Annotated in this window: 55 protein-coding genes, 1 tRNA gene and 1 riboswitch (1 of these 57 cut by a window edge); of the genes, 29 read left to right on the forward strand and 27 right to left on the reverse strand. The window is 69.0% G+C overall.

All coding sequences use genetic code 11. The features are described 5' to 3' along the window. From ACTOWL_RS08215 to ACTOWL_RS08240, 6 genes are all read right to left on the reverse strand, one after another. The coding region (locus ACTOWL_RS08215; protein WP_441320721.1) for an NTP transferase domain-containing protein at window positions 1-1670 on the reverse strand (1670 nt) is incomplete at its 3' end. Further along, window positions 1667-2377, reverse strand: coding sequence for an XdhC family protein (locus ACTOWL_RS08220; RefSeq protein WP_441320722.1), 711 nt, complete (start codon window positions 2375-2377; stop codon window positions 1667-1669). The genes ACTOWL_RS08215 and ACTOWL_RS08220, both read right to left, overlap by 4 nt. Further along, on the reverse strand, window positions 2374-2694 hold the full coding sequence (locus ACTOWL_RS08225) for an XdhC family protein (RefSeq protein WP_441320723.1): 321 nt from the start codon (window positions 2692-2694) through the stop codon (window positions 2374-2376). Before ACTOWL_RS08225 ends, ACTOWL_RS08220 begins: the two co-directional genes overlap by 4 nt. Beyond that, window positions 2691-3944, reverse strand: a complete 1254-nt coding sequence (locus ACTOWL_RS08230; RefSeq protein WP_441320724.1) for a vWA domain-containing protein — start codon at window positions 3942-3944, stop codon at window positions 2691-2693. Before ACTOWL_RS08230 ends, ACTOWL_RS08225 begins: the two co-directional genes overlap by 4 nt. Beyond that, entirely contained in the window at window positions 3937-4500 is a 564-nt protein-coding gene (locus tag ACTOWL_RS08235) for a GNAT family N-acetyltransferase (protein WP_441320725.1), read from the reverse strand. The genes ACTOWL_RS08230 and ACTOWL_RS08235 overlap by 8 nt, the downstream gene beginning before the upstream one ends. Next, window positions 4497-5435 carry an AAA family ATPase gene (locus tag ACTOWL_RS08240; RefSeq protein WP_441320726.1) on the reverse strand — a complete coding sequence of 313 codons (939 nt, stop codon included), beginning with the start codon at window positions 5433-5435 and terminating at the stop codon, window positions 4497-4499. Before ACTOWL_RS08240 ends, ACTOWL_RS08235 begins: the two co-directional genes overlap by 4 nt. Window positions 5436-5533: 98 nt before the next feature. Between ACTOWL_RS08240 and ACTOWL_RS08245 the strand changes: the two genes are divergently transcribed. Beyond that, window positions 5534-6271, forward strand: coding sequence for an SDR family NAD(P)-dependent oxidoreductase (locus tag ACTOWL_RS08245; protein ID WP_441320727.1), 738 nt, complete (start codon window positions 5534-5536; stop codon window positions 6269-6271). Window positions 6272-6277: 6 nt separating this feature from the next. On the opposite strand, the gene ACTOWL_RS08250 is transcribed toward ACTOWL_RS08245, so the two are convergent. After that, window positions 6278-7486, reverse strand: a complete 1209-nt coding sequence (locus ACTOWL_RS08250) for an adenylate/guanylate cyclase domain-containing protein (RefSeq protein WP_441320728.1) — start codon at window positions 7484-7486, stop codon at window positions 6278-6280. Between the two features lie 46 nt (window positions 7487-7532). Between ACTOWL_RS08250 and ACTOWL_RS08255 the strand changes: the two genes are divergently transcribed. Both ACTOWL_RS08255 and ACTOWL_RS08260 read left to right on the forward strand, forming a co-directional pair. Further along, on the forward strand, window positions 7533-7871 hold the full coding sequence (locus tag ACTOWL_RS08255) for a type II toxin-antitoxin system Phd/YefM family antitoxin (RefSeq protein ID WP_441320729.1): 339 nt from the start codon (window positions 7533-7535) through the stop codon (window positions 7869-7871). Then, the gene (locus ACTOWL_RS08260) at window positions 7871-8275 is read left to right on the forward strand and encodes a type II toxin-antitoxin system VapC family toxin (RefSeq protein ID WP_441320730.1); all 405 of its coding nucleotides are present in this window, start codon (window positions 7871-7873) and stop codon (window positions 8273-8275) included. The genes ACTOWL_RS08255 and ACTOWL_RS08260 overlap by 1 nt, the downstream gene beginning before the upstream one ends. 57 nt (window positions 8276-8332) lie before the next feature. On the opposite strand, the gene ACTOWL_RS08265 is transcribed toward ACTOWL_RS08260, so the two are convergent. The 5 genes from ACTOWL_RS08265 to ACTOWL_RS08285 all read right to left on the reverse strand — a co-directional run bounded on the left by ACTOWL_RS08265 (window position 8333) and on the right by ACTOWL_RS08285 (window position 13230). After that, window positions 8333-9130 (reverse strand): FAD binding domain-containing protein, encoded by a 798-nt coding sequence (locus tag ACTOWL_RS08265; RefSeq protein ID WP_441320731.1) that lies wholly within the window; start codon window positions 9128-9130, stop codon window positions 8333-8335. A gap of 10 nt (window positions 9131-9140) precedes the next feature. After that, the gene (locus ACTOWL_RS08270) at window positions 9141-11501 is read right to left on the reverse strand and encodes a xanthine dehydrogenase family protein molybdopterin-binding subunit (RefSeq protein WP_441320732.1); all 2361 of its coding nucleotides are present in this window, start codon (window positions 11499-11501) and stop codon (window positions 9141-9143) included. Between the two features lie 13 nt (window positions 11502-11514). After that, on the reverse strand, window positions 11515-12006 hold the full coding sequence (locus ACTOWL_RS08275; RefSeq protein ID WP_441320733.1) for a (2Fe-2S)-binding protein: 492 nt from the start codon (window positions 12004-12006) through the stop codon (window positions 11515-11517). A 148-nt stretch (window positions 12007-12154) separates the two neighbouring features. Beyond that, window positions 12155-12931, reverse strand: a complete 777-nt coding sequence (locus ACTOWL_RS08280) for an SRPBCC family protein (protein ID WP_441320734.1) — start codon at window positions 12929-12931, stop codon at window positions 12155-12157. A gap of 143 nt (window positions 12932-13074) precedes the next feature. Next, window positions 13075-13230: a hypothetical protein gene (locus ACTOWL_RS08285; RefSeq protein WP_441320735.1), complete on the reverse strand. Its 156-nt coding sequence runs from the start codon at window positions 13228-13230 to the stop codon at window positions 13075-13077. A 190-nt stretch (window positions 13231-13420) separates the two neighbouring features. Here ACTOWL_RS08285 and ACTOWL_RS08290 point away from each other — a divergent pair, with 190 nt between their 5' ends. Genes ACTOWL_RS08290 through ACTOWL_RS08300 form a run of 3 tightly spaced genes read left to right on the forward strand, consistent with a single transcriptional unit; the run spans window position 13421 to window position 16482 of the window. Continuing rightward, window positions 13421-14806 carry a sodium:proton antiporter gene (locus ACTOWL_RS08290; RefSeq protein ID WP_441320736.1) on the forward strand — a complete coding sequence of 462 codons (1386 nt, stop codon included), beginning with the start codon at window positions 13421-13423 and terminating at the stop codon, window positions 14804-14806. A 13-nt stretch (window positions 14807-14819) separates the two neighbouring features. Continuing rightward, window positions 14820-15827, forward strand: a complete 1008-nt coding sequence (locus tag ACTOWL_RS08295; RefSeq protein WP_441320737.1) for a GNAT family N-acetyltransferase — start codon at window positions 14820-14822, stop codon at window positions 15825-15827. Then, window positions 15814-16482, forward strand: coding sequence for a class I SAM-dependent methyltransferase (locus ACTOWL_RS08300; RefSeq protein ID WP_441320738.1), 669 nt, complete (start codon window positions 15814-15816; stop codon window positions 16480-16482). The genes ACTOWL_RS08295 and ACTOWL_RS08300 overlap by 14 nt, the downstream gene beginning before the upstream one ends. Here ACTOWL_RS08300 and thiQ read toward each other — a convergent pair. From thiQ to thiB, 3 genes are read right to left on the reverse strand one after another with little or no spacing between them, the layout of a single operon-like run. After that, window positions 16479-17216 carry a thiamine ABC transporter ATP-binding protein gene (gene thiQ, locus ACTOWL_RS08305; RefSeq protein WP_441320739.1) on the reverse strand — a complete coding sequence of 246 codons (738 nt, stop codon included), beginning with the start codon at window positions 17214-17216 and terminating at the stop codon, window positions 16479-16481. The two genes, ACTOWL_RS08300 and thiQ, sit on opposite strands and share 4 nt — an antisense overlap. Then, window positions 17197-18819, reverse strand: coding sequence for a thiamine/thiamine pyrophosphate ABC transporter permease (gene thiP / locus ACTOWL_RS08310; RefSeq protein ID WP_441320740.1), 1623 nt, complete (start codon window positions 18817-18819; stop codon window positions 17197-17199). Before thiP ends, thiQ begins: the two co-directional genes overlap by 20 nt. Window positions 18820-18878: 59 nt before the next feature. After that, window positions 18879-19880 (reverse strand): thiamine ABC transporter substrate binding subunit, encoded by a 1002-nt coding sequence (thiB, locus tag ACTOWL_RS08315; protein WP_441320741.1) that lies wholly within the window; start codon window positions 19878-19880, stop codon window positions 18879-18881. Between the two features lie 52 nt (window positions 19881-19932). Continuing rightward, a riboswitch (TPP riboswitch) is annotated at window positions 19933-20037 on the reverse strand. 124 nt (window positions 20038-20161) lie between these two features. Between thiB and ACTOWL_RS08320 the strand changes: the two genes are divergently transcribed. After that, the gene (locus ACTOWL_RS08320; protein WP_441320742.1) at window positions 20162-20830 is read left to right on the forward strand and encodes a peroxiredoxin; all 669 of its coding nucleotides are present in this window, start codon (window positions 20162-20164) and stop codon (window positions 20828-20830) included. Window positions 20831-20848: 18 nt separating this feature from the next. On the opposite strand, the gene lepB is transcribed toward ACTOWL_RS08320, so the two are convergent. The 7 genes from lepB to ACTOWL_RS08355 form a co-directional block, all read right to left on the reverse strand. Then, window positions 20849-21553 (reverse strand): signal peptidase I, encoded by a 705-nt coding sequence (gene lepB, locus ACTOWL_RS08325; RefSeq protein ID WP_441320743.1) that lies wholly within the window; start codon window positions 21551-21553, stop codon window positions 20849-20851. Next, window positions 21550-22488, reverse strand: coding sequence for an acetamidase/formamidase family protein (locus ACTOWL_RS08330; protein WP_441320744.1), 939 nt, complete (start codon window positions 22486-22488; stop codon window positions 21550-21552). Before ACTOWL_RS08330 ends, lepB begins: the two co-directional genes overlap by 4 nt. Window positions 22489-22560: 72 nt before the next feature. Continuing rightward, complete coding sequence (locus tag ACTOWL_RS08335) at window positions 22561-23412, reverse strand: carbohydrate ABC transporter permease (protein WP_441320745.1); 852 nt, start codon at window positions 23410-23412, stop codon at window positions 22561-22563. Window positions 23413-23416: 4 nt separating this feature from the next. Next, complete coding sequence (locus tag ACTOWL_RS08340) at window positions 23417-24340, reverse strand: carbohydrate ABC transporter permease (protein ID WP_441320746.1); 924 nt, start codon at window positions 24338-24340, stop codon at window positions 23417-23419. 73 nt (window positions 24341-24413) lie between these two features. Next, window positions 24414-25682, reverse strand: coding sequence for an ABC transporter substrate-binding protein (locus ACTOWL_RS08345; RefSeq protein WP_441320747.1), 1269 nt, complete (start codon window positions 25680-25682; stop codon window positions 24414-24416). A gap of 28 nt (window positions 25683-25710) precedes the next feature. Then, window positions 25711-26889, reverse strand: a complete 1179-nt coding sequence (locus tag ACTOWL_RS08350; RefSeq protein WP_441320748.1) for a PLP-dependent transferase — start codon at window positions 26887-26889, stop codon at window positions 25711-25713. Further along, entirely contained in the window at window positions 26886-27614 is a 729-nt protein-coding gene (locus tag ACTOWL_RS08355) for a FadR/GntR family transcriptional regulator (RefSeq protein ID WP_441320749.1), read from the reverse strand. The genes ACTOWL_RS08350 and ACTOWL_RS08355 overlap by 4 nt, the downstream gene beginning before the upstream one ends. Before the next feature lie 135 nt (window positions 27615-27749). Between ACTOWL_RS08355 and ACTOWL_RS08360 the strand changes: the two genes are divergently transcribed. The 6 genes from ACTOWL_RS08360 to ACTOWL_RS08385 all read left to right on the forward strand — a co-directional run bounded on the left by ACTOWL_RS08360 (window position 27750) and on the right by ACTOWL_RS08385 (window position 34572). Further along, window positions 27750-28586: a lytic transglycosylase domain-containing protein gene (locus ACTOWL_RS08360; protein ID WP_441320750.1), complete on the forward strand. Its 837-nt coding sequence runs from the start codon at window positions 27750-27752 to the stop codon at window positions 28584-28586. A 62-nt stretch (window positions 28587-28648) separates the two neighbouring features. After that, window positions 28649-29287, forward strand: a complete 639-nt coding sequence (locus ACTOWL_RS08365; protein ID WP_441320751.1) for an OmpA family protein — start codon at window positions 28649-28651, stop codon at window positions 29285-29287. 115 nt (window positions 29288-29402) lie between these two features. Further along, entirely contained in the window at window positions 29403-30371 is a 969-nt protein-coding gene (locus ACTOWL_RS08370) for a thiamine pyrophosphate-dependent dehydrogenase E1 component subunit alpha (protein WP_441320752.1), read from the forward strand. Window positions 30372-30381: 10 nt separating this feature from the next. Beyond that, a complete protein-coding gene (locus ACTOWL_RS08375) occupies window positions 30382-31413 on the forward strand; it encodes an alpha-ketoacid dehydrogenase subunit beta (protein WP_441320753.1) in 1032 nt (343 codons plus the stop codon). Next, window positions 31410-32528, forward strand: a complete 1119-nt coding sequence (locus ACTOWL_RS08380; protein WP_441320754.1) for an acetoin dehydrogenase dihydrolipoyllysine-residue acetyltransferase subunit — start codon at window positions 31410-31412, stop codon at window positions 32526-32528. Before ACTOWL_RS08375 ends, ACTOWL_RS08380 begins: the two co-directional genes overlap by 4 nt. A gap of 535 nt (window positions 32529-33063) precedes the next feature. Further along, entirely contained in the window at window positions 33064-34572 is a 1509-nt protein-coding gene (locus ACTOWL_RS08385; protein WP_441320755.1) for an ankyrin repeat domain-containing protein, read from the forward strand. A 157-nt stretch (window positions 34573-34729) separates the two neighbouring features. Here ACTOWL_RS08385 and ACTOWL_RS08390 read toward each other — a convergent pair whose 3' ends face one another. Then, window positions 34730-35134 (reverse strand): hypothetical protein, encoded by a 405-nt coding sequence (locus tag ACTOWL_RS08390; RefSeq protein WP_441320756.1) that lies wholly within the window; start codon window positions 35132-35134, stop codon window positions 34730-34732. Window positions 35135-35449: 315 nt separating this feature from the next. Then, window positions 35450-35523 (reverse strand) — tRNA-Gln (locus tag ACTOWL_RS08395). A 174-nt stretch (window positions 35524-35697) separates the two neighbouring features. Here ACTOWL_RS08395 and ACTOWL_RS08400 point away from each other — a divergent pair. The 7 genes from ACTOWL_RS08400 (at window position 35698) to ACTOWL_RS08430 (ending at window position 43121) form a co-directional block, all read left to right on the forward strand. Further along, on the forward strand, window positions 35698-36744 hold the full coding sequence (locus ACTOWL_RS08400) for a Ppx/GppA phosphatase family protein (protein WP_441320757.1): 1047 nt from the start codon (window positions 35698-35700) through the stop codon (window positions 36742-36744). Between the two features lie 28 nt (window positions 36745-36772). Beyond that, window positions 36773-37510, forward strand: coding sequence for an RlmE family RNA methyltransferase (locus ACTOWL_RS08405; RefSeq protein ID WP_441320758.1), 738 nt, complete (start codon window positions 36773-36775; stop codon window positions 37508-37510). A gap of 66 nt (window positions 37511-37576) precedes the next feature. Beyond that, window positions 37577-39037, forward strand: a complete 1461-nt coding sequence (gene guaB / locus ACTOWL_RS08410) for an IMP dehydrogenase (RefSeq protein ID WP_441320759.1) — start codon at window positions 37577-37579, stop codon at window positions 39035-39037. 95 nt (window positions 39038-39132) lie between these two features. Next, the gene (locus tag ACTOWL_RS08415) at window positions 39133-41154 is read left to right on the forward strand and encodes a prolyl oligopeptidase family serine peptidase (protein WP_441320760.1); all 2022 of its coding nucleotides are present in this window, start codon (window positions 39133-39135) and stop codon (window positions 41152-41154) included. A 133-nt stretch (window positions 41155-41287) separates the two neighbouring features. Then, window positions 41288-41641 carry a hypothetical protein gene (locus ACTOWL_RS08420; protein WP_441320761.1) on the forward strand — a complete coding sequence of 118 codons (354 nt, stop codon included), beginning with the start codon at window positions 41288-41290 and terminating at the stop codon, window positions 41639-41641. After that, on the forward strand, window positions 41641-42219 hold the full coding sequence (locus ACTOWL_RS08425; protein WP_441320762.1) for an NUDIX domain-containing protein: 579 nt from the start codon (window positions 41641-41643) through the stop codon (window positions 42217-42219). The genes ACTOWL_RS08420 and ACTOWL_RS08425 overlap by 1 nt, the downstream gene beginning before the upstream one ends. Window positions 42220-42221: 2 nt before the next feature. Next, on the forward strand, window positions 42222-43121 hold the full coding sequence (locus tag ACTOWL_RS08430; protein WP_441320763.1) for a LysR family transcriptional regulator: 900 nt from the start codon (window positions 42222-42224) through the stop codon (window positions 43119-43121). 8 nt (window positions 43122-43129) lie between these two features. On the opposite strand, the gene ACTOWL_RS08435 is transcribed toward ACTOWL_RS08430, so the two are convergent. Then, complete coding sequence (locus ACTOWL_RS08435) at window positions 43130-45460, reverse strand: xanthine dehydrogenase family protein molybdopterin-binding subunit (protein WP_441320764.1); 2331 nt, start codon at window positions 45458-45460, stop codon at window positions 43130-43132. A gap of 223 nt (window positions 45461-45683) precedes the next feature. Between ACTOWL_RS08435 and secG the strand changes: the two genes are divergently transcribed. The 4 genes from secG to ACTOWL_RS08455 all read left to right on the forward strand — a co-directional run bounded on the left by secG (window position 45684) and on the right by ACTOWL_RS08455 (window position 48816). Further along, entirely contained in the window at window positions 45684-45998 is a 315-nt protein-coding gene (gene secG, locus ACTOWL_RS08440; protein WP_441320765.1) for a preprotein translocase subunit SecG, read from the forward strand. Window positions 45999-46089: 91 nt separating this feature from the next. Beyond that, on the forward strand, window positions 46090-47718 hold the full coding sequence (locus ACTOWL_RS08445) for a CTP synthase (protein ID WP_441320766.1): 1629 nt from the start codon (window positions 46090-46092) through the stop codon (window positions 47716-47718). A gap of 11 nt (window positions 47719-47729) precedes the next feature. Beyond that, window positions 47730-48572: a 3-deoxy-8-phosphooctulonate synthase gene (kdsA, locus tag ACTOWL_RS08450; protein ID WP_441320767.1), complete on the forward strand. Its 843-nt coding sequence runs from the start codon at window positions 47730-47732 to the stop codon at window positions 48570-48572. 4 nt (window positions 48573-48576) lie between these two features. After that, window positions 48577-48816: a CopG family ribbon-helix-helix protein gene (locus ACTOWL_RS08455; RefSeq protein ID WP_441320768.1), complete on the forward strand. Its 240-nt coding sequence runs from the start codon at window positions 48577-48579 to the stop codon at window positions 48814-48816. A gap of 154 nt (window positions 48817-48970) precedes the next feature. Here ACTOWL_RS08455 and ACTOWL_RS08460 read toward each other — a convergent pair whose 3' ends face one another. Next, complete coding sequence (locus tag ACTOWL_RS08460; protein WP_441320769.1) at window positions 48971-49678, reverse strand: hypothetical protein; 708 nt, start codon at window positions 49676-49678, stop codon at window positions 48971-48973. A gap of 146 nt (window positions 49679-49824) precedes the next feature. Continuing rightward, window positions 49825-51060, reverse strand: a complete 1236-nt coding sequence (locus tag ACTOWL_RS08465; protein WP_441320770.1) for a class I SAM-dependent methyltransferase — start codon at window positions 51058-51060, stop codon at window positions 49825-49827. Window positions 51061-51260: 200 nt separating this feature from the next. On the opposite strand from ACTOWL_RS08465, the gene eno reads away from it, so the two are divergent. From eno to ACTOWL_RS08490, 5 genes are all read left to right on the forward strand, one after another. After that, window positions 51261-52541 carry a phosphopyruvate hydratase gene (gene eno / locus ACTOWL_RS08470; protein WP_441320771.1) on the forward strand — a complete coding sequence of 427 codons (1281 nt, stop codon included), beginning with the start codon at window positions 51261-51263 and terminating at the stop codon, window positions 52539-52541. 50 nt (window positions 52542-52591) lie between these two features. After that, complete coding sequence (locus tag ACTOWL_RS08475) at window positions 52592-52927, forward strand: FtsB family cell division protein (RefSeq protein WP_342238504.1); 336 nt, start codon at window positions 52592-52594, stop codon at window positions 52925-52927. 190 nt (window positions 52928-53117) lie between these two features. Continuing rightward, window positions 53118-54095 carry a pyruvate dehydrogenase (acetyl-transferring) E1 component subunit alpha gene (gene pdhA / locus ACTOWL_RS08480; RefSeq protein ID WP_441320772.1) on the forward strand — a complete coding sequence of 326 codons (978 nt, stop codon included), beginning with the start codon at window positions 53118-53120 and terminating at the stop codon, window positions 54093-54095. 58 nt (window positions 54096-54153) lie between these two features. Continuing rightward, window positions 54154-55527, forward strand: coding sequence for a pyruvate dehydrogenase complex E1 component subunit beta (locus ACTOWL_RS08485; protein WP_441320773.1), 1374 nt, complete (start codon window positions 54154-54156; stop codon window positions 55525-55527). Window positions 55528-55549: 22 nt separating this feature from the next. Continuing rightward, a protein-coding gene (locus ACTOWL_RS08490; protein WP_441320774.1) for a pyruvate dehydrogenase complex dihydrolipoamide acetyltransferase crosses the window boundary here: on the forward strand, window positions 55550-55705 show its 5' end (the start). Its footprint extends 1167 nt past the window's final position; 156 of the gene's 1323 nt are visible here — the first part of the coding sequence; the start codon lies at window positions 55550-55552; its stop codon lies beyond the right edge, outside the window.

Below are 55705 nucleotides of genomic sequence, written 5' to 3' on the forward strand. Positions count from 1 at the left end.
CGACTGGGCGGAGAGCGCCTCGATCCTCGGGTCGGAACTTGGGTTGCGGAGAGGGGCGACAGCGTCTCCGGCGTGTCGACGTCGAACAGCACGGCGGTGTCGCCGGCCTCGATCTCGACCACCTCGTCGGCATGCTCGCCGATCAGGTGGCGGGCGCCGACATCGCCGGCGACCGACGCCATGGCCGGGAAGAAGCGGCGGTCCCACAGCACCGGGTTGCCGCGCTTGCCCTGATGGGTCGGCACCACGATCGAGCGGCCCTCCGTCGGCGCATAGGCGGCGACCAGGCGCTCGATCAGCCGCGGGCTGATCCGCGGCATGTCGCCGAGGCAGACCAGCGCGGCGTCGGTCTCGTGCGGCAGCGCCGCCAGCCCGGCGGCGAGCGAGGTGCTGAGCCCCTCGGCATAGCGCGGATTGGCGGTGAAGGTGACCGGCCGGTCGGCCAGCGCCGCCTCGACCTGCTCGCGCTCATGGCCGGTGACGACGACGACCGGGCCGATGCCCTTGGTCCCGAGCACGGCGTCAACGGCGTGCGCCACCATCGGCTTGCCCTCGACCGGGGCCAGCAGCTTGTTCAGCTCGCCCATGCGGCGCGACTGGCCGGCGGCCAGCACCACCACGCCGACATTCGGCGCATGCGGCATGCCGTTGCCGTCGGCGGCACGGTCGCGGGGCAGGGGGCGGCTGGGGATCTCGGCCAGCAGGCCGCCGACGCCCATCGCCATGACGTCGAGGCGGGTGACGGTCAGGCCGGCGGCGATGCGCTGCAGCACCCAGTCGAAGCCGTTCAGCTTGGGCGACCGGGCGCAGCCGGGCAGGCCCAGCACCGGCATGGCGCCGATGCGGCCCATCAGGATCAGGTTGCCGGGGTCGACCGGCATGCCGAAATGCTCGACGATGCCGCCGCAGGCCTCGATCGCCGCCGGCAGCACGTCGCGCCGATCGGTGATCGCCGAGGCGCCGGCGATCAGCAGCAGGTCGAGGCCGAGATTCTGCACCATGCGGATCTCGCTGGTCAGCGCCGGCGCCTTGTGGTCCGACCGGCGTTCGCGCGCCAGCGTGCCGCCCAGCCTGGCCAGCCGCTCCGCCGTCACCTGGGCGGTCTTGTCCAGCACGCCCGGCTTGGTCGTCGGCAGCTTCGTCTGGATCAACCCGACCTTGAGCGGCCGGTAGCGGGCCAGGCGCAGCGCCGGCCCGCGCTGGGGCAGGGCGGCCATCACCTCGACCAGCGACTCCGCATCGCCCGGCGCGGCGACGGGGATGATCTTGACCGTCGCCACCATCTGCTTCGGCGCGACCTCGGCCCATTCCGGCAAAGTGGCGATGGTGATCGATTCGTCGAGCCGGTTCAGCCGGTCGATCCGCTCGCGGTCGATCACGACCACGCCGGCGGCCTCGGCATAGAGGTTGACCCGGCCGGTGAAGGCGGCGCTGGCGCTCAGCCCCGGCCCCTGCACCGCCGTGGCCACCCGCTCCGCCGCCTGGTCCTCATGGACATCGTCGCGCTCCAGCCGCGCCGCCTGCACCTCCTCGACGCCGGCGGCCTGCAGCGCCGCGATGTCGGCCGCGCTCAGCCGCCGGCCCTTGCGGAACAGCGTGCCGGCGGCGGCGACGGTGTGGGCCAGGATGGCGCCGGTGGCCTCGGCGACGGGCAGGGAGCCGAAGATCACGCGGGGGCCTTTCCGAGCGGTTCGGCGCCGTGCAGCACCGCGGTCATCTGCGCCATCACCGAGATCGCGATCTCGGCCGGGGATACGGCGCCGAGGGCGAGGCCGGCCGGGCCGTGGATCCGGGCCAGCGCATTGGCCCCGTGGCCGAGCGCGGTCAGCCGCTCGATCCGCCCGGCATGGGTCTTCCGGCTGCCGAGCGCGGCGATGTAGAAGGCCGGCGACCGCAGCGCCACGTCCAGCGCCGGGTCGTCCAGCTTGGGGTCATGGGTCAGGGTGACGACCGCGGTGCGGCCGTCCGGCTTCAGTGCCGTCAGGCCGTCATCCGGCCATTCGGTGCTGACCTTCACGCCGGGGAAGCGCTCATCCGACGCGAAGGCCCGACGCGGGTCGATCACGGTGACGTCGTAGCCGGCCAGCGCCGCCATCGGCGCCAGCGCCTGGGCGATGTGGACGGCGCCCACGATCGCCAGCCGCAGCGGCGGCACGAAGGCCTGGATGAACAGCTTGCCGTCCGCGGCGGTGCGGCTGCGGTTGTGGCGAAGCGCCTCCTCGATGGCGCCCTGCAGCGACTCGTCGACCGGCAGGTCGCCGGTCACCGCGCCGTCGACCACCAGGGACTGGGCGCCGCTGGCCAGGTCGGTGACAAGCGCGGCGGTCCGGTGCTCGGTCCGGGCCGCCTGCAGCGCGTCGAGGATCTCGCGCTTCACGACAGCCGCTCGACGAAGACCTGGACCTTGCCGCCGCAGGCCAGCCCGACGTCCCAGGCCTGCTCGTCGGTGACGCCGAAATCGAGCAGCCGCGGCTTGCCGTCTTCCATCACCTCGAGCGCCTCGCGCACCACGGCGCCCTCGATGCAGCCGCCGGAGACCGAGCCCTGCATCCGGCCGTCGCCGTCGATCACCAACTGGCTGCCGGCCTGGCGGGGCGAGGAGCCCCAGGTCGAGACCACGGTGGCCAGCGCCACCGGACGCCCCTCGGCGGCCCATGCCGAGGCCAGGGCCAGCACATCGTCATGATCGGTCATTGCACCATCTCCTGCTGGGCGGCGAGGTGCCGCCATCGGGCCATGCGTCTGTCGCCCCGCGCAGAGTCCTCGGCCAGCACATCCACCAGCGCGGCCAGGCTGGCCAGGCTGTGGACCGGTCGGAACTCGTCGACATGCGGCATCAGGGCACGCGCCCCCATAGATCTTGGCGCATAGCCGTCCCAACGCAACAGGGGGTTCAGCCAGATCAGGCGTCGGCTGCTGCGATGCAGCCGGTCGATCTCGTCCTCCAGCCGGTCGCCGGCGTCGCGGTCGAGCCCGTCGGTGATCAGGATCACCACCGCGCCCTGGCCCAGCACGCGGCGGCCCCAGACCCGGTTGAACTCGGCCAGGCAGGCGCCGATGCGGGTGCCGCCGCCCCAGTCCTGCGCCGCCCTTCCGACGCGGTCGAGCGCATCGTCGACATCGCGGCGGCGCAGCTGCCGGGTGATGTTGGTCAGCCGGGTGCCGAAGACGAAGCTGTGCACCCGGTCGCGCTCGGTCGTCACGGCGTGCAGGAAATGCAGCAGCATGCGCGAATACTGGCTCATCGAGCCGGAGATGTCGCACAGCACCACCAGCGGCGGCGGCCGGGTCCGGCGGATGCGCCGCGCCAGATCGATGGAATGGCCGCCGGCGCGCAGCGACTGGCGCAGCGTCTGGCGCATGTCGACCAGCGGCGCCGAATGGTGCGGGGCGTAGCGCCGGGTCGGCACGTCGCGCACCGGCAGGCGGAAGCGCGCGATGGCGGCCCGGGCGCGGGCCAGCTCCTCGGCGCTCATCTGCTCGAAATCCTTGTGCTGCAGCTTCTCGCGCTCGGAGAAGGTCAGGCTGGCGTCGACTTCAAGCTCCGGCGGCTCCTCGGCGTCGTCGGGCGCCTCGCCGCGGCCGGGCTGGTTGCGGTCGGCGAAGGCCTCGGCGACCCGGCGGTTGACCGCGCGCTCCTCCTCCTTGCCGGTGCGGATCTGCGGCAGCATCAGCGTCATGGCGCGCTTCAGCATGTCCGGATTGCGCCAGAACAGGTGGAAGGCCTGGTCGAAGATCTCGCGCTGGTCGCGCCGGTTCACCAGCGTGGCGTGCAGGGCCCAGTAGACGTCCTGCCGGCTGGCGATGCCGACCGTCTCCAGCGCCTCCAGCGCCGCCAGGGTGCGGCCAGGCCCGACCGGCAGGCCGGCGGCGCGCAGGGCACGGCAGAACTGCATGACGTTGAGGGCGAGGCGGCCGGTCTCGGCCGGGGCGGGATCAGCCATGGCGGCTGCTCCACTCCTCGGCGAGCAGGGCATAGACGACATCGTCGCACCATTCGCCCTTGGCCCAGACCGAGCGCCGGAAATGCGCCTCGCGGCGGAAGCCCAGCCGCTCGAACAGAGTGACGGAGCGGATGTTGCGCGGGTCGATCGAGGCCTGCAGGCGGTGCCGGACCTCGTCCGCGAACAGGCGGCGGATCAGCGCGTCCAGCGCCTCGGTGGCATGGCCGCGCCCCTGGGCGGCGCCGGCGAAGGTGACGCCCAGCTCCATCAGCCGTGGCTCCCCGGCCAGGACATGGATTCCGATGTCGCCCAGCAGCCGGTCGTCCGAGCGGTCGGCCACGGCGATCTGGAACCACTGGCCCGGCAGGCCATAGGCGGCCGCCTCCATCCCGGCGACGAAGGCCTCGGCCTCCTCGCGGCTGCAGCCGTCCCAGCCCTGCCAGCGCGCGACCTCGGGGTCGTCGCGATAGGCGCGGAACGCCCCGGCATCGCGCGCCGCGAAGCGCCGCAGGACCAGGCGGTCGGTCCGGATCGGGGCGAAGCCGCCGTCGCTCATACCGGCATGGTCACCGCGGCGGCGGCCGCGGCGTTGATCTCCGCCCGCATCTCGGACAGCAGCCGGGCCGCCTCGGCGCCCTGGATGCGCTCGATGTCGTCCTGGTACTTCAGGATGGTGCCGAGCGTGTCGCGCACCACGTCGGGATCGAGTTCCAGCGCATTCAGCTCGGTCAGCGCCTGGGCCCAGTCCAGCGTCTCGGCCACGCCGGGATGCTTGAACAGGTCCAGACGGCGCAGCTTCTGCACGAAGGCGACGATCTGGGCGCTCAGCGCCTCCGGCGTGCCCGGCGCCTTGGCATGCAGGATGGCGCGCTCGCGCTCCGCATTCGGGTAGTCGACCCAATGGTAGAAGCAGCGGCGCTTCAGCGCGTCGTGGATCTCGCGGGTGCGGTTCGAGGTGACGATGACGATCGGCGGCTCGGCGGCCTTGATGGTGCCGAGCTCCGGGATCGTCACCTGGAAGTCGGACAGCATCTCCAGCAGGAAGGCCTCGAACGGCTCGTCGGTGCGGTCCAGCTCGTCGATCAGCAGCACGGCCGGGCCGGCGACGTCCGGCTCCAGCGCCTGCAGCAGCGGCCGGCGGATCAGGAAGCGCTCGGCGAAGATGTCGCTGGCCAGCTGGTCGCGATCCTGCACGCCGCCGGCCTCGGCCAGGCGGATCTCCAGCATCTGGCGCTGGTAGTTCCACTCATAGACCGCCGAGGCGATGTCGAGGCCTTCGTAGCATTGCAGCCGCACCAGACGGCGGCCAAGGGTCGCCGCCAGCACCTTGGCGATCTCGGTCTTGCCGACCCCGGCCTCGCCCTCCAGGAACAGCGGCCGCTTCAGCCGCAGGGCCAGGAACAGCGCGGTCGCCAGCGGCCGGTCGGCGACATAGTCGCCGCGCGACAACAGGGCGAGGGTCTCCTCGACGGAGGCAGGCAGAGCGTTCATCAGACGAATCCCAATTTTCCGGCAGGATACGGGCATGGACGGGCAGGGGCCAGTGCCACCGCTGCCGCGGGCCGCCGCCCGGTGCTAGACTGAGCGTCATGACTGATCTCAAAAATCGGGTGGCCCTGGTCACCGGCGGCTCGCGCGGCATCGGCAAGGCGGTCGCCCTGGCGCTGGCACAGGCGGGGGCGGCGGTTGCCGTGAACTATCGCGAGCGCGGCCAGGAGGCGGAGGCTGTCGTCGAAGCCATCCGCAACAGCGGTGGCCGCGCTGCCGCTTTCGGTGCGGACGTTTCGCTTGGCGCCGCCGTGCACGGCATGGTCCACGACGTGGAGGACCGCCTCGGCCCGATCGACATCCTGGTCAACAATGCCGGCATGGCGGCGGTGCGCGGCCTCGATGACATCACCGAGGAGGATTTCGACCGTTCCATCGCGGTCAACCTGAAATCCGCCTTTCTCTGCACCCAGGCCGTCCTGCCGGGCATGCGGGCGCGGCGCTGGGGCCGGATCGTCAACATCTCGTCCATTGGGGCCCGCATCGGCTCCGGCTCGGTCAGCATCGCCTACGCCGCCGCCAAGGCCGGGCTCGAAGGCCTGACGCGCGGCTATGCCCTGCGGCTCGCGCCGGAGGGCGTGACGGTCAACGCCGTGGCGCCGGGCCTGGTCGACACGGAGATGGGCCAGCCGCTGATCGCGGCGGGTGTCGTCGCTCGCATCCCGGTCGGGCGCGCCGGAACGGGAGACGAGATCGCCCGGGCAGTCATGCTGCTGGTCGACAACGGCTACATCACCGGCCAGACGGTCGCGGTCAACGGCGGCTCGCTCTTCTCTTAACGCTGGCTAAGCCGCGTTCGGGATCGTCTCGCCGCGCAGTTCGGCGGCCGGGGTGAACAGCTCCTGCGGTCTGGGCACGCCGCGCAGGCGGCGGGTGCCGCAGGAGACCAGGCGCACCGGGCTCAGCTCGGCGAAGCGGGACGAGGTCAGGATGCGCCGGCCGATCAGCTTGGTCATCTGCTCGATCCGGGCCGCCCGGTTCACCTCCGGCCCGACCACGGTGAAGTCGAGCCGGTCGGGCGCGCCGATATTGCCGAAGATCACCTCGCCGACATGCAGCGCGATGCCGGCGTTGATCGCGTCCAGCCCTTCGGTCCGGCGGCGGTCGTTCATGGCATCGAGGCCGGCGAAGGCGTCCAGCGCGCCGATCAGGCTGCGGGCGCAAGCCTCCGCTGCCGCCTCGCCGTCGCCGAGGCGGAAGATGGCGAGAATGCCGTCCCCCATGAACTTCAGCACCTCGCCGCCGGCGCCGTGCACCGCGCCGACGACGATGGTGAAGTACTCGTTCATCAGCTGCAGCAGGGCGTCGCGCGGCGTCGCCTCGGCCCGGGCGGTGAAGCCGCGCATGTCGCAGAACAGGATCACGGCTTCGAGCGACCGGGCGCCGCCGCGGACCACCTCGCCCTCCAGGATCCGCCGGCTGGCCTCGCGCCCGACATAGGTCTCGAGCAGGTGGGCCATCTTCTGCCGGTCGACCATGATCTCGCAGACGGCGCCGAGCGCGGGCACGATGCGCTGCACCAAGGCGATCTGGTCGGCCGAGAATCCGTCCGGACGGTCCGAGACCATGCTGAAGCCGGCAGTCCGCGGCTCGTCGGTGCCGAAGCGCATCGGCATCAGCACATAGTCCGCCGCGCCCTGGTCGTGCAGCTCCTGCAGCAGAGGGAATTCCAGATTCGCCTCGGGGCCGACCAGCCGCCGGCGCACCATCCGGCCGGTGCGGTGCAACAGTCCCATCGGGCTATTCTGATAGATCGGACCGTCCGCCCGTTCGCGCTCAAACCGGATCTCGCGCACTTGGTCCAGCGCCGGCCGCCATTCATAGGACGCCGCGCTGATCAGGGGATGGAATTGCGGCAGGAGGAAGTTCAGGCGCCACAACGGGAACCCGGCCCGGACCAGGCGCTGGGCCACCTCCTGCAGCACCGGGGCTGGTGAGGGCAGGGCGCGCGCCGGCCCGAGCAGCCAGCAGATGATCTCGTCGGGATCGAGCATGTCCTGAGAATGGGCGGTGATCACAGATTCGGGAAGATGGCACGGCATGCAATGGCAGGCGGAGGATAGCGCTCCTTTGCAAGCCGGGGTGCTCGTGATAGTTTCGACCAGTCGATTCAACCAGTTGGGTGGTCACTGCATGCGCAGAGTCCAAGCGTCCGACGCCAAGACCCATCTGCCCCAGTTGCTGAGCGAGGTTGAACGCGGCGAGACCATTGTGATCACCCGGCACGGCCGGGCGATTGCCCGCCTCGTTCCCGAGACGGACCAGCGGCAGGATCGCTTGCGTCACGTCAAGGAACAGATCGCCGCCTTCCGCCGATCGGTGCCGCCTCTCGACGTGGAAGACGTCCTGTCCGCCCGTCACGAAGGGCACAAATACTGATGCCGTTCGTGGTCGATGCCTCGGTGTCGGCCTGCTGGCTGTTGCTGGATGAGTCGGATTCCCGCGCCGATGCCGCTTTTGCCAGGCTGGACACGGATCAGGCCATGGTGCCGGCGTTGTGGTGGTTCGAGATCCGCAACATCTTCATCATCAACGAAAGGCGCGGCCGCGTCGATGCAGCCGATACCCATCGTGCCCTGGCCTTGCTGGAGGGTTTGCCGATCCTGGTCGACCGGACGCCGGACGAGTCTTTGAATCTGACCCTGGCCCGCCGCCACCGCCTGACCGTCTACGATGCTGCCTATCTCGAGCTGGCGCTGCGCAACGGCCTGCCGCTTGCCACCCTGGACGCCGAGCTTTCGGCAGCGGCGCGGGCCGAGAACGTCGAATTGCTGGGGACCTGACGGCAACGGCCTGTCCCCGGTCTCCCGGAGACAGGCCGTCCGTCGGGAGCAGGAGGATCAGCCGGCGGCCTGGACCGCCCGCTTGGCCATCACCTTGACCAGATGGGCCCGGTATTCGGCCGAGCCGTGGATGTCGCCGTTCATGCCGCCGGGGCCGACCGACAGCCCGTCCAGCGCCGTCGCCGAGAAGCTGCCGGCCAGCGCCTGCTCGGCCTCGGTCCAGCGGAACACCCCGTCCGAGCCTGCGCCGGTGACCGCGACGCGGATGCCGGCGGCGGTCTTGGCCACGAACACCCCGACCATGGCGTAGCGGCTGGCCGGGTTGTCGAACTTGATGTAGGCCGCCTTCTCCGGCTTCGGGAAGTGGATCGCGGTGATCAGTTCGTCCTCCGCCAAGACCGTGGTGAACAGACCCTGGAAATAGTCGGCGGCCGCGATCTCGCGCTTGGTCGTGCGCATGGTGGCGCCAAGGGCCAGCACCGCCGCGGGATAGTCGGCGCTGGGGTCGTTGTTGGCGACCGAGCCGCCGAGGGTGCCGCGGTTGCGGACCTGGGCGTCGCCGATGTCGCCGGCCAGGGCGGCGAGGGCGGGGATCACCCGCTGCACCACGTCCGACGCCGCGACCGCTGCATGGGTCGTCATGGCACCGATGGTCAGGCCGCCATTCTCCTCCTTGATCCCCTTCAGCTCGGCCGCGCCGCCGAGGTCGACGACGTCGGAGGGCGAGGCCAGGCGCTGCTTCAGCGTCGGGATCAGGGTCATGCCGCCGGCCAGGAACTTGCCGTCGGAGGCGGCGGTCAGCTTGGCCACCGCGTCGGCCGCGGAGGAGGCCTTGTGGTAGTTGAAGGCATACATGGTCGTCTCCTCACTCGGCAGCCAGAGCGGGTGTGTGGATCGCCCGCCACACCCGCTCCGGCGTCGCCGGCATGTTCATGTCGCGGCCGATGGCATCGGTGATCGCGTTCATCAGCGCCGGCGGCGACGCGATCGCCCCGGCCTCGCCGCAGCCCTTCACCCCGAGCGGGTTGGAGGGGTTGATGGTCTCGATCATGCCGACCTTGAAGCTCGGCAGGTCGTCCGCCCGCGGCATGCAGTAATCCATGAAGGAGCCGGTCAGCAGCTGCCCGGTCTCCAGGTCGTAGGCGCAGTTCTCCATCAGCGCCTGGCCCAGGCCCTGGGCGAGGCCGCCATGGACCTGGCCCTCGACGATCATCGGGTTGATCACCCGACCGAAATCGTCGACCGCCGAATAGCTGGCGATGGTGACGACGCCGGTGTCGGGGTCGACCTCGACCTCGCAGATCTGGGTGCCGGCCGGGAAGGTGAAGTTGATCGGGTCGTAGAAGGCGCTCTCCTCCAGCCCCGGCTCGACCCCCGCGGGATAGTTGTGCGGAACGTAGGCGGCGAAGGCGACCTCCTGGATCGTCTTGGCCCGGTCGGTGCCGGCGACGGTGAACTTGCCGTCCTTGAACTCGATGTCGGCCTCGGCCGCCTCGAGCTGGTGGGCCGCGATCTTCTTGCCCTTGGCGATGATCTTCTCGGCCGCCTTGAAGATGGCGGAGCCGCCGACGGCGAGCGAGCGCGAGCCGTAGGTGCCCATGCCGAAGGGCGTCTTGTCGGTGTCGCCATGCACGACCTCGACCTGGTCGGCCGGCACGCCGAGATAGCTCGACATCAGCTGGGCGAAGGTCGTCTCGTGACCCTGGCCGTGGCTGTGACTGCCGGTGTGGACGGTGACGTTGCCGGTCGGGTTGAACCGGATCTTGGCCGATTCCCACAGGCCGACGCCGGCGCCCAGCGACCCCACCGCGGCCGACGGCGCGATGCCGCAGGCCTCGATGTAGCTGGAGAGGCCGATGCCGCGCAGCTTGCCGCGGCTGGCGCTCTCGGCCTTGCGGGCCGGGAAGCCGGCATAGTCTGCCAGCGTCAGCGCCGCCTCCAGCGCCTGGGGATAGTCGCCGCAATCATAGGTCATGATCACCGGCGTCTGGTACGGGTACTGGTTCGGCTGGACGAAGTTGCGGCGGCGGATCTCCGCCGGGTCCAGCTTCAGCTCGCGCGCCGCCAGCTCGACGATGTGCTCGATGACATAGGTCGCCTCCGGCCGCCCGGCGCCGCGATAGGCGTCGACCGGCGCGGTGTTGGTGTAGACGCCGTCGACCTCGCAGTAGATCGCCGGGATGGCGTATTGGCCGGACAGCAGCGGCGCGTAGAGGAAGGTCGGCACGCAGCTGGCGAAGGTCGAGAGATAGGCGCCGAGATTGGCCGTGGTGTGCACGCGCAGGGCCAGGAACTTGCCGTCCTGGTCCAGTGCCAGCTCGGCATGGGTGACGTGGTCGCGGCCATGTGCATCGGCCAGGAAGCTCTCGCTGCGCTCGCCGGTCCACTTCACCGGCCGGCGGACCTTCTTCGCCGCCCAGACACAGACCGTCTCCTCGGCATAGATGAAGATCTTCGAGCCGAAGCCGCCGCCGACATCGGGCGCGATCACCCGCAGCTTGTGCTCCGGCGCGATGCCGATGAAGGCGGACAGCACCAGCCGGGCCACGTGCGGGTTCTGGCTGGTGGTGTAGAGGGTGAAGCTGTCCGAGCCGCGGTCGTATTCGCCGATCGCCGCCCGCGGCTCCATCGCGTTCGGGATCAGCCGGTTGTTCTGCAGGTCCAGCTTGGTGACATGGGCGGCGCGGGCGAAGGCGGCCTCGACATCGGCCTTGTTGCCCAGCTCCCACTCATAGACGGTGTTGGCCGGGATGTCGTCATGCACCAGGGACGTGGCGCTGCGGGCGCTGTCGGTGGCGACGACGGCCGGCAGCTCCTCGTAGTCGACCTCGATCTTCTCGGCCGCGTCCTTGGCCTGGTCCTTGGTCTCGGCGATCACCACCGCGACATGGTCGCCGACATAGCGGACCTTGCCCTGGGCCAGCGCCGGGTGCGGCCCGGCCTTCATCGGCTCGCCGTTCTTCGACTTGACCAGCCAGCCGCAGATCAGCCCGCCGACCTTGTCCTTGGCCAGGTCGTCGCCGGTGAACACGGCCAGCACGCCGGGCGCCGCCTGGGCCGCGCTGGTGTCGATGCCGCGGATCCGGGCATGGGCCACCGGCGAGCGCAGGAAATAGGCATGCGCCTGGCCGGGGCGATCGATGTCGTCGGTGTAGTGACCGTTGCCGGTCAGAAAGCGATAATCCTCCTTGCGGCGCAGCGGGGCGCCGATGCCGTCATGTGCCATGATCGCGCCCCCCTCATTCGGCCGCAACGCGCTGGCCGCCGGATTTGGCGGCGCAGTCGAGGACGGCCTTGACGATGTTGTGGTAGCCGGTGCAGCGGCAGATGTTGCCTTCCAGCCAGTCACGGACCTCGTGCTCGGTCGGGTTCGGGTTGGTCTGCAGCAGGTCGACCGCGCTCATCACCATGCCGGGCGTGCAGAAGCCGCATTGCAGGGCGTGATTCTCGCGGAAGGCCTCCTGCATCGGGTGCAGCGTGCCGTCGGCGGCGGCGAGGCCCTCGATCGTGGTCACCGCGCTGCCTTCGGCCTGGACGGCCAGCATGGTGCAGGACTTGACCGACCGGCCGTCGACATGGACGACGCAGGCGCCGCACTGGCTGGTGTCGCAGCCGACATGCGTCCCGGTCAATTGCAGGTGTTCGCGCAAAAGCTGTACGAGCAGTGTGCGCGGTTCGACCTGCCGCGTCACCGACCTCCCGTTCACCGTCAGGGTCACGGTGGTGGTCATGGATTCCTCCCAAGCTGGCGTCAGGCCGACCGATACCCGCCGCGGCTGTTCAGCGCCGCTTGCGGGCGGCCGGTCAGGCCACCCGGAACGAAGGCTAAGGTTTCGTCAGACGTTCGGTCAAGCGAGCCGAAGGTCGGTTCCGCCTGCGTTACAAATACAGGTACAGCAGCACCAGCACGATCACGACCAGGGCCGTGATCCAGACCGCCGGGCTCAGGCCCCCGCGGCGCTCCTCGGCCACGGGCGGCGGGGCGGGGCGAGGCGGTGGAGCGACCGCAGGCGCGGGCTTCGGCGCCGGCTCGGTGGCAGGCACAGGCTGCGGCGCGGGAATCGGCTCGGCGGTGGCGAAGCCCGGGGCCTCGGCCGGGCTCGGCGGCGTCACCACCGTCTCGGCCGGGACCGGAGTCGGAACCGGGATCTCGGGCGCGGCCGCAGCCGGCGCGGGGGCCGGGGTGGGAGCGGGCGCCGCGGCGCCAGCCCCGGCGCGCTGCTCCATCTCGGCGGCGAAGCGGGTGAAGAAGTCGTCGGCCATCTTCTTGGCGGTGCCGTCGATCAGCCGGGCGCCGAGCTGCGCCAGCTTGCCGCCGATATTGGCCTTCACCGCGTAGCGCAGCATGGTGCCGTCGCCGTCCTCGACCAGCTTGACGTCGGCGCCGCCCTTGGCGAATCCGGCGGCGCCGCCCTTGCCTTCGCCGGAGATGGTGTAGCTCTCGGGCGGGTTCAGGTTGGACAGGGTGACCTGGCCCCCGAAGCTGGCCTTGACCGGCCCGACCTTGGCGGTGACGGTCGCCGTCATCTCGGTCGGCGAGGTCTTCTCCAACGTGTCGCAGCCGGGAATCGACCGGCGCAGCACCTCGGGGTCGTTCAGCCCCTCCCAGACCACCGACCGCGGCGCCGCGATCCGATGCTCGCCTGTCATCTCCATGGCACGATTCCTTCGTCTTGAGCCGGCCGGCTCCGTCCTGTCGAAGCTAGTGCGGCCCATCGGCGGCGACAACCCTACCTAAATACGAGCCATGGCGTTGAGATCCAGGTCGCTCGAATGGGCTATGGCGTGATAAATCGGATTTAAGAGCCCAGTTTCTCGCGCAATTCTTTGATCTGCGCGTCGCGCACCTTTACACGAGCTTTTAACATCTCTACTTCGGCTTTGGCCTCTTCTTTCTCGGCAATGAGTTTTCGTTCGCGAGCGCTGTAGTTCGTATCTCCAGGTTTGCGTGCCATGTCCGAGTCCTCTATCCAGAAATCTATCGATAAATTTGCAGATAAACTGGCTTCCGTCAACCGGGTTGGCTAGCCCTGCCGTCATCGCCATACTCCGGCCGCCTGAAGCAAGAACGGGGAAGGGGTGTTCATGCCGGTGTTTCGACAAGCCCGCCGCCGCGTCGGAGTCGCGGCGGGAGCGATAGCTTTAATGTCGATCGCACCGGCCCGGGCTGCCACCGAAGGTACCCCCCATCTGAACGGGTCCGAGCTCGGCCTGGCCTGGATCATTCCCTTCGCCGGCATCCTGCTGTCGATCGCGCTGCTCCCACTGATCCGGCCGCATTTCTGGCACCATCATTTCGGCAAGGTCGCCGCCTTCTGGGGCCTGGCCTTCCTGGTGCCCTTCGCCGCCATCCATGGCGCCGATCTGGCGCTGTACGAGGTGCTGACCGTCGCGCTGACCGAATACCTGCCCTTCATCATCCTGCTGGCGTCGCTGTTCGTCGTCGCCGGCGGGGTGCGGCTGAAGGGCACGCTGGTCGGCACACCGGCGGTCAATCTCGGCATCCTTTTCGTCGGCACCGCCATCGCCAGCTGGATGGGCACCACCGGCGCCTGCATGCTGCTGATCCGGCCGCTGCTGCGCGCCAATGAGAACCGGCGCTACCGCGTCCACACGGTGGTGTTCTTCATCTTCCTGGTCGGCAATATCGGCGGCGCGCTGACGCCGCTGGGCGACCCGCCGCTGTTCCTCGGCTTTCTGCAGGGCGTGTCGTTCTTCTGGCCGACCCGGCACCTGCTGCTGCCGATGCTGGCCTGCTCGGTCATCCTGCTGGCGGTCTATGCCGTCCTCGACACGGTGCTGTTCCGGCGCGAGCACGGGCTGCGCGAGGTGCCGCCGGAGCCGCGCGTGCCGTTCGGGCTGGAGGGCGGGATCAACCTGCTGTTGCTCGTGGGTGTCATCGGCGCGGTGCTGCTGAGCGGCGTCTGGAAGCCGGGCGTCGAGCTGACCGTCCATCACGTGCCCGTGGCGCTGGAGAATCTGGTCCGCGACCTGCTGCTGATCGCCATCATCGGCCTGTCCTGGATGCTGACCTCACAGGAGAGCCGGCAACTCAACGACTTCAACTGGTTCCCGATCGTCGAGGTCGGCAAGCTGTTCGCCGCGATCTTCGTCACCATCGTGCCGGCGATCGCGATCTTGCGTGCCGGCCGCGACGGGGCGCTGGCCGATCTGGTCGACCTCGTCGGCGGCACCGGCGAGCCGAACAACCTGGCCTATTTCTGGCTGACCGGCGCCCTGTCCAGCTTCCTCGACAACGCGCCGACCTATCTCGTGTTCTTCAACATGGCCGGGGCCGACGCGCAGCACCTGATGGGGCCGCTGGCAACGACGCTCGGCGCCATCTCCGCCGGCGCCGTGTTCATGGGGGCCAACACCTATATCGGCAACGCGCCGAACTTCATGGTGCGGTCGATCGCGCAGGAGCGCGGCGTCGCCATGCCCAGCTTCTTCGGCTACATGGCCTGGTCCTGCGGCATCCTGCTGCCGCTGTTCGTGCTGGTGTCGCTGCTGTTCTACGCGGGAGCGTGAGCGAGGAAGGCGAATGAAACGCCGGGCTATCGAGGTGGTCGACTACGACCCGGCCTGGCCGGCACGGTTCGAGGAGATCCGCGCCGGGCTGGAGCGGTTGCTGGACGGTCTCGTCCTCGATATCCACCACATCGGCAGCACGGCGGTGCCCGGCCTTTGCGCCAAGCCGAAGATCGACGTCGACATCGTGCTGCGCTCGGCCGCCGCAATTCCCGAGGCGATCGCGCGGATGCAGGCGGCCGGCGACTACGCCGATCACGGCGACAGGCATCGCGACGGCATGTGGACCTTCACCACCGGCCGCGGTTCGCGCGGGCAGCGGCTGTATCTCTGCGCGCCGGGCACCGCGACGCATCTGCGCCGGATGCTGTTCCGGGACCATCTGCGTCACCATCCCGACGCCGCGGCCGCCTATGCCGCGCTGAAGCGCCGGCTGGCCTCCGAGACTGAGGACGATTGGGATTACTACACCGGCGGCAAACGATCTTTCGTTGACGAGACCGTGCGTCGGGCGGCTGCCGAGCGGATCGATAGCGTTTCTGGCGGGCGCAGCGAGATCTGCAGGGCCATCCTGGAGGATTTGCCGCGATGGTTTGGCATTCCGGCGGCGAGAGAGGCCTATGTCGCGGCTGCGGCCGACCTGCCGATGCTGGCTTGCAGGGCGTCGGACGGGTCTGCGCTCGGCTTCGTCTCGATAAAATTCCAGACCACCGCTGCCGCCGAGATCCACATCCTGGGCGTCCGGCTTGACTGGCATCGCAGCGGCATTGGTCGCGCGCTGGTGGATGCGGCCGACCAGTTCGCGGCGCATCGGGGATGCCGTTACCTAACGGTCAAGACGCTTTCGCCGGCAAAACCAGACCCGGCCTACGAGTGCACACGGCAATTCTATCATGCCGTCGGCTTCGCCCCGATTGAGGATCTGCCGACACTGTGGGGTGCCGACAATTCGTGTCTGCTCATGCTCCGCCCGGTCAACTCGCCGAGACAGCCGAAAGCGCCGCTCGATGTACGACTATGACGCCCAGTACCGGCGCCTGCGGCATGCGGGGCTGCCCGGATGGGCCGGCGATCAATACGAGCGTGGGCTGGCCGGCGTGGCCGAGACGCTCGATCGGCTGGAGCGGGAGGGGATTCTGCCGGCGCCGCCGGCCCGGATGCTCGAGCTCGGCTGCGGCAACGGCCTGTCGTCGTATCTGATGGCCGGGAAGGGGTATGAGGTCCACGGCATCGACATCGCCGGGACCGTCGTGGCCTGGGCGCGGGAGCGGTTCGCGGCGGCCGGGCTCCGCGGATCGTTCCACCAGGGCACCGTCTGCCGCATGCCCGTCTTCGCCGATAGTTCCTTCGACATCGTGTTCGACGGCAGCTGCCTGCACTGCCTGATCGGCGGGGACAGGGGGCTGTGCCTTGCGGAAGTCCGCCGCATCCTGCAGCCCGACGGGGTCCTCGTGGTCAGCAGCATGTGCGGCGAGCCCCGATCCGGCGACGCCAGGGCCCGCTTCGATTCGCGGACGTACTGCCTGATGCAGGACGATCACCCTTACCGGACCCTGAAGCCCTTGGCGGCGATCGAGGCCGAACTCGCGGAGGCGGGTTTCGCGGTGCGGGATCGCAGCGTCCGCGTCAATCCGTGGTGGGACCACGCCACGCTGGTCTGCAGCCGGGCAGGCTAGCTCGCCGGCCCGACATAGCCGAGATAGTCGGCGATCTCCGGCAGGGGCGGGCGGGTCAGCAGCTCGGTCGCCGGGCCGGTGGCGGCGATGCGGCCGTCCTCGATGAAGGCCGCCTGCGCGTCGATGCCGGGCAGGGCGTCGAGCTGGTGGCTGACCATCAGCACGGTCAGGCCGCGCTCCTGCCGCAGCCGGTCGACCAGTTGCACCATCTCGCGCCGCTGCGCCGGGCCGAGCGCGGCGAAGGGCTCGTCCAGCAGCAGGATCGGGCGGTCGCGCACCAGGCTGCGGGCCAAGGCGACGCGCTGGCGCTCGCCGCCGGACAGCTCCGCCGGCCGGCGCGCCTCCAGCCCCGACAGGTCGACATGGGCCAGCGCCTCCTGCACCCGCGCCGCGTCGGCCGGGCTCAGCCGCCCCGGATGCAGGCCCAGCGCCACATTCTTCGCCGCCGTGAGATGCGGGAACAGGTTGTGGTCCTGGAACAGCGTGGTGACCGGCCGGGCCGCCGGTGGCAGGCCCGTCGCGTCGCGGCCGAGCAGGCGCAAGGCGCCGGACAGCGACGCTTCGAAGCCGGCGATCAGGTTCAGGAGCGTGCTCTTGCCGGCGCCGCTCGGCCCGAACAGCACGACGAAGGCGCCGGCCTCGACCGTCAGGTCGAAGCGCATCGCCATCGCCTCGTAGCGATAGGTCAGGCCCTCGATCTCAATTGCGTTTCTTTCAGTCTGGGGCTTGGCCACCGAAGATCCTCTCGATCAGGCCGAACAGGGCCAGCCCCATCAGCACCAGCAGCAGCACCACGGTCGACGCCTCCTGCAGCCGGTAGGCGCCGAGCAGCTGCGCCACCAGCATCGGCAGGGTCTGGTTGCCGTCGCTGCCGAACAGGGCGGCGGCGCCGAGGTCGCCGAACGCCAGCCCCGCCGCGATCGCCATGGCGAAGCCGGCCGGCCGGCGCAGCAGCGGCCATTCCACCAGCCGCAGCCGAGCCCAGCCGGACAGGCCCAGGCTGTCGGCCAGCCTGCCGTGCCGATGCTGCGCCAGCTCGGCGGCGCCGACCAGCAGGCGCAGCACGAAGGGCAGGGCCATCAGCGCATTGACCATGGCGACGATCGGCAGCGCCCAGAACCGCAGGTCGGCGGTGCCGAGCAGCATGACGAACAGCCCGGCGCCGAGCGCCAGCGGCGGCACCACCAGCACCACAGTGCCGCTCAGCTCGAACAGCCGCGCCAGCCGGTGGCGGCGTCTCCCGATGCGCAGCACGGCGATGCTGTGCGCCAGCGCCCAGCCCAGCACCAAAGCGAGCGTGGCGGCGCCGAGGGCGACAGCCAGGCTGCGCCCGGCGGCGTGCCACAGGGCCGGGCTGGACAGGATCGGCTTGCCGATGCCGCCCAGGCCCTCGACCAGGATCGCGACCAGCGGCAGCAGCACGTAGCCGGCGGCCAGGGCCAGCACCACGGCGTCGATCGTCCGGGCTGCCCGCGTCTGGCCGTCGCCGCGCAGCACCGGCCGGCCGACGCCGCCCTCGTCGGCGACACGGCCGGTCAGCCGCATCGCCGCCAGCACCAGCAGGGCGCAGAGCGCGACCTGGAGCAGCGACAGGGCGACGGCGCGGCCGGGGTCGAAGTCGAAGCGCAGCGCCTGGTAGATCGCGATCTCGATGGTCGCCGAGGCCGGGCCGCCGCCGAGAGTCAGGACCACGGCGAAGCTGGTGAAGCACAGCAGGAAGACCAGTGCGGCGAGGCCGGGCAGCTGGCGCCGCAGCATCGGCCATTCGACCAGCCGGAACAGGTCGGCGCCGCGCAGCCCCAGCATCGACGCCAGGCGCCAGCTCTCGGCCGGGATGGTGCCCCAGGCCGCCAGCAGCACGCGCACGGCGAAGGGCATGTTGAAGAACACATGCGCCAGCAGGATCCCGGTCAGGCCGTAGATGTTCGGCCGGATGGTCAGCCCCAGCGCCGCGAACAGGTCGGCGAGCAGGCCGGAGCGGCCGAACACGGTGAGGATGCCGAAGGCGCCGGCCACCGCCGGCACGATCATCGGCAGCCCGAACAGGCGCAGCAGCAGGGTGCGGCCGGGGAAGCGGCGGCGCGACAGGGCGCGGGCGACCGGGATGGCGATGGCGACGCTGATCAGCGCCGACAGCCCGGCCTGCAGCGCGGTGAAACGCAGCATCGACCAGAGATAGGGGTCGGCCCAGACGGAGAGCAGGTCGATCCCGGACGCGGCGCGGAGGAGGCCGGTCGCCGCCGTGGCGATCAGCGCCAGGATGGCAAGCAGGGCCAGCAGGCCGGGCAGGGAGGGAAGTGCACTCCCCGTAGGTTGGGTTCGCCGTGGCGAACCCAACAGGCTGGCTCCGCCGCGGGATGTTGGGTTCGCGGGCCGCGAACCCAACCTACGTGGGCTCAACGACTGGTCGCCTGCAGCCATTCGGCGATCCAGGCGGCGCGGTTGGCGGCGACCTCCTCCGGCGGATACAGCAGGGCCTTGGCCGGGGTCGGCAGGGCCTTGTAGGCGTCGGGCAGGCCGGCCTTCGGCGTCACTGCCGGATACATCCATTGCGTCGTCGGCAGCAGGTCCTGGAACGCCGGGCTCAGTATGAAGGCGAGGAACCTGTCGGCCAGCTCCGGGTGCGGGGACGAGGCCAGCTTGGCCGCGACCTCGACCTGGAGGTAGTTGCCCTCGCTGAACACCGCGGCGCCGACGTTGCTGTCGTTCTCCGCGATCACGTGATAGGGCGGCGAGGTCAGATAGCTGAAGGTCATCGGCACCTCGCCCTTGCGGAACAGGCCGTAGCTCTCGCTCCAGCCCGGGGTCACGGTGAGGATCCGTGGCTTCAGCTTCGCCCAGGCCTCCGGCGCCTTGTCGCCGTACACCTGCTTGACCCAGAGCAGCAGGCCCAGGCCCGGCGTGCTGGTGCGCGGGTCCTGGATGGTCAGCTCCAGGTCGCTGTTCTCGACCAGGTCGTGCAGGCTCTTCGGCGGGTTCGGCACCTTGGTCTTGTCATAGACGAAGGCGAAGTAGCTCCAGTCGAAGGGCACGAAGACCGGATCGGTCCAGGCCACCGGCAGCGACAGGCCGTCGAGCTTCTGCCCGTGCGGGGCGAAGAGGCCGGTCGCGGTCGCCTCGGCGGTCAGGTTGGTGTCGAGGCCGAGCACGATGTCGGCCTGGCTCGACTTGCCCTCCAGCTTCAGCCGCGACAGCAGGGCGACGCCGTCCTCGACCGAGGTGAACTCGACGGTGCAGCCGCATTCGGCCTCGAAGGCCTTCTTCACCTGCGGGCCCGGCCCCCATTCGGCGGTGAAGGATTCATAGGTGTAGACCTTGAGCACCGGGGTCTCGGCCGCGGCCGGCCCGGCGAGGGCGGAGGTCAGGGCCGTCAGCAGGACGGCGGCAAACAGGCGCATCGCGTTTCCTCCGCTGGGTCGAGGCGGAACGGAGAGGGACGTGCCGATGCCTGAGGCGTCGTCTCGCGCTCCCTCCGCCGGCATGACCCGGATCAGGTTCGTCGGGTTGACGCTGACGCGCCTCTCAGCCCCCGTTCGGGCACCCCGGCAAGACGCGCGCATCATCGGGGCGCGCCTTGCGTGTGTCAACGAGGTGACAGGCCGCCTTGCGACAAGGCTCCTGATGACATCGGCTCCGCGGCACGGTAAAATTACAAAATTAACGATAACTGGAGGTAAAAATGACCGGACCGCTCGCGATTGGTGAGGACGCGCCCGATTTCGAAGTCGAGACCACCGAGGGGCGGATCCGCTTCCACGACTGGCTCGGCTCGTCCTGGGGCGTGCTGTTCTCGCATCCCAAGGACTTCACCCCGGTGTGCACCACCGAGCTCGGCGCCGTGGCCAAGCTGAAGCCGGAGTTCGACCGCCGCGACGTCAAGGTGATCGGCCTCAGCGCCGACCCGGTCGACCGGCACGAGAGCTGGGCCCAGGACATCAAGGAAACCCAGGGCTACGCACCGAACTTCCCGGTGATCGCCGATTCCGAGCTCACCGTCTCCAAGCTCTACGGCATGCTGCCGGCCGATGCCGGCACCACCTCGGAGGGCCGCACCGCTGTCAACAACCAGACGGTGCGCAACGTCTACGTCGTCGGCCCGGACAAGAAGATCAAGCTGGTGATCTCCTACCCGATGACCACCGGCCGCAACTTCGACGAGGTGCTGCGGGTGATCGATTCGCTGCAGCTGACCGCCAAGCACAAGGTCGCCACCCCGGCCGACTGGCAGAACGGCCAGGACGTCATCATCGTCACCTCGGTCTCGGACGAAGAGGCGAAGCAGAAGTTCCCGGCCGGCTTCAAGACGCTGAAGCCCTACCTCCGCACCGTCGCCCAGCCGCGCGACTGATGTCCGGACGCCCCGGGCTCAGTCGAGCCCGGGGACGCTATTCGGCGGCACCAGCCAGCCGGAATTGGGTCGCAGCCGGTAGACGGCGCGGCCGATGATGTTCCCGATCGGCACGTAGCCCAGGTCACTGCGGCTGTCGAGGCTGTTGTCGCGATTGTCGCCCAATGTGAAGCAGTGATCGGCAGGAACGACGTATTCCGCGGTGTGGTCGAACGGACCTGTGTCGCTCCGTTCCAGGATTTCGTAAGGTTCTGGCGGTTCGCCGTCTGATGGCGGCAAGGTCTCGACATATCGATGCATCACCTTATTCTGGCCGCGTAGAGCTATCGTGTACGGGGCGAGCTCACGACGTTTCGCCAATTTTTGATTGATCGACAAACGGCCATCGGTCAATTGGACCCGGTCGCCCGGCAAACCAACCACGCGCTGAACAAAGACGAGTGACGTGTTGCGCGGCGGGCGGAACATGATCACGTCGCCTCGGCGCGGCGTCTTTCCAGCATCGCGCAGATCCGCCACGAACACGTCACCTGGGACCAGCGTCGGCGCCATGCCGGCGCTGGGGATGTTGAAGCTGCGCACAGGAATGCCGGCGGCGACGAAGCGGGCAACGATGCCGGCGCTGTCGATCCAGTCGCCGAGCGTCGCCGCGGCGGCCGGGCCTGCCGACAGGGCCAGCAGGGCGGGTCCGGCGAGCCTGATCGCCTCGCGCCGGCGCATCATCGGCCCAGCAGGCTCTTCGCCATCATCATGTGCACGCCCTTGCAGCCGTTCACGGTCTGGGTGATGCGCAGGTCGCCGGCCAGGCTGCACAGGGTGTAGGCGTCGTACCGCGACAGCCCGGCGGTCTCGCCCAGCAGCACGATCATGTCGCGCAGCGCCATCTCGGCGCAGCGGTCAAGGTCGGGGTCCATCCCCATGGTGATGTGGTGGGTCGGGGTCTCGGCGCGGGGATAAGCGAAGCCGAGATCGTCGCGGATGATCAGCCGGAAGGTGCCCTGCAGCGCCGTCTCGATCGCGGTGATGCACACCTCGCCGTCGCCCTGCGCGCCGTGGCCGTCGCCGCAGGAGAACAGGGCGCCATCGTTGAAGATGGGCAGGTAGAGCGTGGTGCCGGCCACCAGCTCCTTGTTGTCGATGTTGCCGGCATGGGCCCGCGGCTGGATCGAGCTGATCCGGCCCCAGCCCTTCGGCGGCGCCACGCCCATGACGCCGAAGAAGGGCCTGAGCGGCAGGTCCAGCCCCCAGGGCAGCCGGGCGGTGCCGGACGCGGCGTCGAGCGGGATGTTGAGCAGCCGCTCTTGCTCGAAGTCGTAGGGCAGGGTGCCGGCGAGCGGCCGGATCACGTTGTAGCCCCAGTCCTGGCGCAGCGAGACGTCGAGGATCCGCACCTCCAGCACCTGGCCGGCTTTGGCGCCGCGGACCGCGACCGGGCCGGTCAGGATGTGGCCGGGAGTCGACCGGTCGCAACGCTGATGGATCTCGTGGATCTCGGGCGGGATGTGGAAATCGCCCTTGGGCAGCACGTCCGGCCCGCCCGACACGGTGTCGATCACCACCGTGTCGCCGCTGTCGACCGTCAGCACCGGCTCGCGCGCGGCGTCGAAATAGCCCCAGGCACAGGTCTCGGCCGACGCGGTCACATGGTGTCGCGGCATGATCGGGTTCCCTCCGGTGGAGCCGACACGCTCGGCCGTTTCGGCGTCGCGTTCAAGCCCGGAGGGAACAGATCAGCCCTTCACCGCGCCGGCGGTCAGCCCTTGCACCAGGTAGCGCTGGATCACGGCGAAGAAGATGCACACCGGGATCAGCGCCAGCACCGAGGCCGCGGTCATCTGCCCCCAGTCGACGCCGAACTTGGCGACGAAGGTCAGCAGGCCGACGGCGAAGGTCTTCTGGCTGTCGGAGTTGATCAGCATCAGCGCGAACAAGAGTTCGCTCCAGGCCGCGGTGAACACGAAGCCCAAAGTCGCACCCATGCCCGGCAGGGTCAGCGGCAGGATCACCCGGCGCAGCGCCTGGAACCGGCTGCAGCCGTCGATCATCGCCGCCTCCTCCAGGTCCTTCGGGATGGCGTCGAAGAAGGACTGCATCAGGAAGGTGGCGAAGGCGACATTGAAGGCGCTGTAGATGACGATCAGCCCCATCAGGTTGTTGGTCAGCCCGAGCGGCGCCATCAGCCGGTAGACCGGCGGGATGATCATCACCAGCGGGAAGGTCTGGGTCAGCAGCAGCACGAACATCACCACCGGCTTGGCCTTGAAGCGGAAGCGCGAGAAGGCGTAGCCGGAGGCCGAGGCGCAGAGCGTGACCACCGCCGCGGTGGCGATCGAGACGATGACGCTGTTCAGGAAATAGCGCGGGAAGTTGCTGGCGGTGAGCACCGAGCTGAAATTCGCCAGCGTCCATTCCGACGGCCAGAAGGTGATGCCTTCGGAGAACAGCAACTGGGTCGGGGTGACCGAGATCTTGATCAGCCAGTACAGCGGGAACAGCGCGAACAGCAGATAGGCGCCGATGCCGAGGTAGAAGCCGGTGCCGCCGACAAGGCGGCCGAGGGGCGAGCGTCCGACGACGGTCATGGTCTCATTGCCCCGCGAGCAGGCTCTTGCGCATCCGGATCAGGATGGCGGCGTAGAGCAGGAGGAGAAGCAGCAGCACCGTGGCCACGGCCGAGGCGTAGCCGAAATTCAGCCGCGAGAAGGCCTGGGCGAAGATGTAGGTCGACAGGATGCTGGTGGCGTTGGCCGGGCCGCCATTGGTCATCACCCAGATCAGGTCGGCGAAGGTGGCGATCCAGATCGTGCGCAGCAGCACGGTGATGGCGATGGTCGGCGCCAAGAACGGGATGGTGATCCGGGTGAAGCGCTGCCAGGCGCCGGCGCCGTCGATCGCCGCCGCCTCGTAGTAGTCGCCCGGGATCGCCTGCAGCGCCGCCAGCAGGGTGATGGCGAAGAACGGGATGCCGAACCAGACATTGGCCAGGATCGGGCCCCACATGGCGAGGTCCGGGTCGGACAGGATGTTCAGCGGCTCCGGCAGCATGCCGAGATCGGCCATCCAGTAGGGCAGGGGCCCGACCACCGGGTTGAACAGCCAGGCGAAGACCAGGCCGGACAGGAAGGTCGGCACCGCCCAGGGCAGGAACACCAGCGCCTGGGTCAGCCGCTTGCCCGGGAAGTCCCGGTTCAGCAGCAAAGCGAGGCCGAGCCCGCCGAAGAACTGGAACACCAGGCTGCCGACGGTCCACCAGACGGTGTTCTTCAGCGCCCGCCAGAAATTGGGGTCGACGACCAGCGTCTCGAAGTTCTTCAGCCCGGCCCAGGTGGGTTTCCCGAACGGCCCGAAATTCTGGAAGGCATAGGACAGCCCGACGATCAGCGGCACCAGCATGCTGAGCGTCAGCAGGATGATGGCCGGGCTGAGATAGAGCCAGGGCTCCAGCGCATTGCCCAGCGCGCGGCGGAAAGATCCCGGGCGAGTGCCCGGGATCGCATGGGTCACGGTCATCTGACTCGTCTTGTGTATCGACTCGTCATCCCGGGCGCATCTCAGCGCGCACGGGATGACGGCCCGGTTGACGTCACTTCTTGCCGGCCAGGAACTTCTGCTGCGCGGTGGTGAGGTAGTCGGCCCACTCCTTGGACACGTCGGCGGTCGGCTTCTGGCCCAGCAGGGCCTCCTGGAAGCTCTGCACCGACATCACGTCGAAGAAGTAGCCGAACTCCTCGAGATGGGCCGGCCACGGGATCGGCTGCCAGCGCGGGTCGTTCAGCTCCTGGAACCAGCCGGCATAGCGCTCGCCGGCGAAATGCTCGTCCTGCTCGGCGCCCTTGTGGATCGGCAGCACGCCGACGAACTTGGCCCAGTCCTTGTTCTGGGCGCTGTCGAGCAGGAAGGACATCAGCTTCCAGCTCTCCTCCTTGTGCTCGCTGTTGGCGAACATCGACCAGCCGGCATAGCCGATCGAGGGATAGGCGTGGCCGCCGGGCCCGAGCGGCATCGGCGCCACCGCGAAATCCTCCGGCTTCATATGGTCGAGGATGCCGATCATGGCGTCCGGATCATTGTCCAGCATCGCGCAGGTGCCGGAGTAGAAGCCGGTGACGGTCTCGTTGAAGCCCCAGTTCAGGCTGTCCTTCGGCGCGCCGCCGGCCTTGTACAGGTCGACCAGGAACTGCATGCCCTTGGCCGCGTCGGCGTCGCCGAGGGTCGAGGTGCCGTCGTCGTTGAAGAACTTGCCCTTGCCGTCCATGGTCAGCATGAAGAAGGCGGTGCCGCCGGTGCCGCCCTTGCCGCCGCGCAGGCAGTAGCCGGTCTTGCCGCCGCCCAGCGCCGCGATCTTTTTCGACACGTCCATGAACTCGTCGAGCGTCTTCGGCGGGGCCGCGACGCCGGCCTCCTGGAACAGCTTCTTGTTCCAGTACAGGCCGCGCAGATAGAAGCCGTAGGGCACCATGTAGGGGGTGTCGTTCACGGTCTTCGAGAACTGCACCGCCCGGTCGCCCAGGGTCTTGGCCTCATCCCATTTGGCGATGTAGGCCGACAAGTCCTCGAGCTGGCCGTTGTTGGCGTAGAGCGACATCCAGCGCTCCGGCATCTCGGCGATGTCCGGGGTCTCGCCGGCCTGGACCATGGTCAGGAATTTTTCGAACGCCTCGCCCCAGGGCAGCGAGACGATCTCGACATGCACGTCGGGGTTGGCCGCCTCGAACTTGCCGATCTGGCCCTTCAGGAACTCGGTGCGCTGCGGGCTGGTGATGACCTCGACCAGCTTGAGGTTGGTATCGGCCAGCGCCGGGCCGGTGAAGGCGATGGTGGCCAGACCGGCCAGGAGCAACAGTCGTTTCATTTTTGCCTCCCTGTTTGCAGAACGAAGATCAGTTCACGGAATTGTCGAGGGCGCGGGCGAGATCGGCCCACAGATCCTCGGTGTCCTCGAGCCCGACGGCGAGCCGGACGATGCGCTGGGTGACCCCGAAGGCGGACATCGAGTTCGGGCCCTGGGCCTGGCGCAGCGAGGCGCGGGCCGGGATCACCAGGCTCTCATGCCCGCCCCAGCTGACGCCGAGCTTGAACAGCTTCAGCGCGTCGACCAGGCGTGGCACGTCGACCTGCTCCTCGACCTCGAAGGAGAACAGGCCGCTGTGGCCGGTCAGCGTGGCGCCGCCGGGATGGTTGGAGAAGGCCGGGTGCAGCACCCGGGTGACCAGCGGATGGTCGGCCAGGCGGCGGGCGATGGTCAGGCCGCTCTCCTGGTGCTGGCGCATCCGCAGCGGCAGGGTGCGCATGCCGCGGATCAGCAGCCAGGCCTCGAAGGGCGACAGCTTGCCGCCGAGATAGGGGTAGGTCAGGTCGTTGACCCGGGCGAGGCGCTCGGCCGACCCGGCGATCACCCCGGCCACCGTGTCGCTGTGGCCCGACAGGTATTTCGAGGCCGAGTGCACCACCAGGTCGACGCCGTGCCTGATCGGCTGCTGGAACAGCGGCGTGGCCCAGGAATTGTCGATGATCGTGGCCACGCCCTGCGCCTTGGCCAGGGCCGCCAGCCGCCCGATCTCCTGCAGCTCGAACATCATCGAGGTCGGGTTCTCGAGATACAGCAGCCTGGCCCAGGGCAGCGCCGCCTCGACCGCGGCCGGGTCGCTGGCGTCGACATACTCGACGGTGATGCCGAGCCGCGGCAGCAGCTTCTCGAACAGGCGGTAGGCGTCGCCATAGACATGGCGGGTGCACAGGATGCGGTCGCCGGACCCGGCGATGCTGAGCACCGCGGCGCTGATCGCCGCCATGCCGCTGGCGGTGCCGCGGGCCGCCTCGGCCCCCTCCAGCGCCGCCACCTTGCGCTCAAACTCCTGCACCGTCGGGTTGTCGCCGCGGGAATAGACCGGGCGCTTCACCTGGCCGGAGAAGGCCGCCTCCATCTCCGCATAGCTGGCGAAGGTGAACAGCGAGGTCTGGTAGATCGGCGGCACCACCGCGCCGGCGGGGAAGGCGTCGTCATGTGCCAGCGTGGTGGCGGCTGCATAGGCGTCGGGGGCTGGGAAATCGTCGGTCATCGGGTCCGTCTGCGGTCGGCGTCTCGGATGTCCTCATCGACCATGTCGATGATGGTCAGCGCGGCGTTACGCGCGCCGTCCGGGTCGCGCCGGACGATCGCGTCGTACATCACGCGGTGATAGGGGAAGGTGCGCCCGGCGAAATCCGGCATGTCCAGCGGGTTCTCCCAGAAGCGGTGGAAGGCGTCCCGCATGGTCGCCAGGATCTGCCCGAAGATCGGGTTCTCGGTGGCGCGGAAGATCGACTGGTGGAACTCCCAGTCCTGCTCCGGCGCGTCGCCGTACTTGGTGTGATGCGCTTCCATGATGTCGAGGCGGCGGCCGATCTCGGCGATCTGCTCAGGCGTCGCCCGGCGGGCGCAGATCGCCGCGGCCTCGCCCTCCAGCGCCCGGCGCACCTCCAGCGTGTGCAGCAGCGTGGCGACGTCGGAGGTGCGGTCGATGGTCAGCGGCCGATGGATGCTGGCGGTCGACACCGGCACCTTCAGATAGGTGCCGCTGCCCTTGCGCATCTCGACGATGCCCAGGCCCTCCCAGCGCTTCAGCGCCTCGCGCACGGTGGAGCGGCTGACCTGCAGCTGCTCGGCCAGGTCGCGCTCGGGCGGCAGCCGCTCGCCGGGCTTGATGCCGGTGCGCTCGACATGCTCCGCGATCGCCGCCAACGCCGCCTCGTCACGCGTCGGCGTGCGGATCGGCGACAGGGAGGAGCGAAGGCGGGTGGACATCGAGGGGCGGCAAGCCGTCAAAATTGGTCTGACATCCCGACCACTTTGAGCGAATGCATTGAATGCCGTCAATATCGGTTTGTCGCTGCGGCGCGGGCGGCTACAAATCGCAACATCGTTGCGAGGTGGTCCGAGATGGGCGTGAGGTCATGGGGCTGGGTCGGGGTCGTCTGGGCCCTGCTGTCCTGCGACGGCGCCGTGGCCGCGCAGGACGAGACGGTCGAGCAGGCGGTGTGCCGGCTGATCGAGCAGTCCGCCGCGGCCGAGAACCTGCCGCTGGAGTTCTTCACCCGGTTGATCTGGAAGGAGAGCCGGTTCCGGCCGCGCGCGGTCAGCCCGAAGGGGGCCCAGGGCGTGGCCCAGTTCATGCCCGGAACGGCCAAGCTGCGCGACCTGGCGGACCCGTTCGATCCGGAGACGGCGCTGCCGGCCTCCGCCGCCTTCCTGGCCGAGCTGCGCGACCAGTTCGGCAATCTCGGCCTCGCCGCCGCCGGCTACAATGCCGGGCCGAACCGGGTCGTGAGCTGGGTCGGCGGCCGCGGCTTCCTGCCTTTGGAGACCGAGGACTACGTGCTGTTCGTCACCAAGCGCCCGGCCGATGACTGGGTGCCAAAAGCGGATGGCAGCGTCCCCAGCTTCGACGGCAGCGCGAAGCCCTGCCTGGAGATCCTGGCGTCCCTGAGGACCGAAGCGGACCGGGACGAGCTGGTCTCGCCGACCGCGCCCTGGCACGTGCAGATCGCCGGCAACTTCTCCAAGGGTCGGGCGCTGGCCTCGTACAACCGCGTCCGCCGGCGCTTCCCGCAGCTGATGGCGGAGATCCAGCCGATGATCGTCGGCACCCGCATGCTCAGCATGGGCACGCGGCGCTTCTACCGGGTCAGCGTGCCGGCGCAGAGCCGGGCCGAGGGCAACCAATTCTGCACCCGCCTGCGCCGGGCCGGCGGCGCCTGCATCGTGCTTCGCAATTGATCGTGCTTGACGAACGCCGCTTCGCACCGATCCTCAATCGATCGGCTTCCAGGGAGAAACCCATGCGTATCCATCGCTGCCTGTTCGTGATCGGCCTGGCCGCGTCGGTCGCGTCGTGCCAGTTTGACAGCGCGCCGAACACCATCGGCGGGGCGGCCGCCGGCGGCCTGGCCGGGGCCGGCATCGGCGCCCTGGTCAGCGGCGGCAACCGGGGCACGGGTGCCCTGATCGGTGCCGGCGTCGGCGCGCTCGCGGGCGGCGCCATCGGCAACTACATGGACCGGCAGCAGGCCGATCTGCGGCGCAACCTGGCCGGCACCGGGATCGATGTCACCCGCCGCGGCGACAACCTGATCGTGGACATCCCGGGCGACGTCACCTTCGCCACCGATTCCGCGACCATCAAGCCGGCATTCTACGGCCCGCTCGACAGCGTCGCGGCGACGCTGAACCAGTACACCAACACCTATATCGACGTGGTTGGCCACACCGACAACACCGGCTCGGCCGACTACAACCAGCGGCTGTCGGAGGCGCGGGCGCGCTCGGTCGCCGACTACATCAACTCGCGCGGGGTCTATCCGCCGCGGATCAACATCGGCGGCGTCGGCGAGGCCCAGCCGATCGCCACCAACGCCACCGCGTCGGGGCGGCAGGAGAACCGGCGGGTGGCCCTGACGATCCGGCCCAACGGCCAGTAACCCGGACAGGGTTTCTTCGACCAAAGGCGAAGGCGGTGCGCGACGGGTTCCCAAGCCGAACGGCGGCGCGCTAGGCTGTTTGCCGGACATAAGATCCGCAACGGGAGGAACGGCCATGCAGTTGAGTCGCGACGACCTTTTGCGTGCCTATCGCCAGATGCGCCTGATCCGGGAGTTCGAGGACCGGGTCCATCTCGAATTCGCCACCGGCGACATTCCGGGGTTCGTCCATCTCTATGCCGGTGAGGAGGCCAGCGCCGTCGGCGTCTGCCTGCACCTGACCGACCGCGATTCGATCGCCAGCACCCATCGCGGCCACGGCCACTGCATCGCCAAGGACTGCGATCCCGCGGCGATGATGAAGGAGATCTACGGCCGCAAGGATGGGCTGTGCGGCGGCAAGGGCGGGTCGATGCACATCGCCGACCTGTCCAAGGGCATGATGGGCGCCAACGGCATCGTCGGCGGCGGCCCGCCCTTGATCTGCGGCGCCGCGCTGGCGGCCAAGACGCTGGGCACCGGCGGCGTCGCCGTGTCCTTCACCGGCGACGGCGGCTCGAACCAGGGCACCACCTGCGAGGCGCTGAACCTGGCGACGGTGTGGAAGCTGCCGGCGGTGTTCGTTTTCGAGAACAACGGCTATGCCGAGGCGACCTCCAGCAAGTATTCGGTCAGCTGCAAGGACATCGTCGAGCGCGCCCAGGCCTTCGGCATGCCCGGAATCATGGTCGACGGCCACGACTTCTTCGCGGTGTGGGAGGCCGCGCGCGAGGCGATCGAACGGGCCAGGTCAGGCAACGGCCCGACCCTGATCGAGGTCAAGCTGAACCGCTATTACGGCCATTTCGAGGGCGACGCCCAGACCTACCGCGCCCCCGGCGAGGTCGACGCCATCCGGGCCCAGCGCGACAGCCTGGACATGTTCCGCAACCGGGTCACCGAGGCCGGCCTCTTGGAGGGCGCGCAGCTCGACGCCATCGACGCCGAGATCAAGCAGCAGATCGATCGTGCCGTCGCCGACGCCAAGGCCGCGTCGGTGCCGGGGCCGGCCGATCTGCTGACCGACGTCTACGTCTCGTACTGAGGAGGCAGGCATGAGCAGGAAGAGCTTCCGCCAGGCGGTCAACGAGGCGCTGGCGCAGGAGATGCGGCGCGATCCGCGTGTGATCCTGATGGGCGAGGACATTTCCGGCGGCTCCGGCGCGCCGGGCGAGCAGGACGCCTGGGGCGGGCCGCTCGGCGTCACCAAGGGCCTGTACAAGGAGTTCGGGCCCAGCCGCGTGCTGGACACGCCGATCACCGAAAGCGCCTTCATCGGCGCCGCCGCCGGCGCGGCGGCCAGTGGGCTGCGCCCTGTCGCCGAGCTGATGTTCGTCGACTTCATGGGCGTCTGCTTCGACCAGATCTTCAACCAGGCCGCCAAGTTCCGCTACATGTTCGGCGGCAAGGCGGTGACGCCGCTGACCATCCGCACCATGTACGGCGCCGGCTTCCGCGCCGCGGCCCAGCACAGCCAGTGCCTGTACCCGGTGTTCACCCACATCCCTGGCCTGAAATGCGTCATCCCGTCCTCGCCCTATGAGGCGAAGGGCCTGCTGATCCAGGCGATCCGCGACGACGACCCGGTGATCTTCTTCGAGCACAAGGTGCTGTACGACATGGAGGAGGAGGTGCCGGACGAGCCCTACACCATCCCCTTCGGCGAGGCCAACCTGGTGCGCGAGGGCGAGGACGTCACCATCGTCGCCATCGGCCGCATGGTGCAGATGGCCAAGGCGGCGGCCGAGGTGCTGGCCAAGGAAGGCGTCGACTGCACCATCATCGACCCGCGCACGACCTCGCCGCTCGACATGGACACGATCCTGGAGAGCGTCGAGGAAACCGGCCGGCTGGTGGTGGTGGACGAGGCCAGCCCGCGCTGCAACGTCGCCACCGACATCTCGGCCCAGGTGGCGGACCTGGCCTTCGGCGCGCTGAAGGCGCCGATCAAGATGGTGTCGCCGCCGCATGTGCCGGTGCCGTTCGCGGCGGCGCTGGAGGATCTGTACATCCCGAACGCCGACAAGGTGGCGGCGGCGGTGCGCACGGTGATGGGCGCGCCGGACCGGTGGGAGGCCGCCGAATGACCGGGACCATCCACCCGATCACCATGCCGAAATGGGGCCTGGCGATGACCGAGGGCCTGCTCGCCGCCTGGACGGCGGCGGAGGGGGCGCGGATCGAGCCGGGCACCGAGATCGTCGACATCGAGACCAGCAAGATCACCAACGCGCTGGAATCGACGGTCGCCGGCACGCTGCGCCGGCGGGTGGCCGAGGAAGGGCAGACCTTGCCGGTCGGCGCCCTGCTCGGCGTCGTGGTCGAGGGCGAGGTCGACGAGGCCGAGCTCGACCGCTTCATCACCGCCTTCCAGGCCGAGGCGGCGGCCGCGGCCGAAAGCGCCGCCCCGCCGCCCGAGCCCAAGCTGGTGCAGGCCGGCGGCCGGCCGGTCCGGGCGCTGGTGACGGGCGAGGGCGACGGCACGCCGGTCGTCCTGATCCACGGCTTCGGCGGCGATCTCAACAACTGGCTGTTCACCCAGCCGGCGCTGACCGGCCGCCCGGTCCACGCCATCGACCTGCCGGGCCATGGCGGCTCGGGCAAGGATGTCGGGGCCGGCGACCTCGCCGCGCTGTCCGGCGCGGTGCTGGCGTATCTCGACGCCGCCGGCATCGCCAAGGCGCATCTGGTGGGCCATTCGATGGGCGGGGCGGTGTCGCTGGCCATGGCGCTCGACGCGCCGGACCGGGTGGCCTCGGCGACACTGATCGCCCCGGCCGGGCTGGGGGCGGAGATCAACAGCAGCTACATCGACGGTTTCATCGGCGCGCAGAAGCGCAAGGATCTGAAGCCGCATCTCGAGGCGCTGTTCGCCGACCCGGAGCTGGTGACCCGCGACCTGGTCGAGGATGTGCTGAAGTACAAGCGCCTGGACGGGGTCGAGGCGGCGCTGAAGACGATCTCCGGCGCCTTCTTCCCCGGCGGCCGCCAGGCGGTGTCGCTGCGCGACCGGCTCGGCAGTGCCCGCGTGCCGATCCAGGTGATCTGGGGCACGGCCGACGCCATCGTGCCGGCCGCCCATGCCGACGGGCTGCCGGCCTCTGTGCCGGTGCACCGTTTCGACGGCAAGGGCCACATGGTCCATATGGAGGCGGCGGCCGAGGTCAACCGGCTGCTCTCGACGTTCATCGGAAACGGCTAAGTCGAGCAAAGCGCTGGATTCGCAACAGCGAATCCAGCGCTTTCTCCTACTTTCTTCGCCTGCATGGCAGATTTCGCGAGAATTGTAATTTGTATGACATAGAGATGGACTAGTGAATCCCCTTCGAAAGGAGGGCGATGCAATGAGATCCATCCGAAATATCAAGGCGGCCGGAGCAATTCTCAGGGTTTGGGAGGGGTATTTCGGAACTGGAGGCTTTTTCCGCAAAGACTGGATTTATTTTGGACTTGAGTTTCTTGGTGGGGACGAGCGGCGGATGGCCCGGCCGACTTCAGCGCCCGATCCGATCAGAAACAACGTCATTCCTCTCCGTGATCGTCCAAAGGCGCCGCCGGCGGACGAGGCGCTGCCGAGGGCTCTTGCAGCCCGCCGGAGGGCCCGCTAGCCTCCGGATCGCGTGCAAGACGCATCCGGTCCGCGGGAAGGGCAGCGCCCACTTGCCGAAGAGCTGCCAGCGTCGATCCTTCTTTCTGCCCGTTGATGCGGATGCCGGGCGTGTGAAAGGAGGAGCGTCATGCCCCATCCCTATGCCCAGGATCTGCCCGCATCGCCCGATCCGGAGCAGCAGAAGAAGCGCGCCAAGGACCTGCTGAAGGCGCTGCGCGCCGGCGCGGCCGAGGTGATCGCCCGGTTCCGCTACAGCCATCCCCGGCTGGCCCACCGCCCCGATGCCGAGCTGGCCGCCGCGGCGAAGCTGAGCGACGCGCAATGGGTCGTCGCCCGCGAATACGGCTTCGCCAGCTGGCCGAGGCTGCAGGCGCATCTGGCCGGCGAGGCGCCGGAGATCGCCCGGCCCTTCGAGACCGAGCTGCAATACTACCGCGACCGCGCCGCGGGGATCCGCAGCAACCACCGCACCGGCGAGGCCGGGTCGCTGCGCCTGGTGCAGCGCTTCCATCCGCGCTTCGCTGCGGCGTCGGAGGCCGAGATCCGCGCCGCGGCGCTGAGCCAGGAGGATGCCGAGCTGGTCGTCGCCCGCAGCCACGGCTTCGACGACTGGGCCGGCTTTGCCGGGCGGATCGAGGCGATGCAGGCCGGGCGGGCGGAGGAGCCGTTCCGCACCGCCTTCGAGGCGATCCGCGGCGACGACCGCGCCGCCCTGGCCGCCGTGCTGGCGGCGCATCCCGGCCTGGTCAACGCCCGCGGCACCAACGGCAACCGCCTGCTGATGCTGGCGATCTCGATGAACCGGCTGGTCCTGGCCGGCGACCTGCTCGACGCCGGCGCCGACCCGAACCTCGCCAACGACAAGGGCTGGGGGCCGCTGCACGACATCGCCTATGGCGGCGGCCGCGGCGACCGCGAGGCGCGGCTGGTCCTGCTCGACCGGCTGGTCGCGGCCGGCGGCCTGGTCGAAGCCGAGGCCTATGGCGACGGCGGCACGCCCCTGGCGGTGGCGCTGTTCTGGGGCCACGGCACGATGGCCGAGCGGCTGGCGGCGGAGGTGGTGGCGCCGCTCAACCTGCGCATCGCCGCCGGGCTCGGCCGGATGGACCTGATCGCGCTGTTCTTCGACGCCGGCGGGGCGCTGCGGCCGGAGGCGGGTCATCACCGCGGCTTCTACCGCCCGCACAGCGGCTTTCCGGAATGGCACATGACCGGAGAGCCGCAGGAGGTGCTGGACGAGGCGCTGACCTGGGCCGCGCGCAGCGGCAGGATCGAGGCGATGGCGGCGCTCTTGGCCCGCGGCGCCGATATCGACGGCGCCCCGCACAACGGCGCCGCGCTGCACTGGGCGCTGGCGTCCCATCGGGCCGAGGCGGTGGACTGGCTGATCGGGCAGGGCGCCGATGTCAGCCGGGGCGTGCCCTGGGGCGACACCGCCAACGTCACCCCGCTGCACATGGCGGCCGGCTGGGCCAACGACCCGCGCGCCGCCCGGCTGCTGCTGCAGCACGGGGCGGACCCGACCATCCGCGACCGGACCTATGACAGCACCCCGCTCGGCTGGGCCGAGCATTTCGGCCATCCCGAGGTCGCGGCGGTGCTGCGGGGCGAATCGGAGAGCGAGGCCACCGGCTGATCAGGCGCAAGCCGGCACCGGTCAAGTCGACTTGACCGGTGCCGGCAAGCATGGCGCGGGGCCGCCCGTGCGTGTCCGGCAATCAATGGTCACGCGAGGGGATGCCGGGGAATCTCGCTCAGCCTCATGTATCAAGAAGACCGGCTCTGGGGTCGGCCTAGCGTTTCACCACCACGGTCGCGCCAGCGGCCCCTACGAGCGCGCCCGCGAAGAGTTTCGCGATATCAAGGAAGCCAGCTGCTTGTGCGGCCAGGTTCGAGTCTACTCCGGCCACCGTCCCGAGGTAGCCCAGATATCCGAAAGCGAGCGCCATAACGGCGGAAATGACCATGAGTCCGGTGATGTTTTCTCTGACCCATTGCCAGCGGCGCAACTCGCGTTTCTCAACGATCTTGAGATAGGATAGGAATGCCTTCATCCAGTCGACACCGGCGCTTGCCTCATCCGGGGATCTGTCAGACAACATATTGTATTCTGCAATAATCCCTGATTTGATCTTGGGAACAAATTCATTCCAAAGAGATTCTGGGATCCGAATTTCGGCTGAATTTGAACTATCCATGATATGTCTCCTTTAATGAATGCGCCTCTTTTTAATACTGGAGCCATTGTACCATATGGCCTCGCTTTCAGGCCAGAGTGGGCGCCCAGGCGTCCGGGATGCCTGGGCCATGCTGCTGCGGGCAGTGGAGCGGGGGCGATGATCTTGGTTTCGGCCGCAACGCGCATTCCCTCGGCCCTCGGAGAGGGCCGCTCGTGCCGGTGACCCCCTGGGCTCTGGCTGGCCGTGTGCTGATGGCGTATGCCGTCGACATCTATCGGCAGCTTCCGAGGAAGCCGGACAAAGCACCGCTGCGGCTGAGAGCGCCGGAGAGTTTGGCTGGGGGACTAGGATTCGAACCTAGGCTGGCGGAGTCAGAGTCCGCTGTCCTACCACTAGACGATCCCCCAGAGGCCGGCGGGAGGGTGTCTACCCCAGCGATCCGCCCGTGTAAAGGCCTGCGTGCTGGAACGGCAGCCATGCCGGGACCGGATGCGACTCCGGGGGGCATTTCCACTTTGGCCGCGCCTGCGCTACAGTTCGATGAAGGGACGGAGGCGCCGTTCGAAACGGGACGGACGGCCATGGAAGGAATGTCAGTGGTGGAGTCGATCGCGATCGCCGAGGCCACCGCGGCCGGCGATCAGCGTCGGGCAGCGCGGCCCGAACCCCTCTACGCCGCGGTGGATCTCGGCACCAACAACTGCCGGCTGCTGATCGCGCGCGCCGCGACCGGCGGGTTCCAGGTGGTCGATGCGTTCAGCCGCATCGTCCGGCTGGGCGAGGGCGTCGGCGCGACCGGGCGGCTGCAGCCCGAGGCGATGCAGCGCACCCTGTCGGCGCTGCGCATCTGCGCCGCCAAGATCCGGCGGCAGAACGTGATCCTGTCGCGCGCGGTGGCGACCGAGGCCTGCCGCCAGGCCGGCAACTTCCCGGCCTTCCGCGACCGGGTGCGGCGCGAGACCGGCCTGCAGCTGGAGATGATCCCGGCGCAGGAGGAGGCGCGCCTGGCCGCGGCCGGCTGCGCCCCGCTGCTCGACCCCGCGATCCCGCATGCGATCATCTTCGACATCGGCGGCGGCTCGACCGAGCTGACCTGGCTGGAATTCGATGCCGACGGCCAGGCGGTGACGCTCGACGCGCTCAGCATGCCGCTCGGCGTCGTCTCCCTGGCCGAGCTGCATGGCGGCCACGAGGTCTCGGCCGAGACCTATGCGGCGATGACCGCCGCGACCGCCGCCGCTTTGGCCGATTTCGAGGCGCGCAACAATCTGCGCGGCCTGATCGACCAGGGCCGGGTGCAGATGATCGGCTCCTCCGGCACCGTGACCACGCTGGCCGGGGTCCATCTCGGCCTGCCGCGCTATATCCGCTCCGAGGTCGATGGCTGCACCCTGAGCTTCGAGGAGGCGCGGCGCGCCAGCCGCATGCTGCTCGGCCTCGACTATGCGGCGCGCTCGTCCTATCCCTGCATCGGCCGCGACCGGGCCGACCTGGTGCTGGCCGGCTGCGCCATTCTCGAGGCGATCTGCGACACCTGGCCGGTCGGCAAGCTGCGGGTCGGCGACCGCGGCGTGCGCGAGGGCATCCTGTTCGACCTGCTGGCCGAGGCGCAGTCGCGCCACGCCTGATACATCCGCCAGACACCATCCGAGTGAGATGAAGACACCGAAGAAGCCGGGCGCCGCGAGGGCAGGGGGGCCGAGCGGCCGCGGCAGCCGCGGCCTGGCCGTGCGGGTGAAGACCGCCAAGCAGCGCACCGCGTCCTCGACCCGCTGGCTCGAGCGCCAGCTCAACGACCCCTATGTCGCCGAGGCCAAGCGCATGGGCTACCGCTCGCGCGCCGCGTTCAAGCTGGTGCAGCTCGACGACAAGCTGAAGCTGCTGCGCCGCGGCATGCGCGTGGTCGATCTCGGCTGCGCCCCCGGCGGCTGGGTCCAGGTGGCGCTGGAGCGGGTCGGGCCGCAGGGCAAGGTGGTCGGCATCGACTATCTCGGCATGGACCCGGTTCCCGGGGCGACCATCCTGGAGATGGACTTCCTCGACCCAGAAGCGCCGGCCCGGCTGAAGCAGGCGCTGGCCGGCCCGGCCGACCTCGTGCTCAGCGACATGGCGGCGCCGACCGTCGGCCACCAAATGACCGACCATCTGCGAATCATGGCGCTGGCTGAGACCGCGATCGAGTTCGCGGTCGATGTGCTGGTGCCGGGCGGCGCCTTCGTCGCCAAGCTGTTCCAGGGCGGGGCCGAGAAGGAACTGCTCGACATCCTGAAGCGCAACTTCGCCAAGGTCCGCCACGTCAAGCCTGCCGCCAGCCGGCAGGACAGCGCCGAGGTCTACATCGTCGCGACCGATTTCCGCGGCCCCGGTCCGCGCGACGCAACGCAGGCCCCCTAGATCTGCGCTTCACAACGGCCCGAGGGGGGTTATATTGCGGTGCTTCCAGCCTCTGGGAGCCTCCATATGCAGTTCCGCGACGCCCTGACCTTCGATGACGTCCTGCTGGTGCCGCAGGCCTCGTCGATCCTGCCCGCCGAAGCGGACACGCGGACCCGGCTGACCAAGCGCATCGAACTCGGCATCCCGCTGCTCTCCGCCGCCATGGACACGGTGACCGAGGCGCCGCTGGCGATCGCCATGGCCCAGGCCGGCGGCATCGGCGTGATCCATCGCAACCTCGATATCGAGCGCCAGGCCGAAGAGGTGCGCAAGGTCAAGCGCTTCGAGAGCGGCATGGTGGTGAACCCGATCACCATCGGCCCCGACGCCAGCATGGCCGAGGCGCTGGCGCTGATGGACCAGCATGGCATCTCCGGCTTCCCGGTGGTGGAGAAGAGCGGCAAGCTGGTCGGCATCCTGACCAACCGCGACGTCCGTTTCGCCACCAACCCGTCCCAGCCGGTGCGCGAGCTGATGACCCGGGACAAGCTGGTCACGGTGCGCGAGGGCGTGGACAAGGACGAGGCCAAGCGCCTGTTGCACCAGAACCGGCTCGAGAAGCTGCTGGTCGTGGACCAGGACTACCGCTGCATCGGCTTGGTCACGGTCAAGGACATCCTCAAGGCCCAGCTGCACCCCAATGCCTGCAAGGACGAGCAGGGGCGGCTGCGCGTCGCCGCCGCCACCGGCACCGGCGACAAGGGCATCTCGCGCGCCGAGGCGCTGTTCGACGCGGGCGTTGACGTGCTGGTGCTGGACACGGCGCATGGCCATTCCGAGGGCGTGCTGAAGAGCGTGGAGCGGGCGCGCCGCCTGTCGAACTCGACCCAGATCGTCGCCGGCAACGTCGCCACGGCCGACGCCGCCAAGGCGCTGATCGACGCCGGGGCGGACGCGGTCAAGGTCGGCATCGGCCCGGGCTCGATCTGCACCACCCGCATGGTCGCCGGCGTCGGCGTGCCGCAGCTGACGGCGGTGCTGGACGTGGTCGAGGTCTGCCGCAAGCTGGACATCCCGGTGATCTCCGACGGCGGCATCAAGTATTCCGGCGACCTGGCCAAGGCGATCGCCGCCGGCGCCAATGTGGTGATGCTCGGCTCGCTGTTCGCCGGCACCGACGAGGCCCCGGGCGAGGTGATCCTGTACCAGGGCCGCTCCTACAAGAGCTATCGCGGCATGGGCTCGCTCGGCGCCATGGCGCGCGGCTCGGCCGACCGGTACTTCCAGCAGGAGGTGTCGGACACGCTGAAGCTGGTGCCCGAGGGCGTCGAGGGCCGGGTGCCGTACAAGGGGCCGGCCGCCAACGTCATCCACCAGTTGATCGGCGGGCTGAAGGCGGCGATGGGCTACACCGGCAGCCGCACCATCGCCGACCTGCACCAGCGGGCGGAGTTCGTGCGCATCACCAATGCCGGCCTGCGCGAGAGCCATGTGCACGACATCACCGTGACCCACGAGGCCCCGAACTACCGGCCGGGGCTGTAAGGGGCGTTTCCGTCGCAGCCTCGCCCGTAACGCTGGCCCGATCCGGCGGCCGTCCCTATTCTGGCCGGCCAACGGATTCAACCGGCACGGGCACCATGGACGCTGATCCCTTTCTGTGGCTCGAGGACATCGACGGCACGACGGCCCTCGACTGGGTCCGCGCGCGCAACGCCGAGAGCACCGGCCGCTTCGCCGAGACGGCGGAGTTCGAGCGGATGCGCCGGCAGATGCTCGAGATCCTCGATTCCGAAGCCAAGCTGCCGCACGTCGTCCGCCGCGGCGACCGCTACTACAATTTCTGGCGCGACGCGGCCCATCCCCGCGGCCTGTGGCGGCGCACGACGCTGGCCTCGTTCCGCACCGCCGAGCCGGTGTGGGAGGTGCTGCTCGACCTCGACGCCCTGGCCGCGGCGGAGGGCGAGAACTGGGTCTGGCACGGCGCCGACTGCCTGGAGCCGGACTACAGGCGCTGCCTGATCGCCCTGTCGCGCGGCGGCGCGGACGCCCATGTCGTCCGCGAGTTCGACCTGGAGAGCCGCAGCTTCGTCGCCGACGGCTTCTTTCTCCCAGAGGCGAAGAGCCGCTTCGGCTGGAAGGATTCCGATTCGATCTATGTCGGCACCGATTTCGGCCCGGGGTCGCTGACCCGCTCCGGCTATCCGCGGATCTCGAAGCTGTGGCGCCGCGGCCAGCCTTTGGCCGCGGCGGCGACCGTCTATGAGGGCCAGGAGGACGACCTCGCGGTCGACGCCTTCCACGATCGCTTCCCCGGTTTCGAGCGCGATTTTGTCGCCCGGCGCATCGACTTCTACACCAGCGAGCTGTTCCTGCTGGACGATGACGGCGCTTTGACCCTGGTCGACGTGCCGCGCGACGCCGAGGCCGGCACCCACGGCCCTTGGCTGCTGGTGTCGCCGCGGACGGAATGGACCGTCGGCGGCCGCACGCATGCCGGCGGCGCGCTGCTGGCCGCCCGGTTCGACGACTGGATTGCCGGGAAGCGCGACCTCGCGGTGCTGTTCGAGCCGAGCGAGACCACCGCGCTGTCGAGCTATTCCGGCACCCGCAACCACCTGGTCCTGCAGATCCTCGACGATGTGAAGAGCCGGGTGGAGGTGCTGACACCGGGCGAGAGTGGCTGGCGGCGTGGGGCCCTGGAAGGCCTGCCCGAGGCCGCGACCATCGCCTATGTCGCCACCACCCCGCATCAGGACGACGAGATCCTGGTCCTGGCCTCCGGCTTCCTCGAGCCGGACACGCTGTATCGCGGCACGGCCGGAGAGGCCGGCTTCGAATCGCTGAAGCAGGCGCCGGCCTTCTTCGACGCCTCGCCCTATGCGGTGGAGCAGCATTTCACCGCCTCGGCCGACGGCACGCGGGTGCCCTATTTCGTGGTGGCGCGGAAAGACCTGCCGCGCGACGGCACGGCCCCGGTGCTGCTGACCGGCTATGGCGGCTTTGAGGTGCCGCTGCTGCCGCATTACATCCCCGGCGAGGGACGGCTGTGGCTCGACCGCGGCGGCGTCTACGCCGTCGCCAACATCCGCGGCGGCGGCGAATACGGCCCGCGCTGGCACCAGGCGGCGCTGCGCGAGAACCGGCCGCGCGCCTATGAGGATTTCGCCGCCGTGGCGCGCGACCTGGTGGCCCGCGGCATCACCGCGGTCCCGCATCTCGGCATCGAGGGCGGCAGCAATGGCGGCCTCCTGGTCGGCAACATGCTGACGACGTACCCGGAGCTGTTCGGCGCCATCGTCTGCGCCGTGCCGCTGCTCGACATGAAGCGCTATACCAAGCTCTTGGCCGGCGCCTCCTGGGCCGCGGAATACGGTGACCCAGACAAGCCGGAGGAGTGGGCATTCCTGCAGACCTTCTCGCCCTACCAGAACCTGCGGCAGGACGCGGCATACCCGCCGGTGCTGTTCCTGACCTCGACCCGCGACGACCGGGTGCACCCCGGCCATGCGCGCAAGATGGCGGCGAAGATGATCGGGATGGGCCGGGACGTCCTCTATTACGAGAACATCGAGGGCGGCCACGGCGCCGCCGCCAACAACGCCCAGACCGCCTTCAACCAGGCGCTGATCCACGCCTTCCTGTGGGAGAAGCTGACGTAGGTCTGGGGCGCAGCCCTCCAATTCTGAATACCCATCGTTCACGGCTGGGGTGCTCCCAGTCCTTCGAGCGGCCGCCAGGATGCCTCCCTCATCGACGATGATTGACGGAGGCATCTTGGCATCTTCTCCCCTCATGATTTTGGTCGCGGGCCCGTACCGCTCGGGCACCGGCGACGATACCGGCCGGATCGCGGCCAATATGCGGGCCATGAACGAGGCCGCGCTCCGCCTGTTCCGGGCCGGCCACCTCCCCATCACCGGCGAGGCCCTGGCCCTGCCGCTGGTCGAGACCGCCGGATCGACCGGCCTCGGCGACCCGGTCTTCGACGAGATCTTCCACCCGATCGGCGAGCGCGTGGCGCGGCGCTGCGACGCCTGTCTCCGCATCGGCGGCCCCTCCGTCGGCGCCGAGGCGATGGTGGCGATCTTCGAGCGGGCCGGGCGGCCGGTCTACCGCAGCCTGGCCGAGGTGCCGGGATGCGCGTGATGCAGGACCGGATCCGGATCCGATCGGTCGAGACCCTGTCCGACGACTGGTATGTGCTGAAGAAGACCACCTTCGACTACCGGCGCCAGGACGGCAGTTGGCAGACCCTGAGCCGCGAGACCTATGACCGCGGCAACGGCGCGGCGATCCTGCTGTACGACCCGGCGCGCGGCCGGGTGCTGCTGACCCGGCAGTTCCGCTTCCCGGCCTATGTCAACGGCCATCCGGAGCCGCTGATCGAGGCCTGCGCCGGCCTGCTCGACGACCGTGACCCCGAGACCGCCATCCGCCAGGAGGCGGAGGAGGAGACGGGCTACCGGGTGGCGGCGCCGCGCCGGGTGTTCGAGGCCTTCATGAGCCCGGGGTCGGTGACCGAGCGGCTGGTCTTCTTCGTCGCCGAATATACCCCGGCGGACAGGGCCGCGGACGGCGGCGGGGTGGCGGCGGAGGGCGAGGACATCGAGATCCTGGAGCCGACCCTGGCCGAGGCGCTGGCCATGGTCGGGCGCGGCGAGATCATGGACGGCAAGACCATTCTCCTGCTGCAATACGCCCAGCTTCATAGACTCTTGGACTGAGCGTGACCACGGGCGAGCCGAACTGGGACGACATCCGCATCTTCCTCGCCGTCGCCCGGGCCGGCAGCCTGACCGAGGCCGCGCGGCGGCTGCGGCTGAGCCAGCCGACCATCGGCCGGCACCTGCGGTCGCTGGAGGACCTCGCCGGCGCCCGGCTGTTCGACCGGCTGCCGAACCGGCTGGAGCTGACCGCGCGCGGCCGGGCGCTGCTGCAGGCCGCCGGCGGCATGGAGGAGGGGGCGGGCGCCCTGCTGCGGGAGCTGTACCAGGCCGCTGCGGCCGAGCCCGAGCCGGTGCGGGTGTCCGCCACCAGCTCGGTCTCGCTGTTCCTGACCGCGCATCTGCAGGCGCTGCTGGCCGAAAGCGGCCAGGCGGTCGCGATCGGCACTTCGCGCGACCGGGCCAATCTCGCCCGGCGCGAGGCCGACATCGCGCTGCGCATGCGCCGGGTGCCGGAGGAGGGCGATCTGGCGGCCCGCCGGATCGGCCGCATCGGCTTCGCCCTCTATGCCGCGCGGGCCTACATGGAGCAGCGCGGGCACGGCAGCCTGGCAGGGCTGGACTTCATCGGCCTGCCGGAGCCGGAGCGGACGCCGTCGCAATCCGCCTGGTTCGACGGCATCGCCGCCCAGGGCGTCCTGCGCTGCCGGCTGGGCGAGGTGTATCTGCGCCACCGCGCGGCGGCCGACGGACTCGGCGTGGCGCTGTTGCCCTGCTTCCTGGGCGATGCCGACGACCGGCTGCTGCGCCTCGGCGAGCCGGTGCCGGAGCTGGCCGAGGACGTCTACCTGATGCTGCATGGCGATTTGCGCCGCGACGCCGCCGTCCGCGCCGTGGCCGAGGCCCTGGCCGCCCTGTTCCGGCGCCGGCGCCGCGCGCTCGAAGGTACGCGGCGCAGCTGAACCGGACCCTACTCCGCCGCCTGCCGCTGCTGGCCGCTGTGGATGATTTGCCACAGCTTCTGCGGCGTCGCCGGCATGTCGACATGCTCGACCCCGAGCGGCGACAGCGCGTCGACGATGGCGTTGATGATCGACGGCGGCGCGCCGATAGCCCCGGCCTCGCCCGCCCCCTTCACCCCGAGCGGGTTCGTGGTGCAGGGGATCTCGTTGTACTTGAAGGTGACGAAGGGCAGGTCGACCGCCCGCGGCATGGCGTAGTCCATGAACGAGCCGGACAGCAGCTGGCCGCTGTCATGGTCGAACACGGCGTGCTCCAGCAGCGCCTGGCCGAGCCCCTGGGCGATGCCGCCATGGACCTGGCCGGTCACCATCAGCGGGTTCAGCACCCGGCCGAAATCGTCGACCACGGTGTAGCGCAGGATCTCCAGCGCGCCGGTGTCGCCGTCGATCTCCAGCTCGACGATATGGGCGCCGTTCGGGAAGGTCGCCGAGGGCGGGGTGAAGCTGCCGCGCTCCTCGAACACGATCTCGGTGTCGGCGGCCGACTCGGTCTGGGCGGCGATCTCGGCCAGGGTCAGCGCCCGGTCGGTGCCGACCACGGTGAAGCGGCCGTCGACGAGGGCGATGTCGACCGCCGCCGTCTCCAGCAGGTCCGCGGCCCGCAGCTTGGCCTTGTCCTGGACCTTCAGCGACCCGTCGCGGATCGCGGCGCCGCCGACCGGGATGGAGCGCGAGCCGCCGGTGCCGTTGCCGGTGCGGACCAGGTCGGTGTCGCCCTGGACGATGGTGACCTGGTCGGGCTCGACGCCGAGATGCTCGGCGATGATCTGCTTGTAGGCGGTCTCATGGCCCTGGCCGTTGGTCTGGGTGCCGACATAGACCGTGACCTTGCCGTCGCGGGCGACCCGGACATCGGCGGCCTCGTCCTCGCCGCCGGCGCAGGCCTCGACATAGGTGGCGATGCCGAGCCCGCGATACCTGCCCTTGGCCGCCGAGTCGCGGCGGCGCGACTCGAAGCCGGCGACATCGGCGATCTGCGCCGCCTCCTCGAGGTTGCGGGTGAACTCGCCGCTGTCATAGGTGACGCCGGTGACCGTGGCGTAGGGCATCGCCGAGGGCGGAATGAAGTTGCGCCGCCGCAGCTCGACCGGGTCGATGCCCAGCACCCGCGCCGCGTGGTCGACGATGCGCTCGACATTGAACGCCGCCTCCGGCCGCCCGGCGCCGCGATAGGCGTCGACCGGCTGGGTGTTGGTGAACACGCCGCGCACCCGCTCATAGACGCCCTGCAGCGTGTACAGGCCGTTCAGCATCTGGGCGCCGCCGGCCATGGTCGGGATGAAGGGTGCGAAGTTCGACAGATAGGCGCCCATATTGGCGATCAGGTCGACGCGCAGCGCCAGGAAGCGGGCGTCCTTGTCCACCGCCAGCTCGACCGTGGCGACGTTGTCGCGGCCGTGGTCGTCGCTGATGAAGGCCTCGGTCCGCTCCGACGTCCACTTCACCGGCCGGCCGAATTTGCGCGCGGCGTACAGCGTCGCCGGGTATTCCGGATACATGAACAGCTTCATGCCGAAGCCGCCGCCGACATCGGTGCTGCGGACCAGGAACCGCTCCGGCGGCAGCTTGAAGATGTCGTTCGCCAGCATGTCGCGCAGCATGTGCACGCCCTGGCAGGAAACGTAGAGCACGAAGCGGCCGTCGGTGGCGTCCCAGTCGGCGTTGCAGCAACGCGGCTCCAGCGGCGAGGCGACGACCCGGTTGTTGACCAGGTCAACCTTGACCACCTTGTCAGCCCGCGCGAACAGCGCCTCGACCTTGTCCTTCTTGCCGAACTCCCAGTCGAAGCACAGGTTGGTCGGCGCGGCGTCCCAGATCGCCGGGCCGTCGAGCGTGCCGACGAGATCGGTCGCCGACGGCAGCGAATCATAGTCGATTTCGATCGCCTCGGCGGCGTCCTTGGCCTGCTCGATGGTCTCAGCCACCACCAGCGCCACCGCCTCGCCGACATGGCGGACCCGGCCGCGCGCCAGGATCGGCCGCGGCGGCATCACCTGGTCGGAGCCGTCGCGATTCTTCACCGGGGCGTAGCATTTCAGGTCGCTGATCCCGTCGGCATCGAGATCGGCGATGGTGACGATGCCGATCACGCCCGGCATCGCCGCCGCGGCCGTGGTGTCGATGCCGCGGATCTCGGCATGGGCGAAGGGGGAGCGCAGGAACCAGGCCTGCGCCTGGCCCGGGGCGGAGACATCGTCGGTGTAGCGGCCGCCGCCCTTCAGCAGGCGGGGGTCTTCGCTGCGGCGCATGGGCTGGCCGATGCCGAACTTCGTCGCCACGATGTGCTCCTCCCGGGACCTGAATCGGTTTAGGATCGGCCGTGGCGCCGTGGGCGTCAATGCCATGTCGGACAATAGTGCGCCGGAATGCAGCGCAGGATCATGCGCGGGCGCAGCGAGGGGCTGGTATTGGGGGCTGGTCTTCGCTACATAAGCGCCATCGCCGGCTGCCGGGCGCAGCCGGCCGTTTTCGTTTGTCGACAGGTGTCCAGTGCAGCAGGTCTTGCTCGTCGTCCACGTACTGATTGCCGTGGCCCTGATCGGGGTGATCCTGATCCAGCGCAGCGAGGGCGGTGGCCTGGGCATCGGCGGCGGTGGCGGCGGCGGGCTGGTCTCGATCCGCGGCCAGGCCAACCTGCTGACCCGGGTCACCGCCGGCCTGGCGGGCGCCTTCATGGTGACCAGCATCGTCCTGGCGATCATGGCCGGTGCCCACCGTGCCGGCTCGGCGATCGTCAACGAGGTGCCGGCGGCGCCGGCGCAGAGCGCGCCGGCCAGCACCGCGCCGGCCGGGCCGTCGGTTCCGACGACGGAATAACCCGTCGGCATGACTGTCATGTTCGGGGCGGCCCCGGTTTGGGCCGCCTCGCTGTTTTTGGCTGGACGAATCTGGGGTAGGGTTGAATTCCATGACGCGGTACATCTTCATTACCGGCGGCGTGGTCTCCTCGCTTGGCAAGGGACTGGGCGCAGCAGCACTCGGGGCACTTCTTCAGGCGCGGGGCTTCAAGGTCCGGCTCCGGAAGCTGGACCCCTATCTCAACGTCGACCCGGGCACGATGAGCCCGACCCAGCACGGCGAGGTCTTCGTCACCGATGACGGGGCCGAGACCGACCTGGATCTGGGCCATTACGAGCGCTTCACCGGCGTGTCGGCCCGCAAGAGCGACAACGTCACCACCGGCAAGATCTATTCGGGCGTGATCGCGCGCGAGCGCCGCGGCGACTATCTCGGCGCCACGGTGCAGGTGATCCCGCACATCACCGACGCGATCAAGGAATTCATCCGGTCGGACGTCACCGACGAGGACTTCATCATCTGCGAGGTCGGCGGCACGGTCGGCGACATCGAGAGCCTGCCGTTCCTCGAGGCGATCCGCCAGTTCGGCAACGAGGTCGAGCCGCAGAACGCGCTGTTCCTGCACGTCACGCTGCTGCCCTACATCCCGGCGGCAGGCGAGCTGAAGACCAAGCCGACCCAGCATTCGGTGAAGGAGCTGCTGTCGGTCGGGATCCAGCCGGCGATGCTGCTGTGCCGCGCCGACCGGCCGATCCCGGCCAATGAGCGGCGCAAGATCGCGCTGTTCTGCAACATCCGGCCGGAGCGGGTGATCGCCGCCCTCGACGTCGACACCATCTACAGCGTGCCGATCTCGTACCACGAGGAAGGCTTCGACGATCAGGTCCTGTCCTATTTCGGCCTCGATCAGCCGAAGGCGCCGGACCTGTCGCGCTGGTCCAACATCGTCCAGCGCGTGCGCGCGCCGGAGGGCGAGGTCACGATCGGCGTGGTCGGCAAGTACACCTCGCTGATCGACAGCTACAAGAGCCTGGCCGAGGCCCTGACCCATGGCGGCATCGCCAACAACGTCAAGGTCAAGCTCGACTGGATGGATTCGCAGATCTTCGAATCGGAGGACGCGGTCAGCCATCTCGAGCATGTCCACGGCATCCTGGTGCCGGGCGGCTTCGGTGAGCGCGGGGCCGAGGGCAAGATCCGCGCCGCCCAGTTCGCGCGCGAGCGCAAGGTGCCGTATTTCGGCATCTGCTTCGGCATGCAGATGGCGGTGATCGAGGCGGCGCGCCACATGGCCGGGCTGCCGGCGGCGAATTCGACCGAGTTCGGCCCGACCAACGAGCCCGTGGTCGGCCTGATGACCGAATGGACCCGCGGCAACGCGCTGGAGACCCGCCGCAACGACGGCGACCTCGGCGGCACCATGCGCCTCGGCGCCTATCCGGCCGCCCTTGTGCCCGGCAGCCGGGTGCAGGAGATCTACGGCGCGACCGAGATCAGCGAGCGGCACCGCCACCGCTACGAGGTCAACATCAACTACCGCGAGCGGCTGGAGCAGGCCGGGCTGTTCTTCTCCGGCCTGTCGCCGGACGGCGTGCTGCCGGAGATCGTGGAGCTGCCGGACCATCCCTGGTTCATCGGCGTGCAGTACCATCCGGAGCTGAAGTCGAAGCCGTTCGACCCGCATCCGCTGTTCACCGACTTCATCCGCGCCGCGATCGAGCAGAGCCGGCTCGTCTGAGGACCATGACCATGACCGCTGCCCGTGCCGTCACCGTCGGCAACGTCACTTTCGCCAACGACCGCCCGCTGACCATCATCGCCGGCCCGTGCCAGCTGGAAAGCCGCGAGCACGCGCTGGAGATGAGCCAGGCGCTGGTCGAGATCACCGGCCGGCTCGGCCTCGGCCTGGTCTACAAATCGTCCTTCGACAAGGCGAACCGCACCTCCGGCTCGGCCGCCCGCGGCCTCGGCATGGACAAGAGCCTGCCGATCATGGCCGAGATCCGTGAGAAATTCGGCTGCCCGGTGCTGACCGACATCCACGATCCGGCGCAATGCGCGCCGGTGGCCGAGGCGGTCGACATCCTGCAGATCCCGGCCTTCCTGTGCCGGCAGACCGACCTGCTGCTGGCCGCCGGCGCCACCGGCCGGGCGATCAATGTCAAGAAGGGCCAGTTCCTCGCGCCCTGGGACATGAAGAACGTCGCCGCCAAGATCGCCTCGACCGGTAACGACAAGGTGCTGCTGACCGAGCGCGGCGTCAGCTTCGGCTACAACACCCTGGTCAGCGACATGCGCTCGCTGCCGATCCTGGCGCAGACCGGCTATCCGGTGGTGTTCGACGCCACCCATTCGGTGCAGCAGCCGGGCGGGCAGGGCGCCACCTCGGGCGGCCAGCGCGAATTCGTGCCGGTGCTGGCCCGGGCCGCGGTCTCGATCGGCGTCGCCGCCGTGTTCATCGAGACCCACCAGGACCCGGACCACGCCCCGAGCGACGGCCCCAACATGGTGCCGATCAACAAGCTCGAGGCGCTGCTGACCACCCTGGTCGCCCTCGACCGCATCGCCAAGGCCGACCCGGTCCGGATCTGAGCACATGTCCGTCGTTACCGTGTGCCTCGACGACGACACGGCAAACGCCCTCGACCGGCTGGCCGAGAGACTGGACCGATCGCCGGACGACGTCGCCGCTCAGGCGATCCGGGAATATGTGGTCTTGCAGGCTCGGCAGCGGGCCGAGATCGAGGCGGGTCTTGCGCAGGCCGATGCCGGCGATTTCGCCAGCGACACCGATGTGGCGCGCGTGTTGGCAAAATTCGGTCGTCCGGCTGAATGAGGGCCTGCCGGATCGTCCTGTAGGACGGGTTCGCCTTCGAACCCAACATCCGAAGATCGGTGATTCGCGCTGCATGCGGCGGCCGGTACTCTGAGGCGCTCGGCCCCATCGTGAGCACCAGTTCTGCGCCTCTCATAGGGAGGCGCAGACTCCGCTACTCGTCATAGGGATCGATCAGGTAGCCGGTGGCGACGTCACGACGCTCCTGCCGGATAATCGTCGCGCGCAATTCCCAATCCGGCACATGCCGGTCAAGCCGGATGGAATCGGCCAAGGACACGCCGTGCGCGAGCTGAACGTGGCCAAACCGATCTGATCGGGAAATGACGCCCTCGGCGGCCCGTGACAGGTCGATCACCTCCAGCTTCCAGCTGCTGTCGTCACCCCACACGCATCCGGCGACGAAACCGGTGGTCAGCGACAGCCAGGGGCCGAACGTCCGGTGATAGCCATATTGATCCGCCTCCTGTCCCGAATGCCCTTCTGCATCGGTCTCGAACCACCAGTCTTCCCTCTCTCGACCAGTCGGGTCTTTGCAAACGACTTTCTTGTATCGTGGGACATAGAATTCGACCGGGCAGAAGCCTCCTGGGGCCGGCTCCTCCCCGCCAAGATCGGTACAGTCGGGCAGCTTCATCACTCGGGTGGATGTGTAATCTCGCGAATACAAAGCATACCATTCTGAGCCTAGCTCAAACGGCTCAAATGTTGTTTTGGCCCATCCTGGGTGATTTCGGTTGTATTCGCCGATCTGATCGGGGCCGTCGAAGATCTTGACTAAAGAGGAGCCCCACGATCCGCTTGGATGCGGTTCGAACGTCGCTTCAACTCGAAATCGTCTGCTCTCTATGCCGGCCTTCATAATGCTTGGCTCCATCGGATGATGCGGCTGAGCAGGGCCGGCGAGAGCGTTGGGTTCGCCTCGGCGAACCCAACGCATTTTATGCCACATGATGGATGCTGGGTTCGCGGCCGCGAACCCAGCCTACGAGTGTCGCTTCCCATTCACTACTCCGCCGCCGCGGCCATCGTGGCGTAGCGGCGTTCGGTGTCGGTGATGTAGTCGCGGGTGAGGGGGGCGGCGTCGCGCTTCCGGGCCAGCTGCATCTGGAACACCATGCAGGTGCCCATCCGGAACTCGTTCTCGCAGCCCAGCAGGTAGAACTCCCACATCCGGCAGAAGCGCTCGTCGTAGAGCTTGGCGATGCGCTCACGCTGCTGCTGGAACCGTTCGTTCCAGGCCGCCAGTGTGTCGGCGTAGTGCACCCGCAGGATCTCGATGTCGGTGACCCACAGGCCCTGGCGCTCGACCGCGGCCAGCACCTCCGACAGCGCCGGCACATAGCCGCCCGGGAAGATGTATTTGCGCAGCCATGGCCCGGTGTTGCCCGGCGGGGTCATCCGCCCGATCGAGTGCAGCAGCATGACGCCGTCATCGGCCAGCAGGTCGCGCACCTTGCCGAAATACTCGTCGTAGTAGGCGGCGCCGACATGCTCGAACATGCCGACCGAGACGATCCGGTCGAAGCGCTGGTCGAGCTCGCGGTAGTCGCGCAGCTCGAACTTCACCCGGTTGCCCAGGCCGCGCTGGCGGGCGCGCTCCTCGGCCAGCTTCTGCTGCTCGACCGACAGGGTCACGCCGGTCACCTCGACCGGTGCCAGCTCGGCCAGCGTCATCGCCATGCCGCCCCAGCCGCTGCCGATGTCGAGCACGTTCTTGGCGTCGTCGAGCAGCAGCTTGGCGGCGATGTGCCGCTTCTTGGCGGTCTGGGCGTCCTCGATCGTGCCGACCCCGTCGCCGAAATAGCCGCAGGAATACTGCATGTCGTCGTCGAGGAAGAGCTCGAACAGCTCGCGCGACAGGTCGTAGTGGTGGTGGACGTGCTCCTGCGCCTTGCCGACCGGGTTGTGCTGCTGCAGCCGGCGCAGCCGGCGGCCGACCGAATTCAAGAGCGCCTGCAGCGGATAGCCGTCCAGCGCCTGGAAGTTATGGCCGTACAGGGAGAACAGGTCGCGCAGCGTGGTCCCGTCCTCCAGCGTCAGCGTGCCGTCCATATAGGCTTCGCCGACCGACAGCGCCGGGGCCGTGAACAGCTTGCGCGGCAGTCCGGGGTCGTGCAGGCGGACCGCGGCGAAGGGGCCGGGCTGCTCGCCCGCGAAATCGTGGACGACACCGCCGGCGTCGGTCACCCGCAGGTGCCCCGCCTGCACGAAGCGTGACAGCATATGAGAGAGAAGCCGCATTTCGGTACCCTGAGTTGCGTACTTTTGTCGCGAGGCTACTCCCCAAATTGACGCAGTTTCAACATGGCAGCGCCACAATCGGCGGATGTGAGGTTTGCCCTACGCGCAGAGGTGAAAATCCTTGCATTTTCCGGTCCGCGGCACAGTCTGGCCGCGCCGATTCCCGCCCGACCACTCCTGCGCAAGCGAGAGGCTGCCCTATGACCGCGATCGTCGACATCCACGCCCGCCAGATCCTCGACAGCCGGGGCAACCCGACCGTCGAGGTCGACGTCACCCTCGAATCGGGCGCCTTCGGCCGCGCCGCCGTGCCGTCCGGCGCCTCGACCGGCGCCCATGAGGCGGTCGAGCTGCGCGACGGCGACAAGTCGGTCTATGGCGGCAAGGGCGTGACCAAGGCGGTCGACGCCGTGAACGGCGAGTTGTTCGACGCCCTGGCCGGGCTGGACGCCGAGGACCAGATCGCGCTCGACCGCACCATGATCGAGTTGGACGGCACCCCGAACAAGGGCCGGATCGGCGCCAACGCCATCCTCGGCGTCAGCCTGGCCGTGGCCCGCGCCGCGGCCGAGGATGCCGGCCTGCCGCTGTACCGCTACGTCGGCGGCGCCTATGCCAGCACCCTGCCGGTGCCGCTGATGAACATCATCAATGGCGGCGCCCATGCTGACAACCCGATCGACATCCAGGAGTTCATGATCCTGCCGGTCGGCGCGCCGACCCTGGCCGAGGCGGTGCGCACCGGGTCGGAGGTGTTCCACGCCCTGCGCAAGAAGCTGAAGGATGCCGGCCACAACACCAATGTCGGCGACGAGGGCGGCTTCGCGCCGAATCTCAGCTCGGCCGACGAGGCGCTGAGCTTCATCGTCCAGGCGATCGAGGCCGCCGGCTACAAGCCGGGCGATGACGTGGTGCTGGGGCTCGATGCCGCCTCGACCGAGTTCTACAGGGACGGCCGCTACGCCCTGGAAGGCGAGGGCAAGACCCTCGATAGCGCCGGCCTCGTCGCCTATTACGAGGCGCTGGTGAAGCGCTACCCGATCGTGTCGATCGAGGACGGCATGGCCGAGGACGACTGGGACGGCTGGGCCGCGATCACCAGCGCCCTCGGCGGCCGGGTCCAGCTGGTCGGCGACGACCTGTTCGTGACCAACCCCGAACGCCTGTCCCAGGGCATCGCCCGCGGCATCGGCAACTCGATCCTGGTCAAGGTCAACCAGATCGGCACCCTGACCGAGACCCTGCAGGCGGTGGAGATGGCCCACAAGGCAGGCTACACCGCGGTGATGTCGCACCGCTCGGGCGAGACCGAGGACGCGACCATCGCCGACCTCGCCGTCGCCACCAATTGCGGGCAGATCAAGACCGGCTCGCTCAGCCGCTCCGACCGGCTGGCCAAGTACAACCAGCTGATCCGGATCGAGGAGCAGCTGGGCCGCGCCGCCAGTTATGCCGGCCGGTCGGTGCTGCGCCGGCGCTAGGGCTATCAATTGACGCCGACCCCGACCTATGGTGATCTGAAGCCATGAGCATGTTTCGCTATCTCCGGCGGAAACTGCGGCCGATCATCGGGCCGGTGGTCGGCGTCTGCCTGATCGCCTATTTCAGCTACCATGCGATCCAGGGCGACCACGGCATCTTCGCCCGCGACGCGCTGCAGGGCGAGGTCGCCCAGGCCAAGTCGACGCTGGACGAGCTGACGGCGCAGCGCACGGAGATGGAAAAGCGCGCTGCGCTGATCGACCCGAAGCAGGTCGATCTCGACATGCTGGACGAACGGGCCCGGGCGATGCTGAATGTCGCCAGGCCCGACGACGTCGTCATTTTCTTTCCCAAGACCGCACCGGCCCCGGCGCCGGCCCAGTAAACCCGCGCGTCTGCCTTGCGCCGATGGCGGCGCGGCCGCGGACCTGCTTCTTGCAAATTCCGTCCGTGCGGGGTAGCACTGGGCCAGGCGACAAAACTATGCGCGCCTACTAACCCGATGCTATCCGACCAGGGAGGATCCATTGGCCGCCACGAAACGTCGTCCTGCCCAGGAGAAGACGTCGGGAGCCGTGGCTCCCGTCGCCGCCGGCAAGGACGAGTTGCTGCGCTATTACAAGGATATGCTTTTGATCCGCCGCTTCGAGGAGAAGGCGGGACAGCTGTACGGCATGGGGCTGATCGGCGGCTTCTGCCACCTCTATATCGGCCAGGAGGCCGTGGTGGTCGGCATGCAGGCGGCCCAAACGCCCGCCGACGACGTCATCACCGGCTATCGCGACCACGGCCACATGCTGGCCTGCGGCATGGACCCGCGCGGCGTGATGGCGGAGCTGACCGGACGCCGCGGCGGCTACTCCAAGGGCAAGGGCGGCTCGATGCACATGTTCAGCCGCGAGAAGAAATTCTTCGGCGGCCACGGCATCGTCGGCGCCCAGGTGTCGCTCGGCACCGGTCTCGGCTTCGCCCATCGCTACAAGGAGGATGGCGGCGCCTCGATCACCTATTTCGGCGACGGCGCTTCGAACCAGGGCCAGGTCTATGAGAGCTTCAACATGGCGGCTCTCTGGAAGCTCCCGGTCATCTACGTGATCGAGAACAACAAATACGGCATGGGCACTTCGGTGCAGCGGGCCTCGGCCAATGCCGACCTGCATCTGCGCGGCCAGGCCTACGGCATCCCCGGCGTCCAGGTCGACGGCATGGACGTGCTGTCGGTCAAGGCCGCCGCGGCCGAGGCGCTGGAGCGCGCCCGGGCCGGCGAGGGGCCGACGATCCTCGAGATGATGACCTACCGCTATCGCGGCCACTCCATGTCCGATCCGGCCAAGTACCGGAGCAAGGAGGAGGTGGCGAAGATGCGCGAGACGCACGACCCGATCGATCTGGTGCGCAAGAAGATCGACGCGATCGGCGGCGTCAGCGAGGACGACTTCAAGGCGATCGACAAGGAGATCCGGGGCATCGTCAACGATGCGGCGGAATTCGCGCAGCAGAGCCCGGAGCCCGATCCGTCGGAGCTCTACACCGACGTCCTGATCGAAGCCTGAGTCATCACGCCCCGGCGCGCGCCGCGACGGGCGCCGCCGGCTGCCGGAGAATTCCCCAATGCCCACCGAAATCCTGATGCCGGCGCTGTCGCCGACCATGACCGAGGGCACGCTCGCGAAGTGGCTGAAGCGCGAGGGTGACGCGGTGAAGTCGGGTGACGTGATCGCTGAGATCGAGACCGACAAGGCGACCATGGAGGTCGAGGCGGTCGACGAAGGCACCATCGGCAAGATCCTGGTGCCCGAGGGCACCGAGGCCGTGGCCGTGAACACCCCGATCGCCATCCTGCTCGGCGACGGCGAGAGCGCCGGCGACATCGGCCAGGCCAACGGCAAGGCCGCCCCGGCGGCCGAGGCGCCGAAATCCGAGGCCCGGGCGCCCGCCGCCCCGGCCGCGCCGCCGGCGAGCAAGGCGCCGCCCGCGACCGACGAGGACAAGTACTTCACCAAGACCAGGCGCATCACCGTGCGCGAGGCGCTGCGCGACGCCATGGCCGAGGAGATGCGGCGCGACCCGACCGTGTTCCTGATCGGCGAGGAGGTCGCCGAGTACCAGGGCGCCTACAAGGTCAGCCAGGGCCTGCTCGAGGAGTTCGGCGCCAAGCGGGTGATCGACACCCCGATCACCGAGCACGGCTTCACCGGCCTCGGCGTCGGCGCCGCCTATGCCGGGCTGCGGCCGATCGTCGAGTTCATGACCTTCAACTTCGCCATGCAGGCGATCGACCAGATCATCAATTCGGCGTCGAAGACGCTGTACATGTCCGGCGGCCAGATGGGCAGCCCGATCGTGTTCCGCGGCCCGAACGGCGCGGCGTCGCGCGTCGGCGCCCAGCACAGCCAGGACTATGCCAGCTGGTATGCCCATTGCCCGGGCATGAAGGTGGTGTCGCCCTGGTCGGCGGCGGATGCCAAGGGCCTGCTGAAATCGGCGATCCGCGACCCGAACCCGGTGATCTTCCTCGAGAACGAGATGCTCTACGGCCAGAGCTTCGACGTGCCGGAGGATCCCGAGTTCATCGTCCCGATCGGCCGCGCCAAGATCGTGCGCCCGGGCAAGGACATCACCATCGCCACCTATTCGATCATGGTCGGCAAGGCGCTGGAGGCGGCCGAGACCCTGGCCGCGGAAGGCATCGACGCCGAGGTGATCGACCTGCGCAGCATCCGGCCGCTCGACGTCGAGACCATCGTCAACTCGGTCAAGAAGACCAACCGGCTGGTCTCGGCGGAGGAGAGCTGGCCCTTCGCCGGCATGGGATCGGAGCTGGCGGCGCTGATGATGGAGCATGCCTTCGACTATCTCGACGCCCCGGTCGGGCGCGTCTGCTCGGTCGACGTGCCGCTGCCCTACGCGGCCAATCTCGAGCACCTCGCGCTGCCGCAGGCATCGCACATCGTCGAGGCGGCCAAGGCCGCCTGCTACCGCTAGGCGCCGGACAGGGGAGGGATCGATGACGATCAACATTCTGATGCCGGCGCTGTCGCCCACGATGACCGAGGGCACGCTCGCCACCTGGCACAAGAAGGAAGGCGACAAGGTCAAGTCCGGCGACGTGATCGCCGAGATCGAGACCGACAAGGCGACCATGGAGGTCGAGGCGGTCGAC

This window comes from Inquilinus sp. CA228 (assembly GCF_052078665.1).
In the GTDB taxonomy this organism is placed as follows: Bacteria; Pseudomonadota; Alphaproteobacteria; order DSM-16000; family Inquilinaceae; genus Inquilinus.

Coding starts and splice junctions, on each gene's coding strand:
- ACTOWL_RS08225 (WP_441320723.1), bottom strand. CDS start 2,694: ATGACCGATCATGACGATGTGCTGGCCCTGGCCTCGGCATGGGCCGCC.
- ACTOWL_RS08230 (WP_441320724.1), bottom strand. CDS start 3,944: ATGGCTGATCCCGCCCCGGCCGAGACCGGCCGCCTCGCCCTCAACGTC.
- ACTOWL_RS08235 (WP_441320725.1), bottom strand. CDS start 4,500: ATGAGCGACGGCGGCTTCGCCCCGATCCGGACCGACCGCCTGGTCCTG.
- ACTOWL_RS08240 (WP_441320726.1), bottom strand. CDS start 5,435: ATGAACGCTCTGCCTGCCTCCGTCGAGGAGACCCTCGCCCTGTTGTCG.
- ACTOWL_RS08245 (WP_441320727.1), top strand. CDS start 5,534: ATGACTGATCTCAAAAATCGGGTGGCCCTGGTCACCGGCGGCTCGCGC.
- ACTOWL_RS08250 (WP_441320728.1), bottom strand. CDS start 7,486: ATGCTCGATCCCGACGAGATCATCTGCTGGCTGCTCGGGCCGGCGCGC.
- ACTOWL_RS08255 (WP_441320729.1), top strand. CDS start 7,533: ATGCAATGGCAGGCGGAGGATAGCGCTCCTTTGCAAGCCGGGGTGCTC.
- ACTOWL_RS08260 (WP_441320730.1), top strand. CDS start 7,871: ATGCCGTTCGTGGTCGATGCCTCGGTGTCGGCCTGCTGGCTGTTGCTG.
- ACTOWL_RS08265 (WP_441320731.1), bottom strand. CDS start 9,130: ATGTATGCCTTCAACTACCACAAGGCCTCCTCCGCGGCCGACGCGGTG.
- ACTOWL_RS08270 (WP_441320732.1), bottom strand. CDS start 11,501: ATGGCACATGACGGCATCGGCGCCCCGCTGCGCCGCAAGGAGGATTAT.
- ACTOWL_RS08275 (WP_441320733.1), bottom strand. CDS start 12,006: ATGACCACCACCGTGACCCTGACGGTGAACGGGAGGTCGGTGACGCGG.
- ACTOWL_RS08280 (WP_441320734.1), bottom strand. CDS start 12,931: ATGGAGATGACAGGCGAGCATCGGATCGCGGCGCCGCGGTCGGTGGTC.
- ACTOWL_RS08285 (WP_441320735.1), bottom strand. CDS start 13,230: ATGGCACGCAAACCTGGAGATACGAACTACAGCGCTCGCGAACGAAAA.
- ACTOWL_RS08290 (WP_441320736.1), top strand. CDS start 13,421: ATGTCGATCGCACCGGCCCGGGCTGCCACCGAAGGTACCCCCCATCTG.
- ACTOWL_RS08295 (WP_441320737.1), top strand. CDS start 14,820: ATGAAACGCCGGGCTATCGAGGTGGTCGACTACGACCCGGCCTGGCCG.
- ACTOWL_RS08300 (WP_441320738.1), top strand. CDS start 15,814: ATGTACGACTATGACGCCCAGTACCGGCGCCTGCGGCATGCGGGGCTG.
- thiB (WP_441320741.1), bottom strand. CDS start 19,880: ATGCGCCTGTTTGCCGCCGTCCTGCTGACGGCCCTGACCTCCGCCCTC.
- ACTOWL_RS08320 (WP_441320742.1), top strand. CDS start 20,162: ATGACCGGACCGCTCGCGATTGGTGAGGACGCGCCCGATTTCGAAGTC.
- lepB (WP_441320743.1), bottom strand. CDS start 21,553: ATGATGCGCCGGCGCGAGGCGATCAGGCTCGCCGGACCCGCCCTGCTG.
- ACTOWL_RS08330 (WP_441320744.1), bottom strand. CDS start 22,488: ATGCCGCGACACCATGTGACCGCGTCGGCCGAGACCTGTGCCTGGGGC.
- ACTOWL_RS08335 (WP_441320745.1), bottom strand. CDS start 23,412: ATGACCGTCGTCGGACGCTCGCCCCTCGGCCGCCTTGTCGGCGGCACC.
- ACTOWL_RS08340 (WP_441320746.1), bottom strand. CDS start 24,340: ATGACCGTGACCCATGCGATCCCGGGCACTCGCCCGGGATCTTTCCGC.
- ACTOWL_RS08345 (WP_441320747.1), bottom strand. CDS start 25,682: ATGAAACGACTGTTGCTCCTGGCCGGTCTGGCCACCATCGCCTTCACC.
- ACTOWL_RS08350 (WP_441320748.1), bottom strand. CDS start 26,889: ATGACCGACGATTTCCCAGCCCCCGACGCCTATGCAGCCGCCACCACG.
- ACTOWL_RS08355 (WP_441320749.1), bottom strand. CDS start 27,614: ATGTCCACCCGCCTTCGCTCCTCCCTGTCGCCGATCCGCACGCCGACG.
- ACTOWL_RS08360 (WP_441320750.1), top strand. CDS start 27,750: ATGGGCGTGAGGTCATGGGGCTGGGTCGGGGTCGTCTGGGCCCTGCTG.
- ACTOWL_RS08365 (WP_441320751.1), top strand. CDS start 28,649: ATGCGTATCCATCGCTGCCTGTTCGTGATCGGCCTGGCCGCGTCGGTC.
- ACTOWL_RS08370 (WP_441320752.1), top strand. CDS start 29,403: ATGCAGTTGAGTCGCGACGACCTTTTGCGTGCCTATCGCCAGATGCGC.
- ACTOWL_RS08375 (WP_441320753.1), top strand. CDS start 30,382: ATGAGCAGGAAGAGCTTCCGCCAGGCGGTCAACGAGGCGCTGGCGCAG.
- ACTOWL_RS08380 (WP_441320754.1), top strand. CDS start 31,410: ATGACCGGGACCATCCACCCGATCACCATGCCGAAATGGGGCCTGGCG.
- ACTOWL_RS08385 (WP_441320755.1), top strand. CDS start 33,064: ATGCCCCATCCCTATGCCCAGGATCTGCCCGCATCGCCCGATCCGGAG.
- ACTOWL_RS08390 (WP_441320756.1), bottom strand. CDS start 35,134: ATGGATAGTTCAAATTCAGCCGAAATTCGGATCCCAGAATCTCTTTGG.
- ACTOWL_RS08400 (WP_441320757.1), top strand. CDS start 35,698: ATGGAAGGAATGTCAGTGGTGGAGTCGATCGCGATCGCCGAGGCCACC.
- ACTOWL_RS08405 (WP_441320758.1), top strand. CDS start 36,773: ATGAAGACACCGAAGAAGCCGGGCGCCGCGAGGGCAGGGGGGCCGAGC.
- guaB (WP_441320759.1), top strand. CDS start 37,577: ATGCAGTTCCGCGACGCCCTGACCTTCGATGACGTCCTGCTGGTGCCG.
- ACTOWL_RS08415 (WP_441320760.1), top strand. CDS start 39,133: ATGGACGCTGATCCCTTTCTGTGGCTCGAGGACATCGACGGCACGACG.
- ACTOWL_RS08420 (WP_441320761.1), top strand. CDS start 41,288: ATGATTTTGGTCGCGGGCCCGTACCGCTCGGGCACCGGCGACGATACC.
- ACTOWL_RS08425 (WP_441320762.1), top strand. CDS start 41,641: ATGCAGGACCGGATCCGGATCCGATCGGTCGAGACCCTGTCCGACGAC.
- ACTOWL_RS08445 (WP_441320766.1), top strand. CDS start 46,090: ATGACGCGGTACATCTTCATTACCGGCGGCGTGGTCTCCTCGCTTGGC.
- kdsA (WP_441320767.1), top strand. CDS start 47,730: ATGACCGCTGCCCGTGCCGTCACCGTCGGCAACGTCACTTTCGCCAAC.
- ACTOWL_RS08455 (WP_441320768.1), top strand. CDS start 48,577: ATGTCCGTCGTTACCGTGTGCCTCGACGACGACACGGCAAACGCCCTC.
- ACTOWL_RS08460 (WP_441320769.1), bottom strand. CDS start 49,678: ATGAAGGCCGGCATAGAGAGCAGACGATTTCGAGTTGAAGCGACGTTC.
- ACTOWL_RS08465 (WP_441320770.1), bottom strand. CDS start 51,060: ATGCGGCTTCTCTCTCATATGCTGTCACGCTTCGTGCAGGCGGGGCAC.
- eno (WP_441320771.1), top strand. CDS start 51,261: ATGACCGCGATCGTCGACATCCACGCCCGCCAGATCCTCGACAGCCGG.
- ACTOWL_RS08475 (WP_342238504.1), top strand. CDS start 52,592: ATGTTTCGCTATCTCCGGCGGAAACTGCGGCCGATCATCGGGCCGGTG.
- ACTOWL_RS08485 (WP_441320773.1), top strand. CDS start 54,154: ATGCCCACCGAAATCCTGATGCCGGCGCTGTCGCCGACCATGACCGAG.